At 72.0% G+C, this 56442-nt stretch carries 51 protein-coding genes, 7 tRNA genes and 2 pseudogenes (1 of these 60 cut by a window edge); 45 read left to right on the forward strand and 15 right to left on the reverse strand.

From position 1 onward, the window contains the following. Positions 1–663, forward strand: a 663-nt coding sequence (locus AQJ11_RS30580) for a TrmH family RNA methyltransferase (protein WP_059265340.1), incomplete at its 5' end; no start/stop codon positions are given. A 42-nt stretch (positions 664–705) separates the two neighbouring features. Here AQJ11_RS30580 and AQJ11_RS30585 read toward each other — a convergent pair. Further along, positions 706–2181: a serine/threonine-protein kinase gene (locus AQJ11_RS30585; RefSeq protein ID WP_058079865.1), complete on the reverse strand. Its 1476-nt coding sequence runs from the start codon at positions 2179–2181 to the stop codon at positions 706–708. A gap of 603 nt (positions 2182–2784) precedes the next feature. Between AQJ11_RS30585 and AQJ11_RS50005 the strand changes: the two genes are divergently transcribed. The 3 genes from AQJ11_RS50005 (at position 2785) to AQJ11_RS30595 (ending at position 4574) form a co-directional block, all read left to right on the forward strand. Then, the gene (locus AQJ11_RS50005; RefSeq protein WP_014671580.1) at positions 2785–2961 is read left to right on the forward strand and encodes a hypothetical protein; all 177 of its coding nucleotides are present in this window, start codon (positions 2785–2787) and stop codon (positions 2959–2961) included. Between the two features lie 243 nt (positions 2962–3204). After that, on the forward strand, positions 3205–4200 hold the full coding sequence (locus tag AQJ11_RS30590) for a phosphotransferase family protein (protein WP_059265341.1): 996 nt from the start codon (positions 3205–3207) through the stop codon (positions 4198–4200). 80 nt (positions 4201–4280) lie between these two features. Beyond that, positions 4281–4574 (forward strand): TFIIB-type zinc ribbon-containing protein, encoded by a 294-nt coding sequence (locus tag AQJ11_RS30595; protein ID WP_078611708.1) that lies wholly within the window; start codon positions 4281–4283, stop codon positions 4572–4574. Between the two features lie 63 nt (positions 4575–4637). Here AQJ11_RS30595 and AQJ11_RS30600 read toward each other — a convergent pair. From AQJ11_RS30600 to AQJ11_RS30620, 5 genes are all read right to left on the reverse strand, one after another. After that, positions 4638–4709: transfer RNA gene (locus tag AQJ11_RS30600), tRNA-Val, on the reverse strand. Positions 4710–4738: 29 nt separating this feature from the next. Continuing rightward, positions 4739–4810 (reverse strand) — tRNA-Val (locus AQJ11_RS30605). 40 nt (positions 4811–4850) lie between these two features. After that, positions 4851–4922 (reverse strand) — tRNA-Val (locus AQJ11_RS30610). Position 4923: 1 nt separating this feature from the next. Further along, positions 4924–4997, reverse strand: a tRNA-Cys gene (locus AQJ11_RS30615). Positions 4998–5035: 38 nt separating this feature from the next. Then, positions 5036–5108, reverse strand: a tRNA-Gly gene (locus AQJ11_RS30620). Between the two features lie 178 nt (positions 5109–5286). Between AQJ11_RS30620 and AQJ11_RS30625 the strand changes: the two genes are divergently transcribed. Genes AQJ11_RS30625 through AQJ11_RS30635 form a run of 3 tightly spaced genes read left to right on the forward strand, consistent with a single transcriptional unit; the run spans position 5287 to position 8035 of the window. Continuing rightward, positions 5287–6342 carry a chorismate-binding protein gene (locus tag AQJ11_RS30625; protein WP_059265342.1) on the forward strand — a complete coding sequence of 352 codons (1056 nt, stop codon included), beginning with the start codon at positions 5287–5289 and terminating at the stop codon, positions 6340–6342. Beyond that, positions 6339–7160: an aminotransferase class IV gene (locus tag AQJ11_RS30630; protein ID WP_014671576.1), complete on the forward strand. Its 822-nt coding sequence runs from the start codon at positions 6339–6341 to the stop codon at positions 7158–7160. The genes AQJ11_RS30625 and AQJ11_RS30630 overlap by 4 nt, the downstream gene beginning before the upstream one ends. A 50-nt stretch (positions 7161–7210) precedes the next feature. Further along, entirely contained in the window at positions 7211–8035 is an 825-nt protein-coding gene (locus AQJ11_RS30635; protein WP_014671575.1) for a GNAT family N-acetyltransferase, read from the forward strand. A 74-nt stretch (positions 8036–8109) separates the two neighbouring features. Here the strand turns inward: AQJ11_RS30635 and AQJ11_RS30640 are convergent, their stop codons facing one another. After that, the gene (locus tag AQJ11_RS30640; protein WP_086011645.1) at positions 8110–8634 is read right to left on the reverse strand and encodes a DsbA family protein; all 525 of its coding nucleotides are present in this window, start codon (positions 8632–8634) and stop codon (positions 8110–8112) included. Positions 8635–8845: 211 nt separating this feature from the next. On the opposite strand from AQJ11_RS30640, the gene AQJ11_RS30645 reads away from it, so the two are divergent. After that, complete coding sequence (locus AQJ11_RS30645) at positions 8846–9298, forward strand: hypothetical protein (RefSeq protein WP_059265343.1); 453 nt, start codon at positions 8846–8848, stop codon at positions 9296–9298. A gap of 154 nt (positions 9299–9452) precedes the next feature. Next, positions 9453–9605 (forward strand): hypothetical protein, encoded by a 153-nt coding sequence (locus AQJ11_RS50010; protein WP_014671572.1) that lies wholly within the window; start codon positions 9453–9455, stop codon positions 9603–9605. A 99-nt stretch (positions 9606–9704) separates the two neighbouring features. Here the strand turns inward: AQJ11_RS50010 and AQJ11_RS30650 are convergent, their stop codons facing one another. Continuing rightward, complete coding sequence (locus tag AQJ11_RS30650) at positions 9705–10265, reverse strand: CGNR zinc finger domain-containing protein (protein WP_014671571.1); 561 nt, start codon at positions 10263–10265, stop codon at positions 9705–9707. A gap of 318 nt (positions 10266–10583) precedes the next feature. After that, positions 10584–10997, reverse strand: coding sequence for an SsgA family sporulation/cell division regulator (locus AQJ11_RS30655; protein ID WP_004002642.1), 414 nt, complete (start codon positions 10995–10997; stop codon positions 10584–10586). A gap of 191 nt (positions 10998–11188) precedes the next feature. Here AQJ11_RS30655 and AQJ11_RS30660 point away from each other — a divergent pair, with 191 nt between their 5' ends. The 5 genes and pseudogenes from AQJ11_RS30660 to AQJ11_RS30680 all read left to right on the forward strand — a co-directional run bounded on the left by AQJ11_RS30660 (position 11189) and on the right by AQJ11_RS30680 (position 13162). Then, positions 11189–11665 (forward strand): TIGR02611 family protein, encoded by a 477-nt coding sequence (locus tag AQJ11_RS30660; protein WP_059265344.1) that lies wholly within the window; start codon positions 11189–11191, stop codon positions 11663–11665. Positions 11666–11749: 84 nt separating this feature from the next. Next, positions 11750–11821, forward strand: a tRNA-Val gene (locus tag AQJ11_RS30665). 312 nt (positions 11822–12133) lie between these two features. Then, positions 12134–12283 (forward strand): annotated as a pseudogene (locus AQJ11_RS52800) (sugar ABC transporter substrate-binding protein); the annotation flags it as partial. A gap of 321 nt (positions 12284–12604) precedes the next feature. After that, complete coding sequence (locus AQJ11_RS30675; RefSeq protein ID WP_059265346.1) at positions 12605–13051, forward strand: SRPBCC family protein; 447 nt, start codon at positions 12605–12607, stop codon at positions 13049–13051. 39 nt (positions 13052–13090) lie between these two features. Further along, positions 13091–13162: transfer RNA gene (locus AQJ11_RS30680), tRNA-Val, on the forward strand. A 55-nt stretch (positions 13163–13217) separates the two neighbouring features. Here AQJ11_RS30680 and AQJ11_RS30685 read toward each other — a convergent pair. Continuing rightward, complete coding sequence (locus AQJ11_RS30685) at positions 13218–13943, reverse strand: 3'-5' exonuclease (protein WP_014671568.1); 726 nt, start codon at positions 13941–13943, stop codon at positions 13218–13220. 168 nt (positions 13944–14111) lie between these two features. Between AQJ11_RS30685 and AQJ11_RS30690 the strand changes: the two genes are divergently transcribed. The 4 genes from AQJ11_RS30690 to AQJ11_RS30705 all read left to right on the forward strand — a co-directional run bounded on the left by AQJ11_RS30690 (position 14112) and on the right by AQJ11_RS30705 (position 18696). After that, positions 14112–14678, forward strand: a complete 567-nt coding sequence (locus AQJ11_RS30690; protein WP_014671567.1) for a DUF4365 domain-containing protein — start codon at positions 14112–14114, stop codon at positions 14676–14678. Beyond that, the gene (locus AQJ11_RS30695) at positions 14675–15889 is read left to right on the forward strand and encodes a hypothetical protein (RefSeq protein ID WP_059265347.1); all 1215 of its coding nucleotides are present in this window, start codon (positions 14675–14677) and stop codon (positions 15887–15889) included. The genes AQJ11_RS30690 and AQJ11_RS30695 overlap by 4 nt, the downstream gene beginning before the upstream one ends. 114 nt (positions 15890–16003) lie before the next feature. Continuing rightward, positions 16004–17980: a threonine--tRNA ligase gene (thrS, locus tag AQJ11_RS30700; protein ID WP_059265348.1), complete on the forward strand. Its 1977-nt coding sequence runs from the start codon at positions 16004–16006 to the stop codon at positions 17978–17980. Between the two features lie 152 nt (positions 17981–18132). Beyond that, positions 18133–18696 (forward strand): HIT family protein, encoded by a 564-nt coding sequence (locus AQJ11_RS30705; protein ID WP_041665033.1) that lies wholly within the window; start codon positions 18133–18135, stop codon positions 18694–18696. Between the two features lie 80 nt (positions 18697–18776). On the opposite strand, the gene AQJ11_RS30710 is transcribed toward AQJ11_RS30705, so the two are convergent. Together AQJ11_RS30710 and AQJ11_RS30715 are read right to left on the reverse strand one after the other, a co-directional pair. Then, a complete protein-coding gene (locus tag AQJ11_RS30710; RefSeq protein ID WP_107120902.1) occupies positions 18777–20423 on the reverse strand; it encodes a hypothetical protein in 1647 nt (548 codons plus the stop codon). A gap of 211 nt (positions 20424–20634) precedes the next feature. Further along, positions 20635–22836 (reverse strand): elongation factor G-like protein EF-G2, encoded by a 2202-nt coding sequence (locus tag AQJ11_RS30715; protein WP_014671562.1) that lies wholly within the window; start codon positions 22834–22836, stop codon positions 20635–20637. Positions 22837–23090: 254 nt separating this feature from the next. On the opposite strand from AQJ11_RS30715, the pseudogene pgsA reads away from it, so the two are divergent. From pgsA to AQJ11_RS30790, 15 genes and pseudogenes are all read left to right on the forward strand, one after another. Then, a pseudogene (pgsA, locus tag AQJ11_RS30720) lies at positions 23091–23811 on the forward strand (phosphatidylinositol phosphate synthase). After that, on the forward strand, positions 23808–24716 hold the full coding sequence (locus tag AQJ11_RS30725) for a phosphatidylinositol mannoside acyltransferase (RefSeq protein WP_059265350.1): 909 nt from the start codon (positions 23808–23810) through the stop codon (positions 24714–24716). Before pgsA ends, AQJ11_RS30725 begins: the two are co-directional and overlap by 4 nt. Continuing rightward, positions 24713–25876 carry a glycosyltransferase family 4 protein gene (locus tag AQJ11_RS30730; RefSeq protein WP_059265351.1) on the forward strand — a complete coding sequence of 388 codons (1164 nt, stop codon included), beginning with the start codon at positions 24713–24715 and terminating at the stop codon, positions 25874–25876. Before AQJ11_RS30725 ends, AQJ11_RS30730 begins: the two co-directional genes overlap by 4 nt. A 196-nt stretch (positions 25877–26072) precedes the next feature. Beyond that, a complete protein-coding gene (locus tag AQJ11_RS30735) occupies positions 26073–26615 on the forward strand; it encodes a LemA family protein (RefSeq protein WP_014671558.1) in 543 nt (180 codons plus the stop codon). Between the two features lie 115 nt (positions 26616–26730). After that, positions 26731–27636 carry a pyridoxal 5'-phosphate synthase lyase subunit PdxS gene (gene pdxS, locus AQJ11_RS30740; RefSeq protein ID WP_014671557.1) on the forward strand — a complete coding sequence of 302 codons (906 nt, stop codon included), beginning with the start codon at positions 26731–26733 and terminating at the stop codon, positions 27634–27636. A gap of 13 nt (positions 27637–27649) precedes the next feature. Further along, complete coding sequence (pdxT, locus tag AQJ11_RS30745; protein WP_059265352.1) at positions 27650–28249, forward strand: pyridoxal 5'-phosphate synthase glutaminase subunit PdxT; 600 nt, start codon at positions 27650–27652, stop codon at positions 28247–28249. A gap of 65 nt (positions 28250–28314) precedes the next feature. Then, positions 28315–29067, forward strand: coding sequence for a YebC/PmpR family DNA-binding transcriptional regulator (locus AQJ11_RS30750; protein ID WP_059265353.1), 753 nt, complete (start codon positions 28315–28317; stop codon positions 29065–29067). Between the two features lie 124 nt (positions 29068–29191). Then, entirely contained in the window at positions 29192–29731 is a 540-nt protein-coding gene (ruvC, locus tag AQJ11_RS30755; RefSeq protein ID WP_014671554.1) for a crossover junction endodeoxyribonuclease RuvC, read from the forward strand. Then, positions 29728–30333 carry a Holliday junction branch migration protein RuvA gene (gene ruvA / locus AQJ11_RS30760; protein WP_014671553.1) on the forward strand — a complete coding sequence of 202 codons (606 nt, stop codon included), beginning with the start codon at positions 29728–29730 and terminating at the stop codon, positions 30331–30333. Before ruvC ends, ruvA begins: the two co-directional genes overlap by 4 nt. A gap of 25 nt (positions 30334–30358) precedes the next feature. After that, the gene (ruvB, locus tag AQJ11_RS30765) at positions 30359–31453 is read left to right on the forward strand and encodes a Holliday junction branch migration DNA helicase RuvB (protein WP_014671552.1); all 1095 of its coding nucleotides are present in this window, start codon (positions 30359–30361) and stop codon (positions 31451–31453) included. A gap of 178 nt (positions 31454–31631) precedes the next feature. Continuing rightward, positions 31632–32135, forward strand: a complete 504-nt coding sequence (gene yajC, locus AQJ11_RS30770; protein WP_014671551.1) for a preprotein translocase subunit YajC — start codon at positions 31632–31634, stop codon at positions 32133–32135. Between the two features lie 142 nt (positions 32136–32277). Next, positions 32278–34080: a protein translocase subunit SecD gene (gene secD / locus AQJ11_RS30775; RefSeq protein WP_208616654.1), complete on the forward strand. Its 1803-nt coding sequence runs from the start codon at positions 32278–32280 to the stop codon at positions 34078–34080. 3 nt (positions 34081–34083) lie between these two features. After that, the gene (gene secF / locus AQJ11_RS30780; protein WP_059265355.1) at positions 34084–35187 is read left to right on the forward strand and encodes a protein translocase subunit SecF; all 1104 of its coding nucleotides are present in this window, start codon (positions 34084–34086) and stop codon (positions 35185–35187) included. Continuing rightward, entirely contained in the window at positions 35184–35723 is a 540-nt protein-coding gene (locus tag AQJ11_RS30785; protein WP_059265356.1) for an adenine phosphoribosyltransferase, read from the forward strand. The genes secF and AQJ11_RS30785 overlap by 4 nt, the downstream gene beginning before the upstream one ends. 271 nt (positions 35724–35994) lie before the next feature. Then, positions 35995–38541 (forward strand): RelA/SpoT family protein, encoded by a 2547-nt coding sequence (locus AQJ11_RS30790; protein WP_041665031.1) that lies wholly within the window; start codon positions 35995–35997, stop codon positions 38539–38541. An 85-nt stretch (positions 38542–38626) separates the two neighbouring features. Here the strand turns inward: AQJ11_RS30790 and AQJ11_RS30795 are convergent, their stop codons facing one another. Together AQJ11_RS30795 and AQJ11_RS30800 are read right to left on the reverse strand one after the other, a co-directional pair. After that, a complete protein-coding gene (locus AQJ11_RS30795; protein WP_014671545.1) occupies positions 38627–39856 on the reverse strand; it encodes a DUF349 domain-containing protein in 1230 nt (409 codons plus the stop codon). Positions 39857–40033: 177 nt separating this feature from the next. After that, positions 40034–40870 (reverse strand): peptidylprolyl isomerase, encoded by an 837-nt coding sequence (locus AQJ11_RS30800; RefSeq protein WP_014671544.1) that lies wholly within the window; start codon positions 40868–40870, stop codon positions 40034–40036. 169 nt (positions 40871–41039) lie between these two features. Here AQJ11_RS30800 and AQJ11_RS30805 point away from each other — a divergent pair, with 169 nt between their 5' ends. From AQJ11_RS30805 to rpsD, 5 genes are all read left to right on the forward strand, one after another. After that, entirely contained in the window at positions 41040–41747 is a 708-nt protein-coding gene (locus AQJ11_RS30805) for an MBL fold metallo-hydrolase (protein WP_059265357.1), read from the forward strand. A 13-nt stretch (positions 41748–41760) separates the two neighbouring features. Then, on the forward strand, positions 41761–43023 hold the full coding sequence (hisS, locus tag AQJ11_RS30810; RefSeq protein ID WP_014671542.1) for a histidine--tRNA ligase: 1263 nt from the start codon (positions 41761–41763) through the stop codon (positions 43021–43023). A 221-nt stretch (positions 43024–43244) separates the two neighbouring features. Further along, the gene (locus AQJ11_RS30815) at positions 43245–43901 is read left to right on the forward strand and encodes a vitamin K epoxide reductase family protein (protein ID WP_059265358.1); all 657 of its coding nucleotides are present in this window, start codon (positions 43245–43247) and stop codon (positions 43899–43901) included. 43 nt (positions 43902–43944) lie between these two features. Beyond that, positions 43945–45300: a replication-associated recombination protein A gene (locus AQJ11_RS30820; protein ID WP_014671540.1), complete on the forward strand. Its 1356-nt coding sequence runs from the start codon at positions 43945–43947 to the stop codon at positions 45298–45300. A gap of 305 nt (positions 45301–45605) precedes the next feature. Next, complete coding sequence (rpsD, locus tag AQJ11_RS30825) at positions 45606–46220, forward strand: 30S ribosomal protein S4 (protein ID WP_014671539.1); 615 nt, start codon at positions 45606–45608, stop codon at positions 46218–46220. 21 nt (positions 46221–46241) lie between these two features. Here rpsD and AQJ11_RS30830 read toward each other — a convergent pair whose 3' ends face one another. Further along, a complete protein-coding gene (locus tag AQJ11_RS30830; RefSeq protein ID WP_208616655.1) occupies positions 46242–48413 on the reverse strand; it encodes an ATP-binding protein in 2172 nt (723 codons plus the stop codon). 164 nt (positions 48414–48577) lie between these two features. On the opposite strand from AQJ11_RS30830, the gene AQJ11_RS30835 reads away from it, so the two are divergent. The 7 genes from AQJ11_RS30835 to aroC form a co-directional block, all read left to right on the forward strand. Then, complete coding sequence (locus AQJ11_RS30835; protein ID WP_086011507.1) at positions 48578–49015, forward strand: DUF948 domain-containing protein; 438 nt, start codon at positions 48578–48580, stop codon at positions 49013–49015. 16 nt (positions 49016–49031) lie between these two features. Further along, positions 49032–49379, forward strand: a complete 348-nt coding sequence (locus tag AQJ11_RS30840) for a hypothetical protein (protein ID WP_014671536.1) — start codon at positions 49032–49034, stop codon at positions 49377–49379. Continuing rightward, positions 49379–52051: an alanine--tRNA ligase gene (gene alaS, locus AQJ11_RS30845; RefSeq protein ID WP_014671535.1), complete on the forward strand. Its 2673-nt coding sequence runs from the start codon at positions 49379–49381 to the stop codon at positions 52049–52051. The genes AQJ11_RS30840 and alaS overlap by 1 nt, the downstream gene beginning before the upstream one ends. Before the next feature lie 14 nt (positions 52052–52065). Beyond that, a complete protein-coding gene (gene ruvX, locus AQJ11_RS30850) occupies positions 52066–52530 on the forward strand; it encodes a Holliday junction resolvase RuvX (protein WP_014671534.1) in 465 nt (154 codons plus the stop codon). 122 nt (positions 52531–52652) lie between these two features. Then, positions 52653–54314: an endolytic transglycosylase MltG gene (gene mltG, locus AQJ11_RS30855; RefSeq protein WP_203348864.1), complete on the forward strand. Its 1662-nt coding sequence runs from the start codon at positions 52653–52655 to the stop codon at positions 54312–54314. Next, positions 54314–55135 (forward strand): shikimate dehydrogenase, encoded by an 822-nt coding sequence (locus tag AQJ11_RS30860; RefSeq protein WP_014671532.1) that lies wholly within the window; start codon positions 54314–54316, stop codon positions 55133–55135. The genes mltG and AQJ11_RS30860 overlap by 1 nt, the downstream gene beginning before the upstream one ends. Positions 55136–55298: 163 nt before the next feature. After that, positions 55299–56442 carry the 5' portion of a chorismate synthase gene (gene aroC, locus AQJ11_RS30865; RefSeq protein WP_041665029.1) on the forward strand. It continues 41 nt past the right edge of the window, so only the first 1144 of its 1185 coding nucleotides appear in the window; its start codon is at positions 55299–55301; its stop codon lies beyond the right edge, outside the window.

Raw genomic sequence — 56442 nt, forward strand, 5'->3', positions numbered from 1 at the left:
TACGAGATGCGGTCGATGCTGCTCTCGGCCAAGTGGATCGACGTCATGCGCGACGTCATCGACGAACTCCCGGCTCCCGTCTACGCCGTCAGCCCCGAACTCGCCGAACGGGTCACCGGCTACCACGTGCACCGCGGCGCCCTCGCCTCCATGCAGCGCAAGCCGCTGCCGACGGCCGGCGAACTGCTGCGCTCCGCCCGCCGGGTGGTGGTCATGGAGTCGGTGAACGACCACACCAACATCGGCGCGATCTTCCGCTCGGCGGCGGCCCTCGGCATGGACGCGGTGCTGCTGTCGCCCGACTGCGCCGACCCGTTGTACCGGCGGAGCGTCAAGGTCTCCATGGGCGCCGTGTTCTCGGTGCCGTACGCCCGGCTGGAGACCTGGCCCAAGAGCCTGGACTCGGTCCGCGAGGCCGGTTTCACCCTGCTCGCGCTCACCCCGGACGAGAAGGCCCGCACCCTGGACGAGGCCGCCCCGCACAGGATGGACCGGGTGGCGCTCATGCTCGGCGCCGAGGGCGACGGGCTGTCCACGCAGGCGCTGGTCGCCGCCGACGAGTGGGTCCGCATCCCGATGTCCCACGGAGTCGACTCGCTCAACGTGGGCGCGGCTGCCGCGGTGGCCTTCTACGCGGTGGCCACGGGCCGGCCGGAGTCCTGACCCGGCGCGCCCCCGCCTGCCGAACCCGTGCGGACGCGGCCCTCAGTTACCGGCGTCGCGGCTCACCGCGGACGTGTCCGGGTTCGGCACGAACGTCGCGTCGCCCAGCGGCGAGCGGCCCGGCTGGGTGTGCTGCTGCCGGCGGACGCCGTCGTCGCCGAGCCCGCGCGCCGGGCCCTGGCAGCCCTGGGCCACCGCGATGCCGAGCGCCACGAGCAGCGTCACCACCACGAAGACGAACAGCCGCTGCCGCAGCAGCCGCGGATTGGCCGGCCGCCGCAGGCTCCCCGCCGGGCGCTGCCCCGGCCGGCCGGAACCACCGCGCTGAGCGGGCCGGCCGCCGCCGGAGCGCGGGCCGCCGCCGCGCGGCACCGGGGTGGGGCGGGCCGTACCCGGCCGGGCGGTGAGCCCGGCGCCGCCACCGCGCGCACCGCTGCCCCCGCGTGAGGGCACCCCGCCGCGCGCGGACGCTCCGCCACGGGACGGCACGTCACCGCGCGCGGACACCCCGCCCCTGGAGGACGCGGAGGGCGCACCGCCGCGGGCCGGGGTGCCGCCGCGCGGCAGCGGCGTACCGGGCGAGGCGCGCCGCTGGGTGCGCTGCTGCTCGGGGTAGGTGTCGGCGAGCCGTCCGGTGGGCCGGTCCGCCTCGGCGGCACGCGGCGAGGGCGGCCGTACGCCGTCCAGGCCCTGCGCCTCCCGGGCGGCGATCTCCTTCAGCCGCAGCGAGAGCTGGAGCGTGCTGGGCCGCTCGTCGGGGTCCTTCGCCAGGCAGGCCCGGATCAGCGGGGCCAGCGCGTCCGGCACGCCGTGCAGTTGCGGCTCCTCGTGCACCACCCGGTACAGCATCACCTCGGAACTGCCGTGCCCGAAGGGCGAGTCGCCGGTCGACGCGTACGCCAGGGTCGCGCCGAGCGAGAACACGTCGGTGGCCGGTGTGACCGCAGCGCCGCGCACCTGCTCCGGGGCGAGGAAGCCGGGGGAGCCGACGGCGGTGCCGACGTGGGTGAGCGTGGAGGCGCCGGTGGCCCAGGCGATGCCGAAGTCGATGATCCGCGGCCCCTTCGGGGACAGCAGGATGTTGGAGGGCTTCAGGTCCCGGTGGACGACCCCGGCCTCGTGCACGGCGACCAGTCCCTCGGACAGGGCCGCGCCGATCGCCGCCGTGTCCGCCGCGCCGAGAGCGCCCTCCTCGGCGATCTTGTCGTGCAGCGACGGGCCCGGCACGTACTGGGTGGCGAACCAGGGCCGCTCGGCCTCCAGGTCCGCGGCGACCAGCCGGGCCGTGCACCCGCCCCGGATCCGCCGGGCCGCCGACACCTCGCGCGCGAACCGCGACCGGAACTCCTGGTCCTCCGCCAGATCGGGCCGGATCACCTTCAGGGCGACCCGCTGCCCCTTCTTGTCGGAGCCGAGATAGACCACGCCCATCCCGCCCGCGCCGAGCCGTCGGTGAAGCCTGAACGAGCCGACGACGCGCGGGTCCTCGCGCCTCAGGCGCATCATCGCCATGTTCATCCCCGCTGCCCGGTCCCTGTGACGTGGCACAGCTTACGTTTCCACGGCCGCCTGCGCGCAGAGGCCGCGCCCTCTGGGCCGGATGGATTGTGTCGGCCGTCCGGGGGAGGTGAAACGCGGTCAGCAGGCACCGGCCCACGGCGACTTCGCGCCACCGGTGGCCTCAACCGATCGGTGCCGCAGGGAGGTTGACGCCCTGCTGGGCTGCGGTGCAGAGGTCCGTACGCCCACCGGCCCGTGGTCGGCGGCGACCCGCGGCCGGGCCCGCGCCCCGGATGCCGGTCCACCCCCGGCACTCCCTCCGACCCGGACGGGAGTGATCGAAGTCACTCAACTCATCCCATAGGGCGCGTCGGAAATATAGGGACAGAGTGGGCTACCCCTCCGGGAAGACCCCGAGACACGGGGCCGCGTCTCCACCCAGGGGAGTACGTCGCAGGTCATGGCTCATCCTCATGGAGGCCCGGCAATCGGTACGCGGGCATGACGCCCGGTGGGCGCCGCGCGCCTAGATTTGAGGTCAAGCGGCGGGTGGAGCACTCGTCCCCCGAGGTCAGACACCCGCCGCTGCCGACGACAACCGACACGGTCAGGAGAGGGACCATGGCCCACACGGCACCGCGACGCACGGCGTTCGCCCCCCGCCGGACGGGCCGCCGCCACCCCCTGGTGGCGACGCTCATGGCCCTTCCCCTGGCGGCCCTGCTCCTGCTCGTCTTCGACGGCTGGGAGACGGTGGCCACACAGGCGTCGTCCGTGGGTGCGATGCTGGGGCGCTGAGCGGCGACCCCAGGCCCGGAAGAGCGGTCCGGGCGGGGACATCGATCCATGAAACCCCGTGGGGACGGGGGTACGGCGGACGGCACAAATGCCGGCGCAGCTGGGGAGCTGCGCCGGCATTGGCCGTTTCCGCGTCGGCCGGCCTTGCGGTGCGCGCGGGGGCGTCCGACGCAGTTCGCCGGGCCCCCACAACCCCGCCCCCGGGTACCCTCGCCCCAGCACCCCACCCCGTCCGAGGCCCCCTTGACCGCAGACACCGACACCGGCGCCGACACCCCTGCCCTCATAGCCGCGCTGGCCGACCGGGCCAAGGCCGCCGCTCACCCCCGTACCCCCACCACCCCCTGCTCCTGCCCCAGCACCCCCCTCGCCGACCGCCGGGACGCCACCGTCGTCCGCCACGACGCCACCGTCGCCAAGGCCCACGCCCCGGACACGGACCCCGCCGCGCTCGCCCTCCGCGTCACCACGGCCGCCCGCCTCCCCGGCCTGCTCCTGCCGCCGCTCACCCCGGACAGGGCCACCCTGCACGACCGCCTGGTCACCTTCTGGCCGTACGGCGTCCCCGTGGACCCGGACGACCCGGCCGCCGCTCCCTGGGAGGCCGCCGCCACCCTCCTCGCCCGCCTGCACCGCACCCCCGTCCCCGCCGGCCTCCCCCCGATGCGCGGCCCCGCGAAGGCCGCCCGCGCGCTCGACCGCCTCCAGGCGGCCCTGCGCACCACGCCCGGCGCGACCGCCCACACGGCCGCCCGTCCCGTCCTGGACGCCTGGGCGGCCCTGCCCGCCTGGGCGCGCGCGCAGGCGCCGATGCCCGGCCCGCCGGCCCTCTGCCACGGCGACCTGCACCTCGGCCAGCTCGTCCGGCACCCGGCACCGGACGGCCCGTGGAAGCTGATCGACGTGGACGACCTCGGTGCCGGCGTCCCGGCCTGGGACCTCGCCCGCCCCGCCGCCTGGTACGCCTGCGGACTCCTCCCGCCCCACGAGTGGACCCGCTTCCTGGCCGCCTACCGGCGGGCCGGCGGCCCGGCCGTGCCCGCGGACGGCGACCCCTGGACCGCCCTGGACGTCCCGGCCCGCGCGCTCACCGTGCAGACGGCCGCCCGCGCGGTCACCAAGGCGCTCGCCGCCGACCGCCCGCTGGACGAGGTGGAACAGGCCGTGGTGGACGCGTGCGCGCGCATGCCGTCCGTCCCCGCCGGCCTCCCGCGTCCCGCGCCCGGATTCCCGGACTAGGCTGCAACCGCCCGGGGCCGGACGGAGTCTGTCCTGGGGAAACACGAAGCAGGACCGACCGGCGAGGAGTTGAGCCGACCATGCAGTGTCCGAAGTGCCATGCGCCGATGCACACCTACAACCGCAACGGCGTCCAGATCGAGCAGTGCAGCGGCTGTCGCGGCATATTCCTCGACTACGGCGAGCTGGAGGCGCTGACCCGTCTGGAGGCCCAGTGGTCGCAGCCGGCCCCGCCGCCCCCGCCCGCTCCGCAGGCCTACCCGGCGGCTCCGCCCGCGCCCGCCTGGGGCGCCCCGCACGGCGGTCACGGCGGTCACGGTCACTACGGCCACCAGCGCCACAAGAGCTTCGGCCACATGCTCTTCTCCAGCTGATCGCCGGCCGAGCACACGCAGAAGCCCCTGGCCGTACGAGACGGCCGGGGGCTCCTTGCTGTGTGGACGATACTGGGATTGAACCAGTGACCTCTTCCGTGTCAGGGAAGCGCTCTCCCGCTGAGCTAATCGTCCGCGGGCTGTGACCCGTGAGTCACAGGCAGTGCGCGATACTGGGATTGAACCAGTGACCTCTTCCGTGTCAGGGAAGCGCTCTCCCGCTGAGCTAATCGCGCGGGCGGGATCTTCGAGAAGACCCAGGATCCGAAGATCCAGTGGACGATACTGGGATTGAACCAGTGACCTCTTCCGTGTCAGGGAAGCGCTCTCCCGCTGAGCTAATCGTCCTTGGAGGTGGAGACGGGATTTGAACCCGTGTAGACGGCTTTGCAGGCCGTTGCCTCGCCTCTCGGCCACTCCACCAGGAGTGTAAGGGGATCGGGACGACCCCTTCTCCTTCGAGCGGACGACGAGGCTCGAACTCGCGACCTCAACCTTGGCAAGGTTGCGCTCTACCAACTGAGCTACGTCCGCCTGTCGTTTCGGTCCGCTTCCGCGTCCCGGCGACGTGTTGAACTCTAGCGGATTCCCGGGCCAGCACAAAAACGCGTTTGCGCAGCGTGCTGCGGTGCACTCGACGGACCCCGTGGTCAGGGCCCCCTCCGGGACATCCCGGAGCCACCTGTCGGACACCCGCCCTAGACTCGACCACGTGCTCCACCACCCATCCGGACCCCCCTCGCTGGCCCGTTTCGGCGACCGCGTCGCCACCGGCCTCCTCGACGTCACCAGCGATCCGGCCGCCCTGGACTCCACCGGTTTCTGGGCCGTCTGCGCGGACTACGAGGGCCGCCTGACCTGCGCGCGCTTCGCGGAGGTACGCGAGGAGCCGGTGCCCGCGCCGGCGCCCGGCCGGTGGCGGGGCCCGCGGCCGGGGGACTGGACCTCCTCCCTGGACCGCGCCGCGTACACGGCGGCCGTCCGCCGCATCCGCGAGCACATCGCGGCCGGCGAGGTCTACCAGGCCAATCTCTGCCGCGTGCTCAGCGCGCCGGTCGACCCCGGCGCCGACGTGGACGCCCTGACCGCCCTGCTGGCCCGCGGCAACCCGGCGCCCTACGCGGGAACGATCCGGCTGCCGGAACACGGCGTGGAGATCGCCACCGCCTCGCCCGAGCTGTTCCTGCGCCGGGACGGCCGCACCGTCGAGTCGGGACCGATCAAGGGCACCGGGCGCACCGAGGCGGACCTCCTGGAGAAGGACTACGCCGAGAACGTGATGATCGTGGACCTGGTCCGCAACGACATCGGCCGCGTCTGCGCGACCGGCAGCGTGAGCGTCCCCGACCTGTGCGCCGTCGAGAAGCACCCGGGGCTCGTCCACCTCGTCTCGACCGTCCGCGGCGAGCTGCGGGCGGACGCCGGCTGGCCGGAGCTGCTGGCCGCGGCCTTCCCGCCGGGCTCGGTCACCGGCGCCCCCAAGCCGAGCGCCCTGACGATCATCGAGGCGCTGGAGACGGCGCCGCGCGGCCCGTACTGCGGCGGCATCGGCTGGGTGGACGCCGACCGGGGCACCGCCGAGCTGGCCGTGGGCATCCGCACCTTCTGGATCGACCGGGCCGAGGGCGCCCTGCGCTTCGGCACCGGGGCCGGCATCACCTGGGGATCCGACCCGGAGGGGGAGTGGCGCGAGACCGAGCTGAAGGCGTCCCGGCTGCTCGCGGTAGCGTCGGGTGTGTACGACGAGACCGAGGGGGCGCTCCTATGAGGATCTGGCTGGACGGCGAGCTGCGGGACCTGGAATCCGCCAGGATCTCCGTCCTCGACCACGGGCTGACCGTCGGCGACGGCGTCTTCGAGACCGTCAAGGCGGTCCACGGCACGCCCTTCGCGCTCACCCGGCACCTGGACCGGCTGACCCGCTCGGCCCGCGGCCTCGGCCTGCCCGACCCCGACCACGACGAGGTGCGCCGCGCCTGTGCGGCCGTCCTGGAGGCCGACCCGGTGCCGCTGGGCCGGCTGCGGATCACCTACACCGGAGGCCACGGCCCGCTCGGCTCCGACCGCGGCGACCAGGGCCCGACGCTGGTGGTCGCCCTCGGCGAGACCAGCCGCCGCCCCGACTCCACGGCGGCGATCACCGTGCCGTGGACCCGCAACGAACGCGGTGCCCTCGCCGGCGTGAAGAGCACCTCGTACGCGGAGAACGTCGTCGCCCTGGCCCGCGCCCACCAACACGGCGCGTCCGAGGCACTGTTCGGCAACACGGTCGGACAGCTCTGCGAGGGCACGGGGTCCAACGTGTTCGTCGTCCTGGACGGCGAGATCCACACCCCGCCGGTCACCTCGGGCTGTCTGCCCGGCATCACCCGGGCCCTGGTCGTCGAGTGGGTCGGCGCCAAGGAGACCGACCTGCCGCTGGACGTCCTCCGGCGCGCCGACGAGGTCTTCCTGACCTCCACCCTGCGGGACGTACAGGCCCTGCACCAGATCGACGACCGCCAACTGCCCGGCACGCAGGGCCCGGTGACCGCCGAGGCCATGCGGATCTTCGACGACCGGGCCGGGCGGGACCTGGATCCCTGAGCCGGGAAACGGGCTGACGTGGGGCGGTCGGCGTGGGTAGAACACCTGTGATGACCACGACCCTGCGGCCGGCCGAGCCGCTCCAGCAGCACCCCGACGGATCACGTTCCCGCCGCTACGCGGTGTGCGTGAACAGCCGCCCCGTCGGCGAGATCCACCTCGGCACCTCGCCGTCCCTCGGCCCCTCGGTGGCCCGCGTCATCGACCTGCGGATCGCCGAGCCCGACCGGCGGCGCGGCCGGGGCACCGTGGCCGCGCTCGCCGCGGAGGAGGTCGCCCGGGGCTGGGGCTGCGTACAGATGGAGGCGGTGGTGCCCGCCACGGCGGACGCCGCGCTGCGCCTGTTCGGTGCCCTCGGCTACACGGTGCGCAACCGCGGCATGGAGAAACGCCTCGGCGCCACCCCGCCCGCGCTGCCGCCGGGCAGCCGCGCGCGCCCTATCACCGAGGCCGAGTTCGCCGCCTGGCGGGAGGCGGAGAGCGAGCGGTACGCGCGCGAGTGGATCGAGCGGGGCGTCCCCGAGGCCGCGGCCCGCGCCAAGACCCGCGACGACCACGCGCGGCTGCTGCCGCACGGGCTCGCGACCGAGGGCGTGCTCTTCAGCGTGCTGGAGCACGAGGGCGCCCCGGTCGGCACCCTCTGGCTGGCCCTGGGGGACGCCGAGGCGTTCGTCTTCGACGTGGAGACCGGCGCCGCCCACCGCGGGCTGGGCCACGGCCGTACGCTCATGCTGCTGGCGGAACGCCAGGCGATCGAGGCCGGCCGGACGGTCCTCGGCCTCAACGTGTTCGCGGGCAACACCCCGGCCGAGCGGCTCTACGCGTCACTCGGCTACGAGACGGTGACCCATTCCCTGAGCAAGCCCCTGCTGTAGGACCGCGCGGGCCCGTGCCGCGTGCCGGGAAACGACGGCGCCCGCGCCGCCCCGGATCCTCGCCCCGCCCCCGGTCAGGCCTCCCGGTCGGCCAGCAGCCGGTCCGCGATCTCCTCGACGCGCTCGCGCAGGCCCTCCTGGCTCTTGCCGCCGTCGAGGCGCTCGCCGCCGATGACGTACGTCGGGGTACCCGTGACGCCGATCGCCTTGCCCTCGGCCTGGTCGGCGTCGACGACCAGGATGTGCCGGCCGTCGATCAACGCGGTGTCGAACTCCTCGGCGTCCAGGCCGAGTTCCCGCGCCACCTCGACCAGGAGGGGTTCTCCCTGACGGTCCAGCTCCGCCACCCGCTCCAGCACGGCCTCCACGTACGGCCAGCCCTTGCCCTGCTCCAGCGCCTCCTCGGCGGCCTGCGCCGCGGCGAAGGCGTGCTTGTGCTTCTCCAGCGGGAAGTGCCGCAGCCGCAGCTCCAGCCGGTCGCCGTAGCGGGCGCGCAGGGCGCGGACGTCGTCCAGGGCGGTGCGGCAGTCGGGGCACTGCAGCTCGCACCAGACGTCGAGGACGAGGGCTTCGGTGCGTGCGGGGGAGGAGTCGCTCATGCCCACCAGTCTTCCAGGCCGGGACCGGGCGACCCAATCGGGACCTGGGCCGGCCCGTGGGGGCGGGGACCGGCACCCCGGGCATCGGACCCGGACCGGCACTCCAGTAGGAGGCGACCCGGAGATGTCCCTGATGTCCGGCCGGGGCATGGCATCGCGGGGACCGGGCGGTGCACGATGGAAGCGACGAACGAGCCCGCCAGGAGGACGGATGATTGCCGAGACAGTCTGCTCCGCCGTGTCGGCGGCGGGCCTGGGTATCGCGGTGGTCACCGCCTACCGCAAGCGTTTCCTGGCGGCGGCCCGCCTCGCGGCCTACTCGCTGGTGCCGGTCGGCCTGGTCATGACCGGGGTCGTCGGCTGGCTCTCCGACACCGCCCTGAGCCCCACCGCCTGGGCGGGCTTCGGAGTGCTGGGCGCGGCCTGGCTGCTGTTCGCCGGCACGCGCGCCGTGGAGCGACGGCGCGGAGGTGCCGGGCGCAAGGCGACCGGACGGGCCGAGCGGGACGCGGTGGCGCCCGCGGCCTCGGCGCCGTCCCTGGGCGAGGCGCCCCGGTCCTCCGCGCGCCCCGCGGCCGGACCGAGAGCCGACGCCCCCCGGGCCACCGGCTCGGCCGAGGACTTCAGCGACATCGAGGCCATCTTGAAGAAGCACGGCATATGACAGTCACATGACTCGCTGAAACGACACAGTAGGTCCCTGGACGTCCCGAATCGTTCATGAGCCGAACGAGACCTCGCGTATTCGGCGAAGTCCCGCAAGATCCGCGAGCGTTGATCGCGGACGGCCCCTCGGGTGCGCCATCATCGGCCGCGAGATGCTGGACACGCAACAGAGCGAGGCCGCGCCGCCGAAGGACGAGCCGCGCGGATGCCTCTTCGCCCTTTCCCAGCCACCGCTGATGATCTTCCTTGCGGTGATCGGGTGTCTGCTGCTCATGGCTGCGCTGCACGACCTGCTGCTGCTGTGAGCCGTACACGTCCGTCCCGGCGCCACCCGCCGGGACCGACGTCGCACCGGGGCGGGCGGAAGACTCCTCGGCCCGTCGCCCTCTCGGTCCGTCGCCTTCTCAGCCCGCCGCCTCCTTGCGCCGGGCCCGGTAGGCGGCGACGTGCAGCCGGTTGCCGCAGGTGCGGCTGTCGCAGTAGCGGCGCGAGCGGTTGCGGGACAGATCCACGAAGGCGCGCCGGCAGTCCGGCGCCTCGCAGCGCCGCAGCCGTTCCTGCTCGCCGGCCACCACGAAGAAGGCGAGTGCCATGCCGCAGTCCGCGGCGAGATGGTCGGTCACGGAGGCACCCGGTGCGAAGTAGTGCACATGCCAGTCGTAGCCGTCATGGTCGGTCAGCTGGGGCGTGGTGCCCGCCGCGGCGACCAGTTCGTTGATCATCATGGCGGCGGACCGGGCGTCCGGGGCCGCGAAGATCGCCGCGAACCGCGCCCGGACCCTGCGCACCGCGGAGAGGTCGAACTCCGAGAGCACACCGACATCGCTCATCTTGTGGTTTCGTACGAAATCCGCGAGAGCCGGGACATCGGGCAGTCCGTCCGCCGCCGCGTCGTCCTCCGGCGCGGTGTTCACCAGATCCACCACGGTGTCGAGGGCGCACCGGGTGTCGTGGGTGATCAGCACGTTTCGCTCCCTGGCCTGGGGGGTCGGGCGGACGCCCGCCGATGCTGGCCGATGGTAGCGACAACCGCGCCCCCCGCACCCGTGTGTTCCCGACCTCCCGCGTGCCGACAGGGCGCCGCCGATCCCCCGGGGGTTCCCGGGCCGGGCCGCCGGGACGCAGCGCGGCCGGACGCACACGGAGCGCAGTCGGCCGCGCACAGGCCGACGCCGCCTCCGTGACGCTCACGGTGACGGCGTCGGCCTGTGCCGTATGCGGTTGTCTTGGCCCGAGCCGTCTCCCCGAGTGGACGGCGCCGGGCTGCTCGGAAGGGCCGCGGCCTAGCTCTCCGCCAGGATGTGCGAGAGCTCCTGATCCAGGTCGAAGTGCCGGTGTTCCGTGCCGGGCGGCACGGCGGCGTCGGTTCGCTTCAGGAAGGACTCCAGGGCCCGCGCCGGGGCCTCAAGCAGCGCCTCCCCCTCCGGGGAGCTGAGGGCGATGCACACGACGCCCTGACCATGGCTGCGGGATGGCCAGACGCGGACGTCGCCGGTGCCGGTGGGCCGGTGAAGCCCCTCGGCGAGGAGGTCGCGGGCGAACACCCACTCGACGGTCTCCTCGGCTCCGGTGTGGAAGGTGGCGTGCACGGCGTAGGGGTCGGCCGTGTCGTACCGCAGGCCTGCGGGGACAGGCAGGGAGGACTCGCTCGACACAACGAGGCGCAGGTGCAGCTCGCAGCTGACCGTGGTGTTCATAAGCGCCAGGGCCTTTCGCTCAGTGTGCGCTCGGGGATTCGCACGTCGGCGAAATCGACATGCCACCTACGGTGCCGTTGTAAACCCCTCTGAGGGTTTTGCGTGTGTTTACGTAACTCTTCCGGCCGAGAACTCGTACCAGACCTACGACCATTCCGGTGACCGGATTCACTCCGGTAGGGTTTGTCTGTATGAATACGGGGAGTGACGAGCCGGGCGAGGTCGCCGTGGCAGCGGACAAGGCGAGGACGGACCGTCCCGAGGCCGGGCAGGGGACCGGGCACGAGGCCGAGCGCGGTCTCGGCTCGCGGGCGCCGGAATTCGTCAAGGCCCGCCGGCTCCTGCACCTCAGCTGGCAGGTCGGGGTCTTCGTGGTCGGCCTCGCGGTGGTCGGCGCGGGGATCGTCATGCTCCCGCTGCCCGGACCCGGCTGGGTGGTGATCTTCGGGGGCATGGCCATCTGGGCCACCGAGTTCGTCTGGGCCCAGCTCGTGCTCCGCTGGACCAAGCGCAAGGTCACCGAGGCGGCCCACCGGGCCCTCGACCCCAGGGTGCGCCGCCGCAACATCACACTGACCGTGATCGGGCTGGTGATCATCGGCGTGCTCGCCGGGATCTACCTGTGGAAATTCGGCCTCGTCATGCCGTGGAAGATCAAGGACCAGTGAAGCGGCTCCGACGGCGGACGGCCCCCGCCCCCCGGCCCCGGTCGGAAGCACCCCCTGACATGGGGTAATGTTCTTCCTGCGCCCGGGCGATTAGCTCAGTGGGAGAGCGCTTCGTTCACACCGAAGAGGTCACTGGTTCGAACCCAGTATCGCCCACCCGGACCGACGGCCCATCTGCGACCAGCAGATGGGCCGTCGGCGTACGCGCCTGCTGTCGGCGGCTGGTGCGGGGCGGACGGGCCCGGGACTCCGCCACCCGCGCGTCTCGTGGCCGCCGGGCCAATCACCGGACCATCGTGAGGCGGGCCCCGGCCGGCAGTCAGGCGTCGGCCGTCGGACACCGGCCCGCCCGCGCACGCCGTCACGGCCGGCGGTCCGCACACCGGGGACGAGGTCGCCCGTCACCGACGCCGACGCCGATGTCCGGCCGGCTCCGTCACCGACCGTGCGTCCCGACCGAAGCCGCCCGGCGGAAATCCCCCGGACGTATTCCAAAACACCGTCACATTCTCCGGGAAGTACGACAAGCGAGGAATTCACCTCGATCTGAAGTCACAGGTACAGGCCGGAAATCTGAGCCTGGATCACTTCCGGGCGGGCGTCACGAAGGTCGGCGAGGCCGGCCTGACGGAGTGGTGGACCGACGGCTGCAACCGGGTCAAGGCCGGCCACGTCACCGACCCGAAGGTCGTCTCCCAGGAGCTGTGCGCCGAGCCGATCCACCTCGTGGAGATGCCGGGGTTCAAGTGCCTGGGCCACGTTGCCTCGCCGCCATCGAGGACCTGGCCCTGCTCGGCGACGAGATGCCGGCCTGACCGGGACCGGGGGAGCGCCGTCGCACGGGCGGCGGCGCTCGCGCCCCCAGTCTGAAGCCGGCCACGGCCCGGCGCATGAGTACCCGTACTCATATGCCCGCACGTCTTCGCGCACACTCGACCCATGGACTGGAACCACTACCGCTTCCGCAGCGTGTGGCCCCTGCCCGCCCCGCCGGCCACCGTGTACGCGGCACTGGAGCGGGCCGAGGACTATCCCCGCTGGTGGCCACAGGTGCGCACGGTGACCCGGCTGGACGACGGCTCCGGTGTGATCACCATCCGGTCCGCGCTGCCGTACGGCCTCACGTCCACCGTGCGGGCGACCCGCCGGGACCGGGCCGCCGGCGTCCTGGAGGTCACTCTGTCCGGCGACATCGACGGCTGGGCCCGCTGGACGGTCACCCCCGCCGGCCCCGGCACCCTCGCCCGGTACGACCAGGAGGTCCGCGTCCGCAAGCCCCTGCTCAGGCGGCTCGCCGTACCGGGACGGCCGCTCTTCCGCCTCAACCACCGGCTGATGATGCGGGCCGGGCGGCGCGGACTGCTGCGCCACCTGGAAGCGGTTTGAAGGAACGCCGCCGGGACCTGTATTGTTCAGTGCGTTCCCGGGCGATTAGCTCAGTGGGAGAGCGCTTCGTTCACACCGAAGAGGTCACTGGTTCGAACCCAGTATCGCCCACCGGGAAAGGCCGGTCCGCCGTCGCGGACCGGCCTTCTTCATGCCGCCGGGCCCGTCACGCCGCCGCCGGCAGCTCGGGCCGCAGCGGCCACTCCGTGCTGACGACCTCCTCCGAGCCGCTGCGCGCGAACCACGCCTGCAACCCCCGTGCCTGCGCCGCGTGCCAGTTCGCCTGCAAGGTGTGCAGGTCGGCGGGGGACAGCCGCTCCAGCCGGGCCGCGAACCGGCGGCCCAGCGCCCGTACGACATCCATCGCGGCCAGCGCGTCCGCCGCCGCGTCATGCGCGTCCTGGAGGGTCACCCCGTAGTGCGCGCACAGGTCCGTCAGCGTGCGCCGGCCCTTGCGGTACCGGTCCAAGTGCTTGTCCAGCACCCGCGGGTCCAGCACCCTGAGCGGCACCGACTCCAGCCAGCGGTCCAGCGACGACGCCCGGTGCCGGCGCAACTCCCGGTCCAGCAGCGTCAGATCGAACGGCGCGTTCATCACCACCAGCGGCCGGCCCAGCGCCGCGTGCTCGGCGAGCTGCTCGGCTATCTCGTACATCACCGGGGCCGGCCAGCGCCCGTTGCGCTGCACGTGCTCCTCCGTCAGCCCGTGCACCGCCGTCGCCGCCTCCGGCACCGGCACACCCGGGTTCACCAGCCACCGGGTGATCCGGGGCCGGGTCCCCGGCGCGTCCTGGACGACGACGGCGGCCGACACGATCCGGTCGGTCTCCACGTCCACGCCCGTCGTCTCCGTGTCGAAGGCGGCCAGCGGCCCCTCGTACCAGGTCGTCATCGCAACCCAACTCCTCGTCCACCCATGGCAGGTGACGTTCCGTCTTCCGCCCGTTTGGTGATACCCGGGCCGTTTGCGCCGTACGCCGGGAGGAGACAACAGGAGTACGGGTCTTTGCAGTTCAGCGGCCCACAGCTGGGAAACCCCTGCCATGGAAGGCTGTTGGTCATGGCCATAGCCCAGCCCGAGCGGGGCGGGCTGCTGCCCGAACGTCCGGGTCACCTTCGCGGCTCGCTCGCCACCACCGCCTGCATGGAGACATTGCAGGTCGGCTATCTGCACGCGGTCGCCGCCGCGGCCGGCTGCTCGCTGTCCCAGCCCTTCCCGGACAACGGCATCGACTGGCACGTCAGCCACAGCGCGCCCGGACACACCGTCGACGACGAGGTCACGATCAAGGTGCAGCTGAAGGCCACCTACCAGATCGCGCCGAACCCTCCGGGGCGCTCCTTCTCCTTCACCCTCGACAACGACCACCTGCGCAAGCTCGCCCGCACCCCCGTCTCGGTGCACAAGATCCTGGTCGTCATGCTCGTGCCGCGCTCCCAGGGCGACTGGCTGCGCGCCAGCCACGACCGCCTCGACCTGAGGCACTGCTGCTACTGGACCAACCTCGCCGGCCACCCCATCACCGGCCGGAACCGGACCACCGTGCGGATACCGACCTCGCGCATCTTCGACGACCGGGCGCTCTGCGAGATCATGACGCGGGTCGGGACGGGAGGCAGACCATGAGGAACCGTCCCTGCGACGAGCCGGTACGGCAGGTCCGGCCGCACCCCGACGACCTCCCCTGGGACCGGCCGCCCGAGCCCGCCGACATCGACCCCGCCGCGCTCGGCGCCCTGCTGCGCCGGCACGGCTGGCAGCGGCGCGGCGGAGCACCCGGCCGGTACGGCCGCTGGACCCCGCCCGGCCCGGGCGGCGGGACCAGCCTGCTCGTCCCCGAGAGCCGCGCCTTCCCCGACAGCGACGACCTGCTCGGCGAGGCCCTCGACGCCCTCGTCCGCAGCCACACCCCCTCCGCGCGCGAGATCCTGATCTCCCTCGCCGTACCCAGCGACGAGGTCCGCTGGTGGCGCGACACCCCGGGCGGGCCCGCCGGCGCCGCCCCCTGGACCGCCGACGACCACCTGCGCGGCGCCGCCCGGCGCATGCTGCTCGCCGCCGCGCTCGCCACCCGCGCGCGTGCCGGCTACTACGGCGCCCGCCACCGCCGCTCCGCCGCCGCCCTCCTGGACGACGTCCTCGTCGGCCCCGCCGCCGAGGGCCGCACCCTCACCGCCTTCGTCCCCGTGACCGCCGGCCGCCCCCTCGCCGTCCGCCTCCACCAGGCCCTGCACGCCGCCCGCGAGGCCATCGACTACCGGCGGGCCACCGGCGGCATGGACGCCTTCGACGGCGCCGTCGAGGCCGGCGTCAGCCGGGAACTCACCGAGGCGCTCGCCGCCCTCGTCCGCGGCACCGAGGGCGCCCGCGTCGCCGTCGCCTGGGCACCCGGCACCGGCGCCCCCGAAGGCCGCGCGCCCTGCGCCGAACCCGTCGAGTTCTCACCCGGCGACCTGCCCGCGCTCCGCGAGGCCGCCGCCCGCTACCTCCGCGCCGAACCCTCCGTCCCGGTCAGCGTCACCGGCGCCGTCGTCCGCATGCGCCGCTCCGGGCCCGGCGGCGAGGGCACCGTACGCCTGCGGGTCCTCGCCGGCGCCGACGTCCCGCACGTCCGCGTCACCCTCGACGAGGAGGACTACCGCATCGCCGGCCACGCCCACCTCGTCGGCCTCCCCGTCCGCGTGCACGGCCGGCTGGAGCGGCGGGGCGGCTTCCGCAGGCTCACCGGCGCCGGTGGCGTCGTACCCGTGCAGGTGGACGAGGCCGAGCGGGACCGGCTGCTGAAGTCCCTCCAGGAGAACCTCGACTTCTTCGAGGAGGCGTGCGGGGAAGCGTGAGGGAAGGGCGACCGAGGGTGACCGTTTCGCGGTCGGTGCCGTCGGGTCGGTACGATCGCCTGTGCGCGCGCTCCTGGTATGGCGCCGCACCCCACCTTCAGTCAGGAGAGACCGGTGTCAGACGTCCGTGTGATCATCCAACGCGATTCCGAGCGGGAAGAACGCGTGGTGACGACGGGCACTACGGCCGCCGACCTCTTCGCGGGCGAGCGCTCGATCATCGCCGCGCGCGTGGGCGGCGAGCTGAAGGACCTCGCCCACACCCTGTCCGACGGTGACGAGGTCGAGGGCGTCGAGATCTCGTCCGAGGACGGCCTGAACATCCTGCGCCACTCCACCGCGCACGTCATGGCGCAGGCCGTGCAGGAACTCTTCCCCGAGGCCAAGCTGGGCATCGGCCCGCCCGTCAAGGACGGCTTCTACTACGACTTCGACGTCGAGAAGCCGTTCACGCCCGAGGATCTCAAGGCCATCGAGAAGAAGATGCAGGAGATCCAGAAGCGCGGGCAGAAGTTCGCCCGCCGTGTCGTCACCGACGAGGCGGCGCGCGAGGAGCTGGCGGACGAGCCGTACAAGCTGGAGCTGATCGGCCTCAAGGGCTCGGCCTCGCACGACGACGGCGCGGACGTCGAGGTCGGCGCCGGCGAGCTGACGATCTACGACAACCTGGACGCCAAGACCGGCGAGCTGTGCTGGAAGGACCTGTGCCGCGGTCCGCACCTGCCCTCCACCCGGCTGATCCCGGCGTTCAAGCTGATGCGCAACGCGGCCGCCTACTGGCGCGGCAGCGAGAAGAACCCGATGCTCCAGCGCATCTACGGCACCGCCTGGCCGTCCAAGGACGAGCTGAAGGCGTACCTGGACTTCCTGGCCGAGGCCGAGAAGCGCGACCACCGCAAGCTGGGCTCCGAGCTGGACCTGTTCTCCATCCCCGAGCAGATCGGCTCCGGCCTCGCCGTCTTCCACCCCAAGGGCGGCATCGTCCGCCGGGTCATGGAGGACTACTCGCGGCGCCGTCACGAGGAAGAGGGCTACGAGTTCGTCTACACCCCGCACGCGACGAAGGGGAAGCTCTTCGAGACGTCCGGGCACCTGGACTGGTACGCCGAGGGCATGTACCCGCCCATGCAGCTCGACGAGGGCGTGGACTACTACCTCAAGCCCATGAACTGCCCGATGCACAACCTGATCTTCGACGCGCGCGGCCGGTCGTACCGCGAACTGCCGCTGCGCCTCTTCGAGTTCGGGACCGTGTACCGGTACGAGAAGTCGGGCGTCGTGCACGGCCTGACCCGGGCGCGGGGCTTCACGCAGGACGACGCGCACATCTACTGCACCCGTGAGCAGATGTCCGACGAGCTGGACAAGACGCTCACCTTCGTCCTCGGCCTGCTGCGCGACTACGGCCTGACCGACTTCTACCTGGAGCTGTCCACCAAGGACCCGGAGAAGTTCGTCGGCTCCGACGAGGTCTGGGAGGAGGCGACCGAGACCCTGCGCCAGGTCGCCGAGAAGCAGGGCCTGCCCCTCGTCCCCGACCCGGGCGGTGCCGCCTTCTACGGCCCGAAGATCTCCGTCCAGGCCAAGGACGCCATCGGCCGGACCTGGCAGATGTCGACCATCCAGCTCGACTTCAACCTGCCCGAGCGGTTCAACCTGGAGTACACGGGCCCGGACGGCTCCAAGCAGCGCCCGGTCATGATCCACCGCGCGCTGTTCGGCTCCATCGAGCGCTTCTTCGCCGTCCTGCTGGAGCACTACGCGGGCGCCTTCCCGGCGTGGCTGGCGCCGGTCCAGGCGATCGGCATCCCGATCGGCGACGCGCACGTGGAGTACCTGGAGAAGTTCGCGACCGCGGCCAGGAAGCGGGGGCTGCGCGTCGAGGTGGACTCCTCCTCGGACCGCATGCAGAAGAAGATCCGCAACGCCCAGAAGCAGAAGGTCCCCTTCATGGTCATCGCGGGCGACGAGGACATGTCGAACGGCTCGGTGTCCTTCCGCTACCGCGACGGCTCGCAGGAGAACGGCATCCCGTTCGACGAGGCCCTCGCGAAGATCGCCAAGGTGGTCGAGGAGCGGACCCAGGTCTGAACCGCCTGAGCGCCCAGGCCCCCGGGACCACGGTCCCGGGGGCTTTCCCGTCCTCCCCGCGCCGCGTACGGCGGTCGTCGTCCACCGGCCGGGCTTGGCCGGGAGATGTCGGCCGGCCGCCCCGGCGACACGTCGGGAAGGGGTGAAGCCATATGCTGCCTAGCATGACGAGTGAGCCGGAGCAGCAGATCGGAGTGGGGACGCAGGACGCGTTCCAGCGCCTGTGGACGCCCCACCGGATGGCCTACATCCAGGGCGAGAACAAGCCGACCGGCCCCGGGGCCGGCGACGGCTGCCCCTTCTGCTCGATTCCGGCCAAGTCGGACGAGGATGGGCTGATCGTCCGGCGCGGTGAGCACGTGTACGCGGTGCTCAACCTGTACCCGTACAACGGCGGCCACCTGATGACCGTGCCCTACCGCCACGTGGCCGACTACACGGATCTGACCGGGCCGGAGACCGCCGAGCTGGCGGAGCTGACCAAGCAGGCGATGACCGCCCTGCGGACCGCGTCCGGCGCGCAGGGGTTCAACATCGGTATGAACCAGGGCGGGGTCGCGGGCGCCGGCATCGCCGCGCATCTGCACCAGCACATCGTCCCGCGCTGGGGCGGCGACACGAACTTCATGCCGGTCGTGGGCCACACGCGCGTGCTGCCGCAGCTCCTGGCGGACACCCGGAAGATGCTGGCGGAGGCGTGGCCGACGGCGGCGTGAGCCCGTCCGGCACCTGAGGACGAGGCCGTCCACGGCCGGTGCGCGAGTCCGGGGACGGCACCGGCCGAACCGCCGGAGGCCTATGCGTCGTAGACGTCGGCCTTCTTCGGCATCGGGTCCTGGACGTTGCCGCTGAGGAAGGCGGAGCGGGCACCGAACTTCTCCGTGTTCACGCCGTTCTCCTCCAGGAGCTTGATCGCGGCGGAGTGGACCACGCGCAGCACCGGTGTGGCCGCGCGCAGCGCGTCGTCGGCCATGAAGCGGTGGCGCCACGGCTGGTCGGCCCAGGCGTGCCGCAGACCGAACGGCTCGGGCAGGCCGAGGGAGCCGCCGAGCCAGTTCAGCAGCGGCGGGTACCAGGTCAGCGGGGCGCGCACGGCGAGCCGTACCACCTCGTCGGTGGTGACCAGCGGCAGCTTGATCGTGCGGTTCTCCCAGGGCTTGAAGGACTTGGCGACCTCCTTGGTCGGCGCCTCCGGCTTGCTGGTGAACAGCGGGTTCACCGGCCCCAGGGCGTGCCCGGTGACCTCGATGCGCAGCGTCTCGTGCAGCACGGTGACGGTGATCAGCATGGTGATGACCAGCTGCCCGTCCCAGAGGGTCCACTGCACGCCCAGGTAGTGCCGGTCGCCGCTGCCGAACTGCTGCTTGTTGCAGATGTCCTGTATGGCGTGCGGCTTGACCTGGAAGGCCTCGACGTCGGTGCCCTCGGGCCGGGACACCGCCGTGGCCTTCTCGCCGATCGGGGTGACGATCCAGTGCCGTATCGACGGCTTGGGGAAGCCGCCGGTGTTCAGCGGGCCGCGCTCCAGCAGGGACAGTTGGTCGTGGATCGCGCGTACCACGTCCCAGCTGCGGAAGGGGTGGATCTCCCGGCTGGGGTCGGCGGGCACGAGGTCCTCGGCGAGCTGCCAGGCCCCCCAGCGGGTGCCCATGCCGAGTATGCCCTTGGGGCCGGCGTAGAAGACCGAGTTCGACTGCTGCTCGGCGCTCAGCCGGGCCAGCGACTGGCGCAGCGCCTCCGCGGCGGTCTGGCCGGGCCCGCGCGGCACGGCCTCCGGGACCTTGGCGCCGACGCTGGTGCCGGAGAGCAGGCCGTCCCAGCGGGCCCGCAGGTCCTTGGCGGTGCGCTCGCAGATCTGCTTGGCCCAGAACCAGCCGAGCACGGGGACGATCACGGCCGCGCGGGCGTACCACGCCCAGAAGCCGGAGAACGGCATCTTGATCAGGAACAGCGCGGCGAGCAAGCCGACGCCCAGCAGGAGCGCGGTGGCCAGGGTCCCGGCCCGCTTGTCGTCGCGCCTCGCGACGAGGGAGCGCAGCTGGAAGACGAGCAGCCAGCCGATCATCCCGGGCAGGAAGAGCAGACCGCAGACGACGGTGATGGTGGTCAGGCGGTTGTCGCGCTCCCGGCGGATGTTGTTGGCGGCCAGGGCGTGTTCCACGACGAACTGCGGTTCGGAGCCGAAGGACTGGATGAGCGGCTTGCGGCCGGGGGCGAGCATCCGGTCGACGAGGGCCCGGGAGAACGCCTCGCCGAGATTGGGCCGGAACATCTTCATCCGGCCGGGCTTCACGGTCGACTGGTGCCACTCGTTGTCGGCCTTCTTGATCTCCTCGATCGGGCTGTCCCGGTACGCCGCGGAGGCCAGCGCAGAGGTCGCCGCCTGTCCCTCGTCGCCCGAGACGGGTACCTGGGGCCCGTCCCACTCCGTTCCAAACGACATTCCCGCCCCCATCGCCGCCGGTGCCGTTCCTGCGGCCTTCCCGACTTCCCTGCTCCGCACACCTGTTGGACCAGCCGTCGTGCCGACACCGGTCGGCTGCCGGTCGGTTGCCGCACGACGACGTCAGGTGATCAGCGTATCCGCCCGCACCGACAGCGTGGGGGCGGACGGCCGAAGCCGCCCGCCCGTGCGCCGGTCGTGCGCCGGTGTACTACGCCTCGTCCCCGGCCTGTTCGCGGATGCGTTCGGCGATCTGCGGCGGCATCGGCTCGTGCCGGGCGTAACTCCGGTCGAAGCGGGCCGTGCCGTGTGAGAGCGAGCGCAGGTCGACGGCGTACCGCCCGATCTCGAACTCGGGCACCTCGGCGCGGATCAACGTCCGTCCCGTGCCCACCTGTTCGGTGCCGAGCAGCCGGCCGCGACGGCTGGAGAGGTCGCTCATCACGGCGCCCACGTAGTCGTCGCCGACCAGGACGGTCACCTCGGCGACCGGCTCCAGCAGATGGATCTTCGCGTCCGCCGCGGCCTCGCGCAGCGCGAGCGCGCCCGCCGTCTGGAAGGCGGCGTCGGAGGAGTCCACCGAGTGGGCCTTGCCGTCCACCAGCGTGACCCGCACGTCGACCAGGGGGTAGCCGGCGGCGACGCCCTTGGCGGCCTGGGCGCGCACGCCCTTCTCGACGGAGGGGATGAACTGGCGCGGCACCGCGCCGCCGACCACCTTGTCCACGAACTCGATGCCCGAGCCGCCCGGCAGCGGTTCGACCTCGATCTCGCAGATGGCGTACTGGCCGTGGCCGCCGGACTGCTTGACGTGCCGGCCGCGCCCGGCGGCCCGGGTCGCGAACGTCTCCCGGAGGGAGACCCGGTGCGCGACGACGTCGACCTGGACGCCGTAGCGGCTGCGCAGCCGCTCCAGGGCGACGTCGGCGTGGGCCTCGCCCAGACACCACAGCACGACCTGGTGGGTGTCCTGGTTCTGTTCCAGGCGCATGGTCGGGTCCTCGGCGACCAGCCGGGACAACCCCTGGGAGAGCTTGTCCTCGTCGGCCTTGCTGTGCGCGTGGATGGCGAGCGGCAGCAGCGGGTCGGGCATCTGCCAGGGCTCCATCAGGAGCGGGTCGTCCTTGGCGGAGAGGGTGTCGCCGGTCTCGGCGCGGCTGAGCTTGGCCACGCAGACCAGGTCGCCGGCGACGGCGTGGGTGACCGGGCGCTGCTGTTTGCCGAACGGCATGGACAGGGCGCCGACCTTCTCGTCCACGTCGTGGTCCTCGTGCCCGCGGTCGGCGAGGCCGTGCCCGGAGACGTGCACGGTCTGGTCCGGGCGCAGGGTGCCGGAGAAGACGCGGACCAGCGAGATCCGGCCGACGTACGGGTCGGAGGAGGTCTTGACGACCTCGGCGACCAGCGGGCCGTCCGTGTCGCACGGCTTCAGCTCGCGCGGCTCGCCGTCGATGGTGGTCACCCCGGGCAGCGGGTGCTCGAACGGGGTCGGGAAGCCGCGCGTGACCAGCTCCAGCAGCTCGACCGTGCCGAGGCCCTGCCTGGCGCCCTCGGCGGCGGGGGCGGCGGCCAGCACGGGGAAGAACGCACCGCGTGCCACGGCCCGCTCCAGGTCCTCGATCAGCGTCTTGACCTCGACCTGCTCGCCGCCCAGATAGCGGTCCATGAGGGTCTCGTCCTCGCTCTCCGCGATGATCCCCTCGATGAGCCGGTTGCGGGCCTCCTCGATGCCCGGAAGCTGGTCCTCGCCGGGCTCGGACTCCTTGCGCTCCCCGGTCGAGTAGTCGAACAGCTTCTGCGACAGCAGTCCGACGAGCCCGGTCACGGGTGCGTGCCCGTCGGGGCCCTCGGGGCCGCGCAGCGGCAGGTACAGGGGCAGGACGGCGTCGGGGTCGTCACCGCCGAAGGCCTCCGCGCAGGTGCGCGTCATCTCCTCGAAGTCCGCGCGCGCGGCCTCCAGGTGCGTGATCACGATCGCGCGGGGCATGCCGACCGCCGCGCACTCCTCCCACACCATCCTGGTCGAGCCGTCCACGCCGTCGGAGGCCGAGACGACGAACAGGGCCGCGTCCGCCGCCCGCAGACCGGCCCTCAGTTCACCGACGAAGTCGGCGTAGCCCGGGGTGTCCAGCAGATTGACCTTGATGCCGTCCCATTCGACGGGCACCAGGGAGAGCTGTACCGAGCGCTGCTGCCGGTGCTCGATGTCGTCGTGGTCGGAGACGGTGCCGCCGTCCTCGACGCGCCCCGCCCGGTTCACCGCCCCCGCGGTGAGCGCGAGGGCCTCCACGAGGGTCGTCTTTCCCGAGCCGGAGTGGCCGACCAGCACCACGTTCCGTACGGACGCGGGTCGGTCGGCCGCCAGAGCCCTGCCGGCGGCCCCGGAGTGGTGTGTCTGTGCCTTGTCGCCCATGATCCTGCCTCCCGTGCACGGTGAGGGTGGGCGCGGACACGCGGGATCCGCGTGTGCGGCGGCTCCGGCGACGCCCGCGGTTATTCGAGCTTTCCACTCCCGTCACGCCGCGTCCATACGAAGGACCGCGACGGATGCGCAGGGTGCGCACGCGGCACCGGTCGCGTCACGCGCGCCCCGCGCGCGAGGGCACGCGCCGGTTCCCGGCGCGGCTGTGGGTGCCCGCCCGTCACGCACACGCGCGCGTGGCTACGATGGGCCAGCCGGCGGCCACCACGGGCCGCGGCGACACCGACCGTCGGGAAGGCCATGCTGAACAAGTACGCGCGTGCATTTTTCACGCGTGTCCTCACACCGTTCGCCGCGTTTCTCATCCGACGGGGCGTGAGCCCCGACACGGTCACGCTCCTCGGCACGGCCGGGGTGGTCGCGGGGGCGCTGGTCTTCTACCCCAGGGGCGAGTTCTTCTGGGGCACGGTCGTGATCACTCTCTTCGTCTTCTCCGACCTGGTCGACGGCAACATGGCCCGCCAGCTGGGCCGCTCCAGCCGCTGGGGCGCCTTCCTGGACTCCACCCTGGACCGGGTCGCCGACGGGGCGATCTTCGGCGGCTTCGCGCTCTGGTACGCGGGCAACGGGAACGACAACGTGCTGTGCGCCGTGTCGATCTTCTGCCTCGCGAGCGGCCAGGTGGTGTCGTACACCAAGGCGCGCGGCGAGTCGATCGGGCTGCCGGTCGCCGTCAACGGGCTCGTCGAGCGTGCCGAGCGGCTGGTGATCTCGCTGGTCGCGGCCGGTTTCGCGGGCCTGCACAAGTTCGGCGTGCCGGGCATCCAGTGGCTGCTGCCCATCGCCCTGTGGATCGTCGCCGTCGGCAGCCTGGTCACGCTGATCCAGCGGGTCGTCACCGTCCGCCGCGAGTCCGCCGAGGCGGAGGCGGCGGCCCGGCAGAACACCAGCGAGGCGACGCAGTGAGCGCCGCCGACCGGCTCACCGACACGCTCTACGGGCTCGGCTGGAGCACCGTCAAGAAGCTCCCGGAACCGGTCGCCGTGCGCCTCGGCCGGACCATCGCCGACCTCGCCTGGAAGCAGCGCGGCAAGGGCGTCCAGCGGCTGGAGGCCAACTACGCGCGCGTGGTGCCGGGCGCCACGGCGGAGCGGCTGGCCGAGCTGTCCCGCGCGGGCATGCGCTCCTACCTGCGCTACTGGATGGAGTCCTTCCGGCTGCCGGCCTGGAGCGCCGAGCGCGTGCGGACGGGCTTCGACCCCAAGGACGTGCACCACCTGACCGACGGCCTCGCCGCCGGCCGGGGCGTGATACTCGCCCTGCCCCACCTGGCCAACTGGGACCTGGCCGGCGCCTGGGTCACCACGGAGCTGAGGACGCCGTTCACGACGGTCGCCGAGCGGCTGAAGCCCGAGACGCTGTACGACCGGTTCGTCGCCTACCGCGAGGGCCTCGGCATGGAGGTCCTGCCGCACAGCGGCGGCTCCGCCTTCGGCACCCTGGCCCGCAGGCTGCGCGACGGCGGCCTGGTCTGCCTGGTGGCCGACCGCGACCTGTCCGCCTCCGGCGTCGAGGTCGACTTCTTCGGCGAGACGGCCCGGATGCCGGCCGGACCCGCCCTGCTGGCCCAGCACACCGGCGCGCTGCTGCTCCCCGTCACCCTCTGGTATGACGACTCGCCCGTCATGCGGGGCCGGGTGCATCCGGCGATCGAGGTCCCCGGGTCAGGCACCCGGGCCGAGAAGACGTCTGTCATGACACAGGCGCTGGCCGACGCCTTCGCCACCGGGATCGCCGACCACCCGGAGGACTGGCACATGCTCCAGCGGCTGTGGCTCGCCGACCTCGACCCCGCGAAGGGACCCGCGTGAGAATCGGGATCGTCTGCCCGTACTCCTGGGACGTGCCCGGTGGCGTCCAGTTCCACATCCGCGACCTCGCCGAGTACTTCCTCCGGCTCGGCCACGAGGTGTCCGTCCTCGCCCCGGCCGACGACGACACCCCGCTGCCGCCGTACGTCGTCTCGGCCGGCCGCGCGGTCCCGGTGCCGTACAACGGCTCGGTGGCCCGGCTGAACTTCGGCTTCCTGTCGGCCGCGCGGGTACGGCGCTGGCTGCACGAGGGCGCCTTCGACGTGGTGCACATCCACGAGCCGACCTCGCCCTCGCTCGGCCTGCTGACCTGCTGGGCGGCGTCCGGCCCGATCGTGGCCACCTTCCACACCTCCAACCCGCGCTCGCGCGCCATGATCGCCGCGTACGCGATCCTCCAGGCCGCGCTGGAGAAGATCAGCGCGCGGATCGCGGTCAGCGAGTACGCCCGCCGCACCCTGGTCGAGCACCTCGGCGGGGACGCGGTGGTCATCCCCAACGGCGTCGACGTGGACTTCTTCGCGCGGGCCGAGCCCAAGCCGGAGTGGCAGGGCGACACCATCGGCTTCATCGGCCGCATCGACGAACCCCGCAAGGGCCTGCCGGTCCTGATGCGGGCGCTCCCGCGCATCCTCGCCGCCCGCCCCGGCACCCGGCTGCTGGTCGCCGGCCGCGGCGACGAGGAAGCGGCCGTCGAGGACCTGCCGAAGGAACTGCGCTCCCGCGTCGAGTTCCTCGGCATGATCAGCGACGAGGACAAGGCGCGGCTGCTGCGCAGCGTCGACCTGTACGTCGCCCCCAACACCGGCGGCGAGAGCTTCGGCATCATCCTGGTCGAGGCGATGTCCGCGGGCGCCCCCGTGCTCGCCTCCGACCTGGACGCGTTCGTGCAGGTCCTCGACCAGGGCGAGGCCGGCGAGGTCTTCACCAACGAGGACGCCGACGCGCTGGCCGAGGCGGCCGTACGGCTGCTGGCGGACCCGGTCCGCCGGACCGAACTGCGCGAGCGCGGCAGCGCCCACGTACGGCGGTTCGACTGGTCCACGGTCGGCGCGGACATCCTGTCCGTCTACGAGACGGTGACGGCGGGTGCGGCGGCGGTGGCCGCGGACGAACGGACGACGGGCCTGAGGGCCCGCTTCGGGCTGGCGCGGGACTGAGCCGGGGGTCCCGCGGTTCCGGCCGGCCCAGGGCGGCAGCGGGGGCGCGGTTCGGGCCGGGCTCGGACTGACGTGGCGCGGGGCCGTACCGGCTTGCCCGGAGCCGTGCGCGGCCTGCCCGAGCCGGTGCGAGGCCGTGCCCGGTGGGGTGGTACTGGCTCTCAGGGGCGGTCCGCGCAGCCGATAGCCTTCCGGCGTGACCGCAACCCTCATCTGGATCCTCGTCGCGCTCCTCGCCGTCGGCGTGTACCTCAGCTGGACGGCCGGGCGGCTGGACCGGCTGCACGTGCGGATGGACGCCGCCCGGGCCGCGCTCGACGCCCAGTTGCTGCGGCGGGCCTCCGTGGCGCAGGAACTGGCGACCTCGGGCGTGCTGGACCCGGCCGCCTCCATCGTGCTCTACGAGGCCGCGCACGCCGCCCGGCAGGCGGAGGAGGAGCAGCGGGAGGTCGCCGAGAGCGAGCTGAGCCAGGCGCTGCGCGCGGTCTTCGAGGACCCGGCGCAGGTGGAGGCCGTACGGGAGGCCCCCGGCGGCGAGGAGGCGGCCCGTGAGCTGGCCGAGGCCGTCCGCAGGGTGCCCATGGCCCGCCGCTTCCACAACGACGCCGTGGGGGCCGCGCGCAGACTCCGTGAGCACCGCAAGGTCCGCTGGTTCCGGCTGGCCGGCCACGCCCCCTTCCCGCTGGCCTTCGAGATGGACGACGAGCCGCCCGCGGCCCTGGTCGAGAGGGCCGCCTGACCGACGGGCGGACCAAAAGGATCCACCGGCTTGTCATTGGCCCTTGCTGTGGCCTGGTCCACTCACGTTTCCTCGTCGGTGCAGAAAACCCTCTTCCCCTTCAGTGAGGTCACCCGTGTCCACCATCGAGAACCAGGCTCCCGAGACCGGCACCGCCCGCGTGAAGCGCGGCATGGCCGAGCAGCTCAAGGGCGGCGTGATCATGGACGTCGTCACGCCGGAGCAGGCGAAGATCGCCGAGGACGCGGGCGCCGTCGCCGTCATGGCCCTGGAGCGGGTCCCGGCCGACATCCGCAAGGACGGCGGAGTGGCCCGCATGTCCGACCCGGACATGATCGAGGGCATCATCGACGCCGTCTCGATCCCGGTCATGGCCAAGTCCCGCATCGGCCACTTCGTCGAGGCCCAGGTGCTCCAGTCCCTCGGCGTCGACTACATCGACGAGTCCGAGGTGCTCACCCCGGCCGACGAGGTCAACCACTCCGACAAGTGGGCCTTCACCACCCCCTTCGTCTGCGGCGCCACCAACCTGGGCGAGGCCCTGCGCCGCATCGCCGAGGGTGCCGCGATGATCCGCTCCAAGGGCGAGGCCGGCACCGGCAACGTCGTCGAGGCCGTCCGCCACCTGCGCCAGATCAAGAACGAGATCGCCCGCCTGCGCGGCTTCGACAACCACGAGCTGTACGCCGCCGCCAAGGAGCTGCGCGCCCCGTACGAGCTGGTCAAGGAGGTCGCCGAGCTGGGCAAGCTCCCGGTGGTGCTGTTCTCCGCCGGTGGCGTGGCCACCCCGGCCGACGCCGCCCTGATGCGTCAGCTCGGCGCCGAGGGCGTCTTCGTCGGCTCCGGCATCTTCAAGTCCGGCGACCCGGCCAAGCGCGCCGCGGCCATCGTCAAGGCCACCACCTTCTACGACGACCCGAAGATCATCGCGGACGCCTCCCGCAACCTCGGCGAGGCCATGGTCGGCATCAACTGCGACACCCTCCCCGAGACCGAGCGCTACGCGAACCGCGGCTGGTAAGGCACTGGAACCCATGAACACCCCCGTCATAGGCGTCCTGGCCCTCCAGGGCGACGTACGGGAGCACCTCATCGCCCTGGCCGCGGCGGACGCCGTGGCCAGGCCGGTGCGGCGCCCCGAGGAACTCGCCGAGGTCGACGGCCTCGTCCTGCCCGGCGGCGAGTCCACCACCATCTCCAAGCTGGCCGTCCTGTTCGGCGTGATGGAGCCCCTCCGCGCGCGCGTGCGCGCCGGCATGCCGGTCTACGGCACCTGCGCGGGCATGATCATGCTCGCCGACAAGATCCTCGACCCGCGCTCGGGCCAGGAGACCGTCGGCGGCATCGACATGATCGTGCGCCGCAACGCCTTCGGACGGCAGAACGAGTCGTTCGAGGCCGCGGTCGACGTCAAGGGCATCCCGGGCGATCCTGTGGAGGGCGTCTTCATCCGCGCCCCGTGGGTGGAGTCCGTGGGCGCCGGGGCCGAGGTGCTCGCCGAGCACGACGGCCACATCGTCGCCGTACGCCAGGGCAGCGCGCTCGCCACGTCGTTCCACCCGGAACTGACGGGCGACCACCGCGTGCACTCCCTGTTCGTCGACCTGGTGCGCGCGCACCGGACACCGGAGTAGGACGAGAGTCCTTGTAGGATCTCTGGCGTTCGTATCTGGATGGGTTACGCGAAGGAGACAGGCAGATGTCCGGCCACTCTAAATGGGCCACGACGAAGCACAAGAAGGCCGTGATCGACGCCAAGCGCGGCAAGCTCTTCGCGAAGCTCATCAAGAACATCGAGGTCGCGGCGCGGATGGGCGGCGCGGACCCCGAGGGCAACCCGACGCTGTACGACGCCATCCAGAAGGCGAAGAAGTCGTCGGTCCCCAACAAGAACATCGACTCCGCGGTCAAGCGCGGCGCGGGCCTGGAGGCCGGCGGCGCCGACTACGAGACGATCATGTACGAGGGCTACGGCCCGAACGGCGTCGCGGTGCTCATCGAGTGCCTCACCGACAACCGCAACCGCGCCGCCTCCGAGGTCCGCGTCGCCATGACCCGCAACGGCGGCTCCATGGCCGACCCGGGCTCGGTGTCGTACCTGTTCAACCGCAAGGGCGTCGTCATCGTCCCCAAGGGCGGGCTGACCGAGGACGAGGTCCTCATGGCCGTCCTGGACGCGGGCGCCGAGGAGGTCAACGACCTCGGCGAGACCTTCGAGGTCATCAGCGAGGCCACCGACCTGGTCGCGGTCCGCACCGCCCTCCAGGAGGCCGGCATCGACTACGACTCCGCCGAGGCCAACTTCGTCCCGACCATGCAGGTCGAACTGGACGAGGAGGGCGCGAAGAAGATCTTCAAGCTGATCGACGCGCTGGAGGACAGCGACGACGTGCAGAACGTCTTCGCCAACTTCGACGTGAGCGACGAGATCATGGAGAAGGTCGACGCGTAACGCCCACAGCTGGCTGACCGGGCCGACGGGACACCCCCGTCGGCCCGTCGCGTTGTACGGCGTTGTCAGTGGCACCCGATAGCCTGCACGAACAAGCGACGGGGTGATCGGAGGGAGGGCGCGCGTGCGCGTACTGGGGGTGGACCCCGGGCTGACCCGGTGCGGGGTCGGTGTCGTCGAGGGGGTCGCGGGCCGTCCGCTCACCATGATCGGCGTCGGGGTCGTCCGGACCCCCGTGGACGCCGACCTCAGCCACCGGCTGCTCGCCGTGGAGCAGGGCATCGAGCAGTGGATGGACGAGCACCGCCCCGAGTTCGTCGCCGTGGAGCGCGTCTTCAGCCAGCACAACGTGCGCACGGTCATGGGCACCGCCCAGGCCAGCGCCGTCGCCATGCTGTGCGCCGCCCGGCGCGGCATCCCCGTCGCCCTGCACACCCCCAGCGAGGTCAAGGCCGCCGTCACCGGCACCGGGCGCGCCGACAAGGCACAGGTCGGAGCCATGGTGACCCGGCTGCTCCGGCTCGCCGCGCCGCCCAGGCCGGCCGACGCCGCCGACGCCCTCGCGCTCGCCATCTGCCACATCTGGCGGGCCCCCGCCCAGAACCGGCTCCAGCAGGCCGTCGCCCGGCACGCAGTTCACGCAACGAAAGGCCGTACGGCATGATCGCCTTCGTCAGCGGCACGGTCGCCGCGCTCGCCCCCGACGCCGCGGTCGTCGAGGTCGGCGGCGTCGGCATGGCCGTCCAGTGCACCCCGAACACGCTGTCGACCCTGCGGATCGGCCGGCCGGCCAGGCTGCACACCTCCCTCGTCGTCCGCGAGGACTCGCTCACCCTGTACGGCTTCGCCGACGACGACGAGCGCCAGGTCTTCGAACTGCTCCAGACCGCGAGCGGCGTCGGCCCGCGCCTGGCCCAGGCGATGCTCGCCGTGCACACCCCGGACGCGCTGCGCCGCGCGGTCGCCACCGGTGACGAGAAGGCCCTGACCGCCGTCCCCGGCATCGGCAAGAAGGGCGCCCAGAAGCTGCTGCTGGAGCTGAAGGACCGGCTCGGCGCGCCCGTCGGCGCCCCCGCCGTCGGCACACCCGTCAGCCAGGGCTGGCGCGACCAGCTGCACGCGGCCCTGATCGGCCTGGGCTACGCCACCCGCGAGGCCGACGAGGCGGTCGCCGCCGTCGCCCCGCAGGCCGAGGCCGCCGGCGGCACGCCCCAGGTCGGGCAGTTGCTCAAGGCCGCCCTGCAGACCCTGAACCGCGCCCGCTGACCTGCGCCACCGCTAGGAGAACTTCGTGAACTGGGACGACACGACCGACGGCGCCGCCGAGGAGCGGTTCGTCGGGCCCGCCGAGGAGCGGCTGGTGGGCTCTGTCGCCGACCGGGAGGACCAGGCCGTCGAGGCCGCCCTGCGCCCCAAGGACCTCGGCGAGTTCATCGGCCAGGAGAAGGTCCGCGAACAGCTCGACCTCGTCCTGCGCGCCGCACGCGCGCGCGGCGCCACCGCCGACCACGTGCTGCTCTCCGGCGCGCCGGGCCTCGGCAAGACCACCCTGTCGATGATCATCGCCGCGGAGATGGGCGCCCCGATCCGCATCACCTCCGGCCCCGCCATCCAGCACGCCGGCGACCTCGCCGCGATCCTCTCCTCCCTCCAGGAGGGCGAGGTCCTCTTCCTGGACGAGATCCACCGCATGTCCCGGCCCGCCGAGGAGATGCTGTACATGGCCATGGAGGACTTCCGCGTCGACGTCATCGTCGGCAAGGGCCCCGGCGCCACCGCGATCCCGCTGGAGCTGCCGCCGTTCACCCTGGTCGGCGCCACCACGCGCGCGGGCCTGCTGCCGCCGCCGCTGCGCGACCGCTTCGGCTTCACCGCGCACATGGAGTTCTACGAACCGCACGAGCTGGAGCGCGTCGTGCACCGCTCGGCGACCCTGCTGGACGTCGAGATCGAGCCGGACGGCGCCGCCGAGATCGCCGGCCGCTCCCGGGGCACGCCCCGCATCGCCAACCGCCTGCTGCGCCGGGTCCGCGACTACGCGCAGGTCAAGGCCGACGGGCTGATCACCCGGGACATCGCGGCCGCCGCCCTCGCCGTGTACGAGGTGGACGCGCGCGGCCTCGACCGGCTCGACCGCGCGGTCCTCCAGGCCCTGCTGAAGCTGTTCGGCGGCGGGCCGGTCGGCCTGTCGACCCTCGCCGTCGCGGTGGGGGAGGAGCGGGAGACCGTCGAGGAGGTCGCCGAACCGTTCCTGGTCCGCGAGGGCCTGCTCGCCCGCACCCCCCGCGGCCGGGTCGCCACGCCGGCGGCATGGTCGCATCTCGGCCTCACCCCACCGCGCCCGTCCGGTGCGGGAAACGGACAACAGGACCTGTTCGGGGCGTGATGGTCACCGCCCGGCGAGGGCAATGGTGCGGGCAGGAACCCAGGTGCCATGCTGAGCGTTGTTCCATGCGAGCGGACTCGCTTAGACTCCGCCGATGCCGCCCTTGTGGGCGGCGCCGACCACACCCCCATCCAACTGGCCGCTCACCCGCGCGGTCGCGCGAAGGAAATTCCGTCCCGTGAATGCCTATACCCTTCTCCCGTTCATCGTGCTCATCGCGGCGATGTTCCTGATGACGCGTTCGGCCAAGAAGAAGCAGCAGCAGGCCGCCCAGATGCGGAACGAGATGCAGCCCGGCTCCGGTGTCCGCACGATCGGGGGTATGTACGCGACGGTCAAGGAGGTCAACGAGGACACCGTCCTCCTCGACGCCGGACCGGGCGTCGAGCTCCTCTTCGCCAAGAACGCCATCGGCGCCGTCCTCACCGACGACGAGTACAACCGCATCGTCCACGGCATCGAGCACGACCTCAAGTCCGACGCCGGCCTCGTCCCGGACGACGCCTCCTCCCTCACCGAGACCGACGAGACCGACGGGTCTGCCGCCGCTGCCGCCGCCTCCGACGACAAGATCGACCTCGGTAAGAAGGACGCCGCCGAGGACGTCGACGCGGCCGGTGCCGCCGACGCCAAGGCGGAGGACGAGCCGAAGAAGTCCGACGGCGACTCCGACGCGAAGTAGTCACGCCCCGGGAGGCGCGACGGCGGCATGATGGCGCCCCGCGCATCCCGGGCGCGTCTGTTTCCCGCACGGGAGCCCGACACCATGTCATGGCCGACCGCGCCGACGGGGCGCGGGGCGGCCCGAGAGGGAGTACGAGAAGGTGGCAGCACCTAAGAGGGGCCGAAGCGCGAGCGCCCAGAGCAAGCCAGGGCGCTCGCTGGCCCTCATCCTGATCGCCATCGTGGCGCTCACCGGGGGGATGTTCCTCTCCGGGCACACCACTCCGCGTCTCGGTATCGACCTCGCCGGTGGCACGAGCATCACGCTCAAGGCGAAGGCCGACCAGGGGTCCGCGATCAACAAGGCCAACATGGACACCGCGGTCGACATCATGAACCGCCGTGTCAACGGCCTCGGCGTCTCCGAGGCGGAGGTGCAGACCCAGGGGACCGACAACATCATCGTCAACATCCCCAAGGGCACCAACTCCAAGGAGGCCCAGGAGCAGGTCGGCACCACCGCCAAGCTGTACTTCCGGCCGGTTCTGGCCAGCGAGCCCAGCGGCGGCGCCGCGCAGAGCCCCTCGCCGAGCGCGTCCCCCAGCGGCGGCTCCTCGTCGAAGCCGAGCACGAGCCCGTCCTCCAGCGCCTCCTCGCCGCAGAAGGCCTCCTCGTCCGGCTCCTCGACCGGCTCCGCGTCCCCCTCGGCCACGGCGACCTCCCAGGGCCGCGCCGTCACCGACGCGCTGAAGGCCGACTCCACCCCCTCGCCGAGCGCTTCCTCCTCCGGCAGCGGCAAGCCGTCGGCCACCCCCTCGGCCACCCCCAGCGGCGGCACGAACGCGGACTCCAAGCTCCAGGCCCAGTACGCGGCCCTGGACTGCAGCAAGGCCACCGACCGCGCCAACGCCGGCAAGAACGCCAAGCCCGGCGAGTCCACCGTGGCCTGCGGCGAGATCGACAAGGCCTGGTACAAGTACCTGCTCGGCCCCGCCGCCGTGGACGGCACCGAGGTGAAGAAGGCCCAGGCGGTCTTCGACACCCAGGGCGCCGCCGGCTGGCAGGTCCAGATGACCTTCACGGGCAGCGGTGCCAAGAAGTTCGCCGACATCACCGGCGAGCTGGCCAAGAACCAGCCCCCGCAGAACGAGTTCGGCATCGTCCTCGACGGCGAGGTCGTCTCCAGCCCGTACGTCAGCTCGGCCATCACCGGCGGCCAGGCGGAGATCTCCGGCAGCTTCAAGCAGGAGGAGGCGCAGAGCCTCGCCAACATGCTGTCGTACGGCGCCCTGCCGCTGTCCTTCCAGGAGCAGTCCGTCACCACCGTCACCGCCGCGCTCGGCGGTGAGCAGCTGCACGCCGGTCTGCTCGCCGGCGCGATCGGTCTCGCGCTCGTCGTGATCTACCTGGTGGTCTACTACCGCGGCCTGTCCATCGTCGCGATGGCGTCCCTGGTGGTCTCCGCGATCCTCACCTACGTGATCATGTCGCTGCTCGGCCCGGCCATCGGCTTCGCGCTGAACCTGCCCGCCGTCTGCGGTGCCATCGTCGCCATCGGCATCACCGCGGACTCGTTCATCGTGTACTTCGAACGCATCCGGGACGAGATCCGCGAGGGCCGCACGCTGCGCCCCGCCGTCGAGCGGGCCTGGCCGCGCGCCCGGCGCACCATCCTGGTCTCCGACTTCGTGTCGTTCCTCGCCGCCGCGGTGCTGTTCATCGTCACGGTCGGCAAGGTGCAGGGCTTCGCCTTCACCCTGGGCCTCACCACGCTGCTCGACGTGGTCGTCGTCTTCCTCTTCACCAAGCCGCTGATGACGCTCCTGGCCCGCCGCAAGTTCTTCGCGAACGGCCACAAGTGGTCCGGACTCGACCCGAAGGGCCTCGGCGCCAAGCCACCGCTGCGCCGCACCCGCCGTCCCGCCGGTCCCGCCGCCGGCCCCGTCGACCCGAAGGAGGCGTGAGCGATGTCGAAACTCGGCAACCTCGGCGCTCGACTGCACCGCGGCGAGATCTCTTACGACTTCGTCGGCAAGCGCAAGATCTGGTACGGCATCTCGATCCTGATCACCATCACGGCCATCGTCGGCCTGGCGGTGCGCGGCCTGAACATGGGCATCGAGTTCCAGGGCGGCGCGGTCTTCACGACGCCCACGAAGATGAGCACGTCGGTGGCCCAGGCGGAGGAGTACGCCAACACGGCCTCCGGCCACCAGGCGGTCGTGCAGAAGCTCGGCAACGGCAGCCTGCGCATCCAGATCGCCGGCATCGACACCGGCCAGTCCGACAAGATCAAGCAGGAGCTGGCCAAGGACCTGAACCTCGACCCCGAGAAGCTCGCCGCCGACCTGGTCGGCCCGAGCTGGGGCGAGCAGATCGCCAACAAGGCCTGGGAGGGCCTGGCGATCTTCATGGTGCTCGTCGTGATCTACCTGGCGATCGCCTTCGAGTGGCGCATGGCCGTCGCGGCGCTCGTCGCCCTGATCCACGACATCACCATCACGACCGGTATCTACGCCCTGGTCGGCTTCGAGGTCACGCCCGGCACGGTCATCGGTCTGCTGACCATCCTCGGTTATTCGCTCTACGACACGGTCGTCGTCTTCGACAGCCTCAAGGAGCAGACGAGGGACATCACCAAGCAGACCCGGTTCACCTACAGCGAGATCGCCAACCGGTCGATCAACGGCACCCTGGTCCGCTCCATCAACACCACGGTCGTCGCCCTCCTGCCGGTCGCCGGTCTGCTCTTCATCGGCGGCGGCTTCCTCGGCGCGGGCACGCTCAACGACATCTCCCTGTCGCTGTTCGTCGGCCTCGCGGCCGGCGCCTACTCGTCGATCTTCATCGCCACGCCGCTCGTCGCCGACCTCAAGGAGCGCGAGCCCGCGATGAAGGCCCTCACCAAGCGGGTCCTGGCCAAGCGCGCCCAGGCCGGCGCGGAGGGGGACCTCGCCGCGGAGACCCGCGCCGACGCCGGTGACGACGCCGCTCCCGCCGTGGTGGGCCCGCGCAACCAGCCCGCCTCCCGCGGCCGGGGCCGCGGCCGGACCTCCGGGAAGCGCCGATGACCGACATCCAGGAACTGCTGCTCAGCCGCATCCGTGACGTCGCCGACTACCCGGAGCCCGGGGTGATGTTCAAGGACATCACCCCGCTCCTGGCCGATCCGGCGGCCTTCACCGCGCTCACCGACGAACTGGCCGAGATCGCCGCCAACACCGGCGCGACCAAGGTCGTCGGCCTGGAGGCCCGGGGCTTCATCCTCGGCGCCCCGGTCGCCGTCCGCGCCGGCCTCGGCTTCATCCCCGTCCGCAAGGCGGGCAAGCTGCCGGGGGCCACCCTGCGCCAGGCGTACGACCTGGAGTACGGCTCGGCGGAGATCGAGGTGCACGCGGAGGACCTGGTCACCGGCGACCGCGTCCTGATCGTGGACGACGTCCTGGCCACCGGCGGCACCGCCGAAGCCGCGATCCAGCTCATCCACCGCGCGGGCGCCGAGGTCTCCGGCCTCGCGGTCCTGATGGAGCTGGGCTTCCTGGAGGGCCGCTCCCGCCTGGAGCCGGCCCTCGGCGGAGCCCCGCTGACGGCCCTCCTCCAGGTCTGACCGCCACAGCGCGACGGCCGCCCCGGAGGACACCGGGGCGGCCGTCGTCGTACGGGCCCTGCGCGCACCGCGGCGGACGCCGCCGTACGGACACGTGCCGCACACCCGCGGACCCCCTCATGGACACCTCCCGGAATCCCCCGGCCGCCCCCCGCGTTGCACGGATACACGGTCCTCACACCCGCCTCCAGGCGATGACCGGGCGCAGGATCGCTACCATGGGGTGTCCGGAGCCTGACCGGGGGACCCGGATCGCGCACGAGGAGTCCTCTTGCCAGACGAGGCCCAGCCACTGACCGCCGCCAAGCCCGAGCCCGCCTCGGCCCCCGCGGCGAAACCCGCGCCGAACGCTTCCCACGTGAAGAACGACACCCGCGGGACGGTCCAGCGTGCCCAGTCCGCGCCCGTCGAGAAGAGCGCCGAGTCCTCGCGCCCCAAGCCCGCCCCGCCCGAGCGACCGGCGCAGCCGCCCGTGGTCCGCCAGCCGGCCACGCCGCCCACCCGCACCGGGTCCTCCAACCGCGTCCGGGCCCGCCTCGCCCGCCTCGGCGTGCAGCGCGCGAACCCGTACAACCCGGTCCTGGAGCCGCTGCTGCGGATAGTGCGCAGCAATGACCCCAAGATCGAGAACTCCACGCTGCGCCAGATCGAGCGCGCCTACCAGGTCGCCGAGCGCTGGCACCGCGGTCAGAAGCGCAAGAGCGGCGACCCGTACATCACGCACCCGCTCGCGGTCACCACCATCCTCGCCGAGCTGGGCATGGACCCGGCCACGCTGATGGCCGGGCTGCTGCACGACACCGTCGAGGACACCGAGTACGGCCTGGAGGACCTGCGCCGCGACTTCGGCGACGTCGTGGCCCTGCTCGTCGACGGCGTCACCAAGCTGGACAAGGTCAAGTTCGGCGAGGCCGCGCAGGCCGAGACCGTGCGCAAGATGGTCGTCGCCATGGCCAAGGACCCGCGCGTCCTGGTCATCAAGCTCGCCGACCGCCTGCACAACATGCGCACCATGCGCTACCTCAAGCGCGAGAAGCAGGAGAAGAAGGCGCGCGAGACGCTGGAGATCTACGCGCCGCTCGCCCACCGCCTGGGCATGAACACCATCAAGTGGGAGCTGGAGGACCTCGCGTTCGCGATCCTCTACCCCAAGATGTACGACGAGATCGTACGGCTGGTGGCCGAGCGGGCACCGAAGCGTGACGAATATCTGGCCATAGTGACCGACGAGGTCCAGGCCGACCTGCGTGCCGCCCGCATCAAGGCGACCGTCACCGGCCGCCCCAAGCACTACTACAGCGTCTACCAGAAGATGATCGTGCGGGGCCGCGACTTCGCCGAGATCTACGACCTGGTGGGCATCCGCGTCCTCGTCGACACGGTCCGCGACTGCTACGCCGCCCTCGGCACGGTGCACGCGCGATGGAACCCGGTCCCCGGCCGGTTCAAGGACTACATCGCGATGCCCAAGTTCAACATGTACCAGTCGCTGCACACGACGGTCATCGGCCCCAACGGCAAGCCGGTCGAGCTCCAGATCCGCACGTTCGACATGCACCGCCGCGCCGAGTACGGCATCGCCGCGCACTGGAAGTACAAGCAGGAGGCCGTCGCGGGCGCCTCCAAGGTCCGCACCGACGCGCCGAAGCCCGCCGGCAAGGCCGGCAAGGACGCGGCCGCCATCAACGACATGGCGTGGCTGCGGCAGCTCCTGGACTGGCAGAAGGAGACCGAGGACCCCAGCGAGTTCCTGGAGTCCCTGCGCTTCGACCTGTCCCGCAACGAGGTCTTCGTCTTCACCCCCAAGGGCGACGTCATCGCGCTGCCGGCCGGTGCCACCCCGGTGGACTTCGCGTACGCCGTCCACACCGAGGTCGGCCACCGCACCATAGGGGCGCGGGTCAACGGCCGCCTCGTACCGCTCGAATCCACCCTGGACAACGGCGACCTGGTGGAGGTCTTCACCTCCAAGGCGGCCGGCGCCGGCCCGTCCCGGGACTGGCTCGGCTTCGTCAAGTCGCCCCGGGCGCGCAACAAGATCCGTGCCTGGTTCTCCAAGGAGCGCCGGGACGAGGCGATCGAGCACGGCAAGGACGCCATCGTGCGGGCCATGCGCAAGCAGAACCTGCCGATCCAGCGGATCCTCACCGGCGACTCCCTGGTCACGCTGGCGCACGAGATGCGCTACTCGGACATCTCCGCGCTGTACGCGGCGATCGGCGAGGGCCATGTCTCCGCGCAGAACATCGTGCAGAAGCTCGTCCAGGCCCTCGGCGGCGAGGAGGCCGCCACCGAGGAGATCGACGAGACGGTCCCGCCGTCCCGCACCCGGGGCCGCAAGCGCCGCTCCAGCGCCGACCCGGGCGTCGTCGTCAAGGGCGTCGAGGACGTGTGGGTCAAGCTGGCCCGCTGCTGCACGCCCGTGCCCGGCGACCCGATCATCGGTTTCGTCACGCGCGGCAGCGGCGTGTCGGTTCACCGCAGCGACTGCGTCAACGTGGACTCCCTGTCCCGCGAGCCCGAGCGGATCCTGGACGTCGAGTGGGCGCCCACCCAGTCCTCGGTCTTCCTGGTCGCCATCCAGGTCGAGGCGCTGGACCGCTCCCGGCTGCTCTCGGACGTCACCCGGGTCCTGTCCGACCAGCACGTCAACATCCTGTCGGCGGCCGTCCAGACGTCCCGCGACCGCGTGGCCACCTCCCGCTTCACCTTCGAGATGGGCGACCCGAAGCACCTCGGCCACGTCCTGAAGGCCGTCCGGGGCGTGGAGGGCGTGTACGACGTCTACCGCGTGACATCGGGCCGCAGCCGCTCGTAGGACGGCTCCGGCTCCCGTGAGCCCCCGGCACAGGGAAGGGCCCCGTACGCTCGTACGGGGCCCTCTGCGCTGCGCGGCGGGGGGATTAGCCGCCGAACTCCTGCAAGCCCTTCAGCGCCTGGTCCAGGAGCGCCTGACGGCCCTCCAGCTCCTTCTCCAGCTTGTCGGCCCTGGCGTTGTTGCCCTGGGCGCGCGCCTGCTCGATCTGCGCCTTCAGCTTGTCCACGGCGGCCTGGAGCTGACCGGTCAGACCCTCCGCACGCGCGCGTGCCTCCGGGTTCGTCCGGCGCCACTCGGCCTCCTCGGCCTCCTGGATCGCCCGCTCGACGGCGTGCATCCGGCCCTCGACCTTCGGCCGCGCGTCCCGCGGGACGTGACCGATGGCCTCCCAGCGCTCGTTGACCGAGCGGAAGGCGGCGCGCGCGGCCTTCAGATCGGTGATCGGCAGGAGCTTCTCGGCCTCCTCGGCCAGCTCTTCCTTCAGCTTCAGGTTCTCCGACTGCTCCGCGTCGCGCTCGGCGAAGACCGAGCTGCGGGCGGCGAAGAACACGTCCTGGGCGCCGCGGAAGCGGTTCCACAGGTCGTCCTCGTGCTCGCGCTGGGCGCGGCCCGCGGCCTTCCACTCCGCCATCAGCTCGCGGTACCGGGCGGCCGTAGGACCCCAGTCCGTCGAGTCCGACAGCGCCTCGGCCTCGGCGACCAGCCGCTCCTTGGTCCGGCGGGCCTCCTCGCGCTGCGCGTCGAGCTGGGCGAAGTGCGCCTTGCGGCGCTTGGAGAACGCCGACCGGGCGTGCGAGAAGCGGTGCCACAGCTCGTCGTCGGACTTGCGGTCGAGGCGCGGCAGCCCCTTCCACGTGTCCACCAGCGCCCGCAGCCGCTCGCCGGCGGCCCGCCACTGGTCGGACTGCGCCAGCTGCTCGGCCTCGACGACCAGGTCCTCCTTGGCCTTGCGGGCCTCGTCGGACTGGCGGGCGCGCTGCTGCTTGCGCTCCTCGCGGCGCGCCTCGACGGTCGCGACCAGCTTGTCCAGCCGTCCCCGCAGCGCGTCCAGGTCGCCGACCGCGTGGTGCGCGTCCACCTGCTCGCGCAGGTGGTCGATGGCGGCCTGGGCGTCCTTCGCCGACAGGTCGGTGGTCCGCACTCGCTTTTCGAGGAGGCCGATCTCGACAACCAGGCCCTCGTACTTGCGCTCGAAGTAGGCCAGCGCCTCCTCGGGGGAGCCGGCCTGCCAGGAACCGACGACCTGCTCGCCGTCGGCCGTACGCACGTACACGGTCCCCGTCTCGTCGACGCGGCCCCACGGGTCGCTGCTCACAGCGCCTCCTCCACATGATGCCTGCGAGGGGCCTCAGCGCCCCCGGGCATCGTCCACAGTTTCGTCACGGCCAACATAGGCGACCAGCGGGTTGCCTGTCCGCATCCAGCGCGACCGAAATTCGGCAGTCGGCCGTTCCCGGCCCCCGTTGACCTCAGGACTTGGTGCCGGCCGGCCTCAGGACTTGCTGACGGTCGCCTTGTTGATCACGACCGTCGCGTTCGGCGCACCGTCACCGGCACCCGTGTTCTCGCCGGCCGCGGCGATCTTGTTCAGCACCTTCATGCCCGCCGCGTCGATCGTGCCGAACGGCGTGTAGCTGGGCGGCAGCTGGCTGTCCTTGTAGACGAGGAAGAACTGGCTGCCGCCGGTGTGCTTCTGGCCGGTGTTGGCCATCGCGACCGTGCCCGCCGGGTAGGTGTTGTTCTTCAGGCTCGCGTCCTTGAGGTTCTCGTCCGGGAGCGTGTAGCCCGGACCGCCCATGCCGGTGCCCTGCGGGTCGCCGCACTGGAGGACGTAGATGCCCTGGGTGGTCAGGCGGTGGCACTTGGTGTGGTCGAAGTAGCCCTTGCCCGCGAGGAAGTCGAACGAGTTCACCGTGTGCGGGGCCGCCGACGTCTTCAGCGCGATGCCGATGTCACCGCACGTCGTCGCGAGCTTCAGCGTGTACTTCGCCGACGTGTCGATCGTCATCGCCGGCTCCTTCTTCCAGCTCAGCTTCTCCGCCGAGCCGGCCGCCGGCTTCGCGCACGGGTCCGGGGCCTTGCTGGTCGGCGCGGCGCTCGGGCTGGCGCCGGGGGTGACCTCGGCGCTCGCGTTCTCCTTCTTGTCGCCGTCGTCCTTCAGCACCCCGGTCGTGTACAGGGCGACGCTGCCGATCACGACCACGCCCAGTACCGAGGCGATGACGGAGTTGCGCAGGCGGGCCTTGCGCCGCGCCTCGGTGCGCCGCTGCTGCTGCCGCAAGAACTTCTCCCGGGCGAGCTGACGCCGCCGCTGCTCCTGGCTGACCACCGGGTTCTCTCCTCATGCGTGTCGTGTGTCGGGCGGTACGCGTGCGTCCTCGTACTCCGACCGCTGCGTGTAGCCCCGTACCGTATATGGGTTCGCTGAGGAAACGGCAGCGCCGGTAGGCTCTGACTCCAGCGGAAGCCGCCTGTAATCGACACAACGAAGGACGATCGTGCTCATTGCCGGGTTCCCCGCCGGGGCCTGGGGGACGAACTGTTATCTCGTCGCCCCCGCCGCCGGTGAGGAGTGCGTGATCATCGACCCCGGCCACCAGGCCGCCCAAGGCGTCGAGGAAGCACTGGAGAAGCATCGGCTCAAGCCCGTCGCCGTCGTCCTCACCCACGGCCACATCGACCATGTCGCCTCGGTCGTCCCCGTCTGCGGGGCGCACGACGTCCCGGCCTGGATCCACCCCGAGGACCGGTACATGCTGAGCGACCCCGAGAAGGCGCTCGGCCGCTCCATCGGCATGCCGCTGATGGGCGAGCTGACCGTGGGGGAGCCGGATGACGTGAAGGAGCTGACGAACGGCGCCAGCCTCGAACTGGCGGGCCTGGAGTTCTCCGTCGCGCACGCGCCGGGCCATACCAGGGGGTCGGTGACCTTCCGGATGCCCGAGACCGCCGACATCCCGTCGGTGTTCTTCTCCGGGGATCTGCTGTTCGCCGGCTCCATCGGACGCACCGACCTGCCGGGCGGATCCATGGAGGACATGCTGCGGTCGCTGGCCCGCGTGTGCCTGCCGCTCGACGACTCCACCGTGGTGCTGTCCGGCCACGGACCCCAGACGACCATCGGCCAGGAGCGCGCCACCAACCCCTACCTGCGGCAGGTGGCGGCCGGCCAGGGAGCCGCCGAGGCTCCCCGACGAGGAATGTGACGAGAGACCTTCCGTGAGCACCTTCCAGGCCCCCAAGGGCACCTACGACCTGATCCCGCCGGACTCGGCGACGTACCTGGCGGTCCGCGAGGCGATCGCCGCTCCGCTGCGCAACTCCGGCTACGGCTACATCGAGACCCCCGGCTTCGAGAACGTCGAACTCTTCGCGCGCGGTGTCGGCGAGTCCACCGACATCGTGACCAAGGAGATGTACGCCTTCGAGACCAAGGGCGGCGACAAGCTCGCCCTGCGCCCCGAGGGCACGGCGTCCGTGCTGCGCGCGGCGCTGGAGGCCAACCTGCACAAGTCGGGCAACCTCCCGGTCAAGCTCTGGTACTCCGGCTCCTACTACCGCTACGAGCGCCCACAGAAGGGCCGTTACCGGCACTTCTCCCAGGTCGGCGCGGAGGCGATCGGCGCCGAGGACCCGGCGCTGGACGCCGAACTGATCATCCTGGCCGACCAGGCGTACCGCTCGCTGGGGCTCAGGAACTTCCGCATCCTGCTGAACAGCCTCGGCGACAAGGAGTGCCGCCCGGTGTACCGGACGGCGCTCCAGGAGTTCCTGCGCGGCCTGGACCTGGACGAGGACACGCGCCGCCGCGTCGACATCAACCCGCTGCGGGTCCTCGACGACAAGCGCGAGTCGGTCCAGAAGCAGCTCACCGGCGCGCCGCTGCTGCGCGACTACCTGTGCGACGCGTGCAAGGCGTACCACGAGGAGGTCCGTGAGCTGATCACCGCCGCGGGCGTCTCCTTCGAGGACGACCCGAAGCTGGTGCGCGGCCTGGACTACTACACCCGCACCACCTTCGAGTTCGTGCACGACGGTCTCGGCTCGCAGTCCGCGGTGGGCGGCGGTGGGCGCTACGACGGCCTGTCCGAGATGATCGGCGGCCCGGCGCTGCCGTCCGTCGGCTGGGCCCTGGGCGTCGACCGCACGGTCCTCGCCCTGGAGGCCGAGGGAGTGGAACTGGACATCCCCGCGTCGACCAGCGTCTACGCCGTCCCGCTCGGCGAGGAGGCCCGCCGGGTGCTGTTCGCCAAGGTCACCGAGTTGCGCAAGGTGGGCATCGCGGCCGACTTCGCCTACGGCGGCAAGGGCCTGAAGGGCGCCATGAAGAACGCCAACCGCTCGGGCGCCCGCTACGCGATCGTCGCCGGTGAGCGCGACCTCGCCGAGGGCGTCGTCCAGCTCAAGGACATGGAGTCCGGCGAGCAGGCGGCGATCGGCGTGAACGAGATCGTGGCGGAGCTGGAAGCGCGGCTCGGCTAGCGGCACACGCGCGCGTGGGCGCCGGACGCTCTCCCGAAGGGGGGTGTCCGGCGCCTTCGTCGTACGTACCGCGCGAGGCGGCCGGCGCTGTCCGGAACCGAGCAGGCGGTACCCGTCGTACGTACATCCTTATGCGGAGCGAACGGTGCGCGCACACGCGTGTGCGGCACAATGACCCGTGCCCGAAGATGGTCCGAGTCTCAAGTGACGGAATCGGCGTGATGAGCAAGTCGACAGTCAAAGACGTCTCCGCGGAGCCCGGCCCGGAGCGCGCCGCCGACGCCCCGCGCGCGGTGGGCGGCAGCCGCGCCTTCGCCATCCTGCTGGTGATCACCGGCGCGGCCGGACTGCTGGCCGCCTGGGTCATCACGATCGACAAGTTCAAGCTGCTGGAAGCCAAGGTCGCCGGCAAGACCTTCACCCCCGGGTGCAGCCTCAACCCGGTCGTCTCCTGCGGCAGCGTCATGGAGAGCAAGCAGGCCGCCGCCTTCGGCTTCCCCAACCCGATGCTCGGACTCGTCGCCTACGGCATCGTCATCTGCGTCGGCATGAGCCTGCTGGCCCGCGCCCGGTTCCCGCGCTGGTACTGGCTGACCTTCAACTTCGGCACGCTCTTCGGCGTGGCCTTCTGCACCTGGCTCCAGTTCCAGTCCCTGTACCGGATCAACGCGCTGTGCCTGTGGTGCTCGCTGGCGTGGGTCGCCACGATCACCATGTTCTGGTACGTCACCTCGTTCAACGTCCGCAACGACTTCCTGCCGTCCCCGCGCTGGCTGAAGTCCTTCTTCGGCGAGTTCACCTGGGTGCTGCCGGTCGTGCACGTCGGCGTCATCGGCATGCTGGTCCTCACCCGCTGGTGGGACTTCTGGACCAGCTGACGGTCCCGGCCGGATTGTCAGTGCGGTGTTCTAGGGTTTCAGCGTGGAACCCGACCTCTTCACCGCAGCAGCAGAAGAACGCCAGGAGAAGGATCCGGCAGCCAGCCCCCTGGCGGTGCGCATGCGCCCGCGCACCCTCGACGAGGTCGTGGGCCAGCAGCACCTGCTCGGACCGGGCTCCCCGCTGCGCCGGCTGGTCGGCGAGGGCAACGGCGGCCCGGCCGGCCCGTCCTCGGTGATCCTGTGGGGCCCGCCCGGCACCGGCAAGACCACCCTGGCCTACGTCGTCTCGAAGGCGACGAACAAGCGGTTCGTGGAGCTGTCCGCGATCACCGCGGGCGTCAAGGAGGTCCGCGCGGTCATCGACGGCGCCCGCCGCGCCACCGGCGCCTTCGGCAAGGAGACCGTCCTCTTCCTGGACGAGATCCACCGCTTCAGCAAGGCCCAGCAGGACTCCCTGCTCCCGGCCGTGGAGAACCGCTGGGTGACCCTGATCGCGGCCACCACGGAGAACCCGTACTTCTCGGTGATCTCCCCGCTGCTCTCCCGCTCCCTCCTGCTCACCCTCGAACCGCTCACCGACGACGACATCCGCTCCCTGCTCCGCCGCGCGCTGAGCGACGAACGCGGCCTCAAGGAGGCCGTCGCCCTCCCCGAGGACACCGAGGAGCACCTGCTCCGCATCGCCGGCGGCGACGCCCGCCGCGCCCTGACCGCCCTGGAGGCCGCCGCCGGGGCCGCCCTCGACCAGGGCGAGAGCGAGATCGGCCTGCGGACGCTGGAGCAGACGGTCGACCGGGCCGCGGTGAAGTACGACCGCGACGGCGATCAGCACTACGACGTCGCCAGCGCCCTCATCAAGTCCATCCGCGGCTCCGACGTCGACGCGGCCCTGCACTACCTGGCCCGCATGATCGAGGCCGGCGAGGACCCCCGGTTCATCGCCCGCCGCCTGATGATCTCCGCCAGCGAGGACATCGGCCTCGCCGACCCGAACGCACTGCCCATCGCCGTGGCCGCCGCCCAGGCCGTCGCCATGATCGGCTTCCCGGAGGCCGCGCTCACCCTCAGCCACGCCACGATCGCCCTCGCCCTCGCCCCCAAGTCCAACGCCGCGACCACCGCGATCGGCGCCGCCCTGGAGGACGTACGCAAGGGCCTGGCCGGACCCGTGCCGCCGCATCTGCGCGACGGGCACTACAAGGGCGCGGCCAAGCTCGGCCACGCCCAGGGGTACGTGTACCCGCACGACCTGCCCGAGGGCATCGCCGAGCAGCAGTACGCCCCGGACGCCCTGAAGGACCGCGAGTACTACACGCCGAGCCGGCACGGCGCCGAGGCCAGGTACGCGGACGCCGTGGAGTGGACCCGCAAGCGCCTCGGTCGAAAGCGGTCCTGAGCACCCTGTAGACTGCTCCGAAGTGCTGAGTCCCGTGCTGTCAGAGCGGGACAACCAGCCGGAGGCCCGGTCCCGCGCGGACCGGCTCCAGGAGCGTCGCGCACCGTCGAACGGTGTCGCGGGCAGCCCACCACCACTCGGAGTCCCGGGACGGTCGGTGGGCCACTCGCGTGCTGCACGTATGTGCCCAGACCAGGGAAGCGGCTGCCCGGCAGGTCCCCCGCGGACCCGGCGGGTTTTCCCGGCTGCGGATGCGACCTCCCTGAACACTGACGAGCCGAACACTACGAAAGAGACGAAAGACAGTGGCGAACCAGTCCCGCCCCAAGGTCAAGAAGTCGCGTGCCCTCGGCATCGCGCTGACCCCGAAGGCCGTCAAGTACTTCGAGGCCCGCCCCTACCCGCCGGGTGAGCACGGCCGCGGCCGCAAGCAGAACTCGGACTACAAGGTCCGTCTGCTGGAGAAGCAGCGCCTGCGCGCTCAGTACGACATCTCCGAGCGCCAGCTGGTCCGCGCCTACGAGCGCGCGTCCAAGGTCCAGGGCAAGACCGGCGAGGCCCTGATCGTGGAGCTGGAGCGCCGCCTCGACGCGCTGGTCCTGCGTTCGGGCATCGCCCGCACGATCTACCAGGCCCGCCAGATGGTCGTGCACGGCCACATCCAGGTCAACGGCCAGAAGGTCGACAAGCCGTCCTTCCGCGTCCGCCCGGACGACGTCGTGCAGGTCCGCGACCGCTCCAAGGACAAGACGCTCTTCCAGATCGCCCGTGAGGGTGGCTTCGCCCCCGACGGCGAGACCCCGCGCTACCTCCAGGTGAACCTCAAGGCCCTGGCGTTCCGCCTGGACCGCGAGCCGAACCGCAAGGAAGTTCCGGTCATCTGCGACGAGCAGCTCGTCGTCGAGTACTACGCCCGCTGACCCCCGTCACGGCGTAAGTCCTCAGCCCGCCGTCTCCCCGCCCTTCCGGGTGGGCGAGGCGGCGGGTTCGCGCTGTCCGGAGCGGGCGGCCGGGACCGGCCCCCGGGGCGCGGGCAGCGCCGGCAGCGGCCGTCCGTCCTTGCGCAGCGCCCGGGCCACCGCGGTCTCCCGGTCCAGCCGCGCCCCCCGGCGCACCCACTCCTCGTACCGCTCGTCGCCCAGCGCCTCCCGGGCCATGGCCTCGCAACTCTCGTGCGGGGCGTTGTAGTGGGCCGAGCCGAACAGCGGCAGCCCGACCGAGGGCCACATCCGCCCGGCGGCGCCCTGGAGCACCGCCGCCTCCACCGGATCGCCCTGCGTCACCGTCACCAGCGCCAGCAGCTCGATCGACAGCACCGTGCCCAGCAGGTCGTGGAAGCCGTGCGCGTTGCCCAGGCAGTCCGCCAGCAGCTCGCGCGCATGGACCGCGTCACCGTCCCGCCAGGCCGCGTACGCCAGCACGTACAGGGCGTACGACCGCGCCCACCGCTCCCCGTGGTCCTCGCACACCCGGCGCACGTCCTCGCACAGTCGCACCGCGTCCGGCAGATCCCCCTGGAACGCCCGCGTCATCGCCAGCTCCACCTGGCCCATCAGGACGTTGCTGTTCAGCTCGCCGATCTCCTGGTAGCGGTCCAGCGCCGACCGCAGCAGCGTCTCCGCGCGGGCCATGTCATCCGTGACCAGGGCCAGACAGCCGGTGCGGTGCTCGGCGTACGCCACCGCCGCCGGATCGGCCGACCGCTCCGCCTGCTCGCGGCACATCCGCAGCGCCCGGAGCGCCGCCACGGTGTCGCCCTGGAGGACCGCCACGTAGCCGAGCACCCACAGCGCCTTCAGCCGCGACCGCTCGTACCGCGAGTCCAGCTCCAGGGCGCGCTCCAGCCACCGCCGCCCCTCCGCGAGCCGCCCGCACCCCACCCAGCAGAACCACAGCGAACCCGCCAGGTGCTGGCCGAGGTGCGCCTCCTCCGGCTCGCTCAGGCAGAACTCCAGCGCGGTCCGCAGATTCGGCAGCTCCGCGTCGACCCGTGCGGCCACCTCGCGCTGCCGGGGCGAGAACCAGTCCAGCTCGCACAGGGTGGCCAGACCCAGGTACCAGTCGCGGTGCCGTCTGCGCAGCCGGCCCGCGTCCCCGGTCGCCTCCAGCCACTCGGCGCCGTAGGCCCGGACGGTGTCCAGCATCCGGTAGCGCGGGCCCGCCGGGGTCTCCTCGCGGGAGACGACCGACTGGGCGAGCAGCTCCGACAGCACGTCCAGCACGTCCTCCGCGGCCAGCCCGTCCCCGCTGCACACGTACTCGGCCGCCTCCAGGTCGAAGGAGTGCGCGAACACCGACAGGCGTGCCCACAGCAGCCGTTCGTCCGGTGAGCACAGCTCGTGGCTCCAGCCGATCGTCGTGCGCAGCGTCTGGTGCCGGGGGAGGACGTCCCGGCCGCCACCGGTCAGCAGCCGGAACCGGTCGTCCAGGCGCCGCAGCAACTGCGCCGGGGACAGCGCCCGCAGCCGCCCGGCCGCCAGCTCCAGCGCCAGCGGGATGCCCTCCAGCCGCCGGCACAGCTCCCGCACCTCGGCGCCGTCGGCCACCGGCACGCCCTGCGCCCGGGCCCGGTCCGTGAACAGCTCCGCCGCCTCGTCCTCGCCGAGCGGCGCCAGCGGGAACAGCCGCTCGCCCGCGAGGCCCAGCGGACGCCGGCCCACGGCCAGCACCCGCAGCTCCGGGAGCTCGCGCAGCAGCTCCGCCGTCAGATCGGCACAGGCGGCCACCAGGTGCTCGAACCCGTCCAGCACCAACAGCGCCCGCCGCCCGGCCAGATGCTCCAGCAGCGCCTCCCGGGGCAGGCGCGTGGTGTGGTCGGTCAGCCCCAGCGCCTCCACGACCGCGTACTCCACGAACTGCGGATCCCGCACCGCCGACAGCTCCACCCGCCCCCAGCCCGGGGCGCCCGCCGGGCCACCGGACGCCCAGCGCGCCACCACCCGCGCGGCCAGCCGGGACTTGCCGACCCCGCCCACCCCGGTCACGGTCACCAGCCGTGCCCGGCCGAGCGCCGTCGCCAGCTCGGCCACCTCGGCCGAGCGCCCGACGAAAGAGGTGAGTTCGAGGGGCGGATCGCCGTCCGCCCGGGAGCCGGGACTGTGAGGACCTCGCATAGGACACGGAGCGTACTGAACCGTGTTCACCCCGTACAATCGCTTCCCGCAACTCCGCCCGCTCCACCCGGTAATCCGGTACGGAGCCTTTGCCGTGGCGCGATAGGCTCGGGGCACTGCTTTTTTCATGGATCAGATGTTCAGAGCACGTTTTCAGGGAGCGGGTGCGCACAGTGTCCGGTGGTGAGGTGGCCGGGATCCTGGTGGCCGTCTTCTGGGCGATCCTGGTCTCCTTCCTCGCGGTCGCACTGGCGAGGCTGGCCCAGACGCTCAAGGCGACCACCAAGCTCGTCGCGGACGTGACCGACCAGGCGGTCCCGCTGCTCGCCGACGCCTCCCAGGCGGTGCGCTCCGCGCAGACGCAGATCGACCGGGTCGACGCGATCGCCTCCGACGTCCAGGAGGTCACCTCGAACGCCTCCGCGCTGTCCACCACCGTCGCCTCCACCTTCGGCGGCCCGCTGGTGAAGGTCGCGGCCTTCGGCTACGGCGTCCGCCGGGCGCTCGGTGGCCGCAAGGAGGAGGACGTGCCGGGGAAGTCGCCCCGGCGTACCGTGATCGTGGGCCGGACGGTCCCTGCCGCACGACGCAAGCGGAAGTAAGGACTGAGACCGAGCGATGTTCCGCCGTACGTTCTGGTTCAGCACCGGCGTCGCCGCCGGTGTGTGGGCCACCACCAAGGTCAACCGCAAGCTGAGGCAGCTGACCCCGGAGAGCCTGGCCGCCACCGCGGCGAACAAGGCCCTTCAGACCGGTCAGCGGCTGAAGGACCGCGCGGTCGGCTTCGCGCTCGACGTCCGCGACAACATGGCCCAGCGGGAGGCCGAGCTGGAGGAGGCGCTCGGCATCCAGGAGAGCCCCGGGCTCACGGCACCCCGGCGGTACGCCGCCATCGAGAACAACCGCAGCAACCCGCAGTACATCGAGAACACGACGTACTCGTACAACCGGAATGAGGACCACTGATGGAGTCGGCCGAGATTCGCCGCCGCTGGCTGAGCTTCTTCGAGGAGCGCGGGCACACCGTCGTCCCTTCGGCGTCGCTCATCGCGGACGACCCGACTCTGCTCCTCGTCCCCGCCGGCATGGTGCCCTTCAAGCCCTACTTCCTGGGTGAGGTCAAGCCGCCCTTCCCGCGCGCCACCAGCGTGCAGAAGTGCGTGCGCACGCCCGACATCGAAGAGGTCGGCAAGACCACGCGGCACGGCACGTTCTTCCAGATGTGCGGCAACTTCTCCTTCGGCGACTACTTCAAGGAAGGCGCCATCAAGCTCGCCTGGGAGCTGCTCACCAGCCCCCAGGACAAGGGCGGTTACGGCCTCGACCCCGAGCGCCTGTGGATCACCGTCTACCAGGACGACGACGAGGCCGAGCAGATCTGGCACGAGGTCGTCGGCGTGCCCAAGGAGCGCATCCAGCGCCTGGGCATGAAGGACAACTTCTGGTCCATGGGCGTCCCCGGCCCCTGCGGCCCCTGCTCCGAGATCAACTACGACCGCGGCCCCGAGTTCGGCGTCGAGGGCGGCCCCGCCGTCAACGACGAGCGGTACGTGGAGATCTGGAACCTCGTCTTCATGCAGTACGAGCGCGGCGAGGGCACCGGCAAGGACAACTTCGAGATCCTCGGGGACCTGCCGAGCAAGAACATCGACACGGGCCTCGGCCTGGAGCGGCTCGCCATGATTCTGCAGGGCGTGCAGAACATGTACGAGATCGACACCTCCATGGCCGTCATCAAGCGGGCCACCGAGCTGACCGGTGTCCACTACGGCGAGTCGCACGCCTCGGACGTCTCCCTCCGCGTGGTCACCGACCACATGCGCACCGCCACCATGCTCATCGGCGACGGCGTCACCCCCGGCAACGAGGGCCGTGGCTACGTGCTGCGCCGCATCATGCGCCGCGCCATCCGCAACATGCGCCTGCTGGGCGCCACCGGACCGGTCGTCAAGGACCTGATCGACATCGTGATCCGGATGATGGGCCAGCAGTACCCCGAGCTGGTCACCGACCGCGAGCGCATCGAGAAGGTCGCCGTCGCCGAGGAGAACGCCTTCCTCAAGACGCTGAAGGCCGGCACCAACATCCTCGACACCGCCGTCACCGAGACCAAGGCCCAGGGCTCCAGCGTCCTGCCCGGCGACAAGGCCTTCCTGCTCCACGACACCTGGGGCTTCCCGATCGACCTCACCCTGGAGATGGCCGCCGAACAGGGCCTCTCCGTGGACGAGGAGGGCTTCCGCCGCCTGATGAAGGAGCAGCGGGAGCGCGCCAAGGCCGACGCCCAGGCCAAGAAGACCGGCCACGCCGACCTCGGTGCCTACCGCGAGATCGCCGACGCCGCCGGTGAGACCGACTTCATCGGCTACACCGACACCGAGGGCGAGTCCACGATCGTCGGCATCCTGGTCAACGGCGTCTCCTCCCCGGCCGCCACCGAGGGCGACGAGGTCGAGGTCGTCCTGGACCGCACCCCGTTCTACGCCGAGGGCGGCGGCCAGATCGGCGACACCGGCCGGATCAAGGTCGACTCCGGGGCCGTCATCGAGGTCCGCGACTGCCAGAAGCCGGTCCCGGGCGTCTACGTCCACAAGGGCGTCGTCCAGGTCGGCGAGGTGACCGTGGGCGCCAAGGCCCACGCCGCCATCGACACCCGCCGACGCACGGCCATCGCCCGCGCCCACTCGGCCACCCACCTCACCCACCAGGCCCTGCGCGACGCCCTCGGCCCGACGGCCGCCCAGGCCGGTTCCGAGAACCAGCCCGGCCGTTTCCGCTTCGACTTCGGCTCCCCGTCCGCCGTGCCGACGGCCGTGATGACCGACGTCGAGCAGAAGATCAACGAGGTGCTCGCCCGCGACCTCGACGTGCGCGCCGACATCATGGGCATCGACGAGGCCAAGAAGCAGGGCGCCATCGCCGAGTTCGGCGAGAAGTACGGCGAGCGGGTCCGCGTCGTGACCATCGGCGACTTCTCCAAGGAGCTGTGCGGTGGCACGCACGTGCACAACACCGCCCAGCTGGGCCTGGTGAAGCTGCTCGGCGAGTCCTCCATCGGCTCCGGTGTGCGCCGTATCGAGGCCCTGGTCGGCGTCGACGCCTACAACTTCCTCGCCCGCGAGCACACGGTCGTCAACCAGCTGACCGAGCTGCTCAAGGGCCGCGCGGAGGAGCTGCCGGAGAAGGTCTCCGCCATGCTCGGCAAGCTGAAGGACGCCGAGAAGGAGATCGAGAAGTTCCGCGCCGAGAAGGTGCTCCAGGCCGCCGCCGGTCTCGCCGAGTCCGCCAAGGACGTGCGGGGCGTCGCGCTGGTCACCGGCCAGGTCCCGGACGGCACCACCCCGGACGACCTGCGCAAGCTGGTCCTGGACGTGCGCGGCCGGATCCAGGGCGGCCGGGCCGCCGTCGTGGCCCTGTTCACCGTCAACAACGGCAAGCCGCTCACGGTCATCGCCACCAACGAGGCCGCCCGCGAGCGCGGCCTCAAGGCCGGCGACCTGGTCCGTACGGCCGCCAAGACGCTCGGCGGCGGCGGTGGCGGCAAGCCGGACGTCGCCCAGGGCGGCGGCCAGAACCCGGCCGCCGTCGGCGAGGCCGTCGAGGCCGTCGAGCGCCTGGTCGCCGAGACCGCCAAGTAGGAAGCGGCCGAGACATGCGCAGAGGACGTCGGCTCGCGATCGACGTCGGGGACGCCCGGATCGGGGTCGCCTCGTGCGACCCCGACGGGATCCTCGCCACCCCGGTGGAGACCGTCCCGGGCCGGGACGTCCCCGCCGCCCACCGCCGGTTGCGTCAGCTGGTGGAGGAGTACGAACCGATCGAGGTCGTCATCGGCCTCCCTCGCTCCCTCAAGGGGGGCGAGGGCCCGGCCGCGGTCAAGGTCCGCGCCTTCGCGCAGGAGCTGGCCAAGGGCATCGAGCCGGTGCCGGTGCGGCTGGTGGACGAGCGGATGACCACGGTGACGGCCAGTCAGGGACTGCGTGCCTCGGGCGTGAAGTCGAAGAAGGGCCGCGCGGTCATCGACCAGGCCGCCGCCGTCATCATTTTGCAGCAGGCCCTGGAATCCGAACGGGTGTCAGGTGCACCACCCGGCGAAGGCGTCGAAGTGGTCATCTGATCGCGATACGGTAACGTTCCGCGCGATGCGCCGGTGTTCGAACAGCCGGGGCACAGCAAGAGGCGGAGTGGAAGCCGGCCCCCCGGCCGCGTGACCGTCGGCCTCGCGGCTCTAGGGGATCGATGACTGAGTATGGCCGGGGCCAAGGCTCCGAACCGTGGCATCCGGAGGACCCGTTGTACGGGGACGGCGGATGGGGACGGCAGGCCCAGGCGGGCCCGCAGTCGCCCTACGGCGGCCAGCCGCAGCACCATCCGCAGGCGCCGCAGCACGGCGACTGGAGCCAGGAACAGCAGCCCGGGTACGGCGGGCAGCAGCACCAGTACCCCGACTACCAGGACGGAGCGGGCCGGCCCGAGTACGACCAGGGGTTCGCCCACCAGACCCAGCAGCAGTTCCACCAGGGCGGCTGGGACGCGACCGGCACCCACGGCCACGTGCCCTACGCCGCCGACCCCGGCGACCCGTACGGCCAGCAGCCCGTGGCCTACGGCGCGGAGCAGCCCGACTTCTACCCCACCGAGGACGCCTACCCGCCGCCGGAGCCGCCCGGCCGCCGGCAGCCCGAGCCGGAGCCCGAGCCGGAGGCGGCGGGCGAGGAGGAGCACGCCTTCTTCGCGGGAGGCGGCGGCGAGGACGACGAGGAGGAGCACGAGCTCCAGAGCCGGCGTGAGCGGCGCGGAAAGAAGCCCGTCAAGAGCAAGAAGCGGCGCACCGGCTGCGCCTGCATGGTGGTCGTCCTGGTGTTCGGCGGCGGCCTCGGCGGTGTCGGGTACTTCGGCTACAAGTTCTACCAAACTCGTTTCGGCGCGGCCCCGGACTACGCGGGCAGCGGCAACGGCCAGCACGTCACGGTCACCATCAACAAGGGCGACGGCGGCTGGGCCATCGGCCAGAAGCTGAAGGACGCGGGCGTCGTCGAGAGCGCGGCCGCGTTCGTCTCCGCGCTCCAGGCGAACCCCGAGGGCAAGTCGCTCCAGGACGGCGTCTACACCTTGGAGAAGGAGATGTCCGCCGCGAGCGCGGTCGAGCTGATGCTCAGTCCGAAGAGCCGCAGCAACCTGATCATCGCCGAGGGCCGGCGCAACGCGGAGATCTACGGCCTGATCGACAAGCGCCTCGAAGTACCGGCGGGCACCACGGCGCGGGTCGCGAAGAAGGACTACAAGCACCTCGGCCTGCCCGCCTGGGCGCTGAACCACCCGAACCTCAAGGACCCGCTGGAAGGCTTCCTCTACCCCTCCAGTTACGGGGTCACCAAGGGCCAGAAGCCCGAAGCCGTCCTCAGGACCATGGTGGCGCAGGCCACCGCCAAGTACCAGGAACTCGGCCTGGAGAAGAAGGCCGAGGCCCTCGGCCTCGACGGTCCGTGGCAACTGCTCACCGTGGCGAGCCTGGTGCAGGCCGAGGGCACGAGCCACGACGACTTCCGCAAGATGGCCGAGGTCGTCTACAACCGTCTGAAGCCCGGCAACCCGCAGACCGCCGGGCGGCTGGAGTTCGACTCCACGTACAACTACGTGAAGAACCAGAGCAAGCTCGATCTGAGCATCGCCGAGCTGCGCAGGTACAACAACTCGTACAACACGTACTACTCCAAGGGCCTGCCGCCGGGTCCCATCGACAACCCCGGCGAGGAGGCGCTCAGGGGCGCGCTCAACCCGACGGACGACGGCTGGTACTACTTCATCTCGATGGACGGCAAGACCAGCAGGTTCACCAAGACGCTGGAGGACCACAACAAGCTGGTCGCGGAGTGGAACGCGTCGAGGAAGAAGAACTGATGACACGCCGTGCCGCCGTGCTCGGATCGCCGATCGCCCACTCCCTCTCCCCGGTGCTGCACCGGGCCGCGTACGACGCGGCCGGGCTCACCGGCTGGTCGTACGACAGCTTCGACGTCGACGAGGCCGCCCTGCCCGGCTTCCTGGACAAGCTCGGACCGGAGTGGGCGGGGCTGTCGCTGACCATGCCGCTGAAGCGGGCGGTCATCCCGCTGGTGGACGAGATCAGCGAGACGGCCGCCTCGGTCGACGCGGTCAACACGCTCGTCCTCACCGAGGACGGCCGCAGGATCGGCGACAACACCGACATCCCGGGCATGGTGGCCGCCCTGCGCGAGCACGGCATCGAACAGGTCGACTCCGCCGCCGTCCTCGGCGCCGGCGCCACCGCCTCCTCCGCGCTCGCCGCGCTGGCCCGGATCTGCACCGGGGAGGTCGTCGCCTACGTCCGCAGCGAGGCCCGCGCCGCCGAGATGCGGCAGTGGGGCGAACGGCTCGACGTGGAGGTCCGCACGGCGGACTGGGCCGACGCGGCCGAGGCCCTGCGCGCCCCGCTGGTCATCGCCACCACCCCCGCCGGCACGACCGACGCCCTCGCCGCCGCCGTGCCCGAACGCCCCGCCACCCTCTTCGACGTGCTCTACGACCCCTGGCCCACCGAGCTGGCCGCCCGCTGGTCCATGTTCGGCGGTGCCGTGGTCGGCGGCCTCGACCTGCTGGTCCACCAGGCCGTGCTCCAGTTCGAGCAGATGACCGGGCACACCCCGGGCCCGCTGGAGGCCATGCGGCACGCCGGCGAGCAGGCGCTCGCGGCCCGCTGACGCCGCGCACGCGTCCGCCTGCTGGACCGGCGGCCGGTCCGCGCCCTGGGACGTGGGAGGATCGGAGGTGGCGTACCGGGGTCGCGCACCCGGCGGCGCCGTCGCCGTACGCGAGGACGCGCGTAGGGCGGGCAGTACCGGGCGCGAGCACTGAGGAGCACCGTTGAGCAGGCTGCGTTGGCTGACCGCGGGGGAGTCCCACGGTCCCGCACTTGTCGCGACGCTGGAGGGTCTTCCCGCCGGCGTGCCGATCACCACGGAGATGGTGGCGGACCACCTGGCGCGGCGGCGGCTCGGCTATGGCCGCGGTGCGCGGATGAAGTTCGAGCGGGACGAGGTCACGTTCCTCGGCGGGGTCCGGCACGGGCTGACCCTGGGCTCCCCGGTGGCGATCATGGTGGGCAACACCGAGTGGCCGAAGTGGGAGCAGGTCATGGCGGCCGACCCGGTCGACCCCGAGGTGCTGGCGGGCCTGGCCCGCAACGCGCCGCTGACCCGCCCCCGCCCCGGCCACGCCGACCTCGCGGGCATGCAGAAGTACGGCTTCGACGAGGCCCGCCCGATCCTGGAGCGCGCCTCGGCGCGCGAGACGGCGGCCCGGGTGGCGCTGGGCGCGGTCGCCCGGTCGTACCTGAAGGAGACGGCCGGCATCGAGATCGTCTCCCACGTGGTCGAGCTGTGCTCCGTGAAGGCCCCGCGAGGCGTGTACCCCACCCCGGCCGACGTCGACAAGCTCGACGCCGACCCGGTGCGCTGCCTCGACGCGGACGCCTCGAAGGCGATGGTCGCCGAGATCGACCAGGCCCACAAGGACGGCGACACCCTGGGCGGCGTGGTCGAGGTGCTGGCCTACGGCGTCCCGGTCGGCCTCGGCTCGCACGTGCACTGGGACCGCAAGCTGGACGCCCGCCTCGCCGGCGCGCTCATGGGCATCCAGGCGATCAAGGGCGTCGAGATCGGCGACGGCTTCGAGCTGGCCCGGGTGCCCGGCTCCCAGGCCCACGACGAGATCGTGGGCACGCCGGAGGGCATCCGGCGCGTCTCCGGCCGCTCGGGCGGCACCGAGGGCGGCCTGAGCACGGGTGAGCTGCTGCGGGTGCGCGCCGCGATGAAGCCGATCGCCACCGTGCCGCGCGCGCTCAGGACGGTGGACGTCACCACCGGCGAGCCCGCCCAGGCCCACCACCAGCGCTCCGACGTCTCCGCCGTCCCGGCGGCCGGCATCGTCGCCGAGGCCATGGTGGCGCTCGTCCTCGCGGACGCGGTCGCCGAGAAGTTCGGCGGTGACTCCGTCCCGGAGACCCGCC

Source organism: Streptomyces corchorusii, assembly GCF_001514055.1.
Classification (GTDB): domain Bacteria; phylum Actinomycetota; class Actinomycetes; order Streptomycetales; family Streptomycetaceae; genus Streptomyces; species Streptomyces olivaceoviridis.

What these genes read in the sequence shown, in the direction of transcription:
- AQJ11_RS30585 (WP_058079865.1), bottom strand. Translation starts at nt 2,181, where the DNA reads ATGAACATGGCGATGATGCGCCTGAGGCGCGAGGACCCGCGCGTCGTC.
- AQJ11_RS50005 (WP_014671580.1), top strand. Translation starts at nt 2,785, where the DNA reads ATGGCCCACACGGCACCGCGACGCACGGCGTTCGCCCCCCGCCGGACG.
- AQJ11_RS30595 (WP_078611708.1), top strand. Translation starts at nt 4,281, where the DNA reads ATGCAGTGTCCGAAGTGCCATGCGCCGATGCACACCTACAACCGCAAC.
- AQJ11_RS30630 (WP_014671576.1), top strand. Translation starts at nt 6,339, where the DNA reads ATGAGGATCTGGCTGGACGGCGAGCTGCGGGACCTGGAATCCGCCAGG.
- AQJ11_RS30635 (WP_014671575.1), top strand. Translation starts at nt 7,211, where the DNA reads ATGACCACGACCCTGCGGCCGGCCGAGCCGCTCCAGCAGCACCCCGAC.
- AQJ11_RS30640 (WP_086011645.1), bottom strand. Translation starts at nt 8,634, where the DNA reads ATGAGCGACTCCTCCCCCGCACGCACCGAAGCCCTCGTCCTCGACGTC.
- AQJ11_RS30645 (WP_059265343.1), top strand. Translation starts at nt 8,846, where the DNA reads ATGATTGCCGAGACAGTCTGCTCCGCCGTGTCGGCGGCGGGCCTGGGT.
- AQJ11_RS50010 (WP_014671572.1), top strand. Translation starts at nt 9,453, where the DNA reads ATGCTGGACACGCAACAGAGCGAGGCCGCGCCGCCGAAGGACGAGCCG.
- AQJ11_RS30655 (WP_004002642.1), bottom strand. Translation starts at nt 10,997, where the DNA reads ATGAACACCACGGTCAGCTGCGAGCTGCACCTGCGCCTCGTTGTGTCG.
- AQJ11_RS30660 (WP_059265344.1), top strand. Translation starts at nt 11,189, where the DNA reads ATGAATACGGGGAGTGACGAGCCGGGCGAGGTCGCCGTGGCAGCGGAC.
- AQJ11_RS30675 (WP_059265346.1), top strand. Translation starts at nt 12,605, where the DNA reads ATGGACTGGAACCACTACCGCTTCCGCAGCGTGTGGCCCCTGCCCGCC.
- AQJ11_RS30685 (WP_014671568.1), bottom strand. Translation starts at nt 13,943, where the DNA reads ATGACGACCTGGTACGAGGGGCCGCTGGCCGCCTTCGACACGGAGACG.
- AQJ11_RS30690 (WP_014671567.1), top strand. Translation starts at nt 14,112, where the DNA reads ATGGCCATAGCCCAGCCCGAGCGGGGCGGGCTGCTGCCCGAACGTCCG.
- AQJ11_RS30695 (WP_059265347.1), top strand. Translation starts at nt 14,675, where the DNA reads ATGAGGAACCGTCCCTGCGACGAGCCGGTACGGCAGGTCCGGCCGCAC.
- AQJ11_RS30705 (WP_041665033.1), top strand. Translation starts at nt 18,133, where the DNA reads ATGCTGCCTAGCATGACGAGTGAGCCGGAGCAGCAGATCGGAGTGGGG.
- AQJ11_RS30710 (WP_107120902.1), bottom strand. Translation starts at nt 20,423, where the DNA reads ATGTCGTTTGGAACGGAGTGGGACGGGCCCCAGGTACCCGTCTCGGGC.
- AQJ11_RS30715 (WP_014671562.1), bottom strand. Translation starts at nt 22,836, where the DNA reads ATGGGCGACAAGGCACAGACACACCACTCCGGGGCCGCCGGCAGGGCT.
- pdxT (WP_059265352.1), top strand. Translation starts at nt 27,650, where the DNA reads ATGAACACCCCCGTCATAGGCGTCCTGGCCCTCCAGGGCGACGTACGG.
- AQJ11_RS30750 (WP_059265353.1), top strand. Translation starts at nt 28,315, where the DNA reads ATGTCCGGCCACTCTAAATGGGCCACGACGAAGCACAAGAAGGCCGTG.
- ruvA (WP_014671553.1), top strand. Translation starts at nt 29,728, where the DNA reads ATGATCGCCTTCGTCAGCGGCACGGTCGCCGCGCTCGCCCCCGACGCC.
- secF (WP_059265355.1), top strand. Translation starts at nt 34,084, where the DNA reads ATGTCGAAACTCGGCAACCTCGGCGCTCGACTGCACCGCGGCGAGATC.
- AQJ11_RS30785 (WP_059265356.1), top strand. Translation starts at nt 35,184, where the DNA reads ATGACCGACATCCAGGAACTGCTGCTCAGCCGCATCCGTGACGTCGCC.
- AQJ11_RS30815 (WP_059265358.1), top strand. Translation starts at nt 43,245, where the DNA reads ATGAGCAAGTCGACAGTCAAAGACGTCTCCGCGGAGCCCGGCCCGGAG.
- AQJ11_RS30830 (WP_208616655.1), bottom strand. Translation starts at nt 48,413, where the DNA reads ATGCGAGGTCCTCACAGTCCCGGCTCCCGGGCGGACGGCGATCCGCCC.
- AQJ11_RS30840 (WP_014671536.1), top strand. Translation starts at nt 49,032, where the DNA reads ATGTTCCGCCGTACGTTCTGGTTCAGCACCGGCGTCGCCGCCGGTGTG.
- alaS (WP_014671535.1), top strand. Translation starts at nt 49,379, where the DNA reads ATGGAGTCGGCCGAGATTCGCCGCCGCTGGCTGAGCTTCTTCGAGGAG.
- ruvX (WP_014671534.1), top strand. Translation starts at nt 52,066, where the DNA reads ATGCGCAGAGGACGTCGGCTCGCGATCGACGTCGGGGACGCCCGGATC.
- mltG (WP_203348864.1), top strand. Translation starts at nt 52,653, where the DNA reads ATGACTGAGTATGGCCGGGGCCAAGGCTCCGAACCGTGGCATCCGGAG.
- AQJ11_RS30860 (WP_014671532.1), top strand. Translation starts at nt 54,314, where the DNA reads ATGACACGCCGTGCCGCCGTGCTCGGATCGCCGATCGCCCACTCCCTC.